Raw genomic sequence first — 57,234 nt, 5'->3', positions numbered from 1 at the left:
TTGTCCTCATTCAGCACGCCTTGGCGCGATGAAAACAAATCCAACGACGAGAGCGCGATATTGTCGCGTACATTCATGCCGGTGGCGAGGCCGAAGTGCTTGCGATCCTCTGACAGATAGCCGATGCCAGCAGCCACCGCATCACTTGGGGATTGGATATCAACCTCCACACCGTGCACATCAATTGTGCCCGCATCGCGGCGATCTGCACCGAAGATAGCGCGCGCCACCTCTGTGCGTCCCGCGCCCATCAAGCCGGCAAAGCCCAAAATCTCGCCCCGCTGCACGGAGAAGCTGACGTCCCTGATCTCTTTGCCGCGGCTGAGACCATTGACCCGCAACGACACCTCTGCGTCGCCCAGATCCGGCACCACCAGCGGTTCCTCGTTGACCTCGCGCCCGACCATCATAGCGATGATCCGACTGATCGGCGTCTGCGCCGCGCCAACGGTACCGACATATTCGCCGTCCCGCATGACGGTAACGCGGTCAGCGATCTGCTTCAGCTCATCCATCTTGTGGCTGATATAGACAATCCCCACGCCTTCGGATTTCAAGCGACGGATGATCGCAAACAACTCGGCAATTTCGGCGTCATTCAACGCCGCGGTCGGCTCATCCATGACCAACACATTGGACCGGAACGACAGTGCCTTGGCGATCTCTACCATCTGCTGTTTCGCGATGGTCAACGATCCAACCAGAACCTTCGGGTCCAGATCCAGGTTCATGGAAGCAAAAATCTCTGCCGTGCGAGTGTTCAGCGCCACCTCATCCAGACGACCGAAACTTTTGCGCGGTTCGCGGCCGATGAATATGTTCTGCGCGACGGTAAGATCGTTCATCAGGCTCAACTCCTGATGGATGATCCCGATGCCCAATTCCTGCGCCTCCCCTGGAGAGGTTGGGTTCACCTCCTGCCCGCCAATGACCAGCGTGCCGCCGTCGCGCTGATAGATCCCCGAAAGGATTTTCATCAGCGTCGACTTGTCCGCGCCATTTTCCCCCATCAAAGCATGCACTTCGCCGGGGGCAATATCGAACTGCACACTCTTGAGGGCATGCACGCCGGGGAAATACTTCTCAATCCCCGTCATTTCGACCAGCTTAGACATATCTCCTCCCTTCTATCTCTAATCGTCGTTTGTCTTTGCCAGGCGCTACATCACAGCGCCGATTTGCCAGGGCACAAACTCCACCCCACCAAATCCCAACTCCTCACTTTTGGTCCGCTCGCCAGAGGCCACGCGGATCATCAATTCCAGCAGTTCCTCGCCCTTGTCCTCAATACTAACGCCGTCACTGACGATATCGCCGCAATTGAGGTCCATGTCCTCCGACAGGCGGGCATACATTTCCGAATTGGTCGCAACCTTGATACAGGGCGTCGGCTGATACCCCGAGACAGAGCCGCGGCCAGTTGTAAACACGATCAGATTGGCGCCAGAGGCAACCTGCCCCGTCACCGAACAGGGATCAAAACCCGGACTGTCCATAAAGACAAAGCCCTTGCGGTCGATCCGTTCGCCGAATTTATAGACACCAGTCAGCGGGGCAGTGCCGCCCTTGGCCACGGCGCCCAGTGATTTTTCAAGAATGGTGGTCAACCCGCCGCGCTTGTTGCCGGGACTGGGGTTGTTGTCCATCTCGCCGCCGTTGCGGGCGCAGTAATCTTCCCACCAGTGCACCCGCGCGATCAGTTCTTCGCCCACATCCACCTGTTCGGCCCGCCGCGTCAGCAGATGTTCAGCGCCGTAAATCTCAGACGTTTCCGACAGGATCGTTGTTCCACCGCGTCGCACCAACAGGTCCGAAGCATAGCCTAGCGCCGGATTGGCGGTGATGCCAGAATAGCCGTCAGAGCCGCCGCATTGCATGCCCACAGTGATTTCACTCACCGGTGCCGGTGCACGTTCGGCCGCATTGGCAGCGCTCAGGATGCCCTCCAACTGTTCTAGCCCGCGCTCCACGGTGCGGCGGGTGCCGCCTTCGCTTTGGATGGTCATGTAGCGCAGCACGCCATCAGGGCGGATCGGCTGACCGCCGACCAGATCCTGCAACTGCATCACCTCACAGCCCAGACCGACCAACAGGATGCCACCAAAGTTCGGATGCTGCGCATACCCCGAAAGGGTGCGGAACAGCGTCTCATAGCCTTCATTCACTGACGACATGCCGCAGCCAGTGCCATGCACGATCGGCACCACACCGTCGACATTAGGAAATTGTGCCAAAATCCCGCTGCGCTCTGCCGCCTCCGCGATGAACCGCGCGACGGAGCCGGAACAGTTCACCGTGGTCACGATCCCCACATAGTTGCGGGTACCAACGCGCCCATCTGCACGGTGATAGCCCATGAACGTACGACCGTCCGCAATCGGCGCCAGCGGGACTGCAGCGCTGGCATGCGCATAATCCTGTTGATGCTGCCCCATGCCAAGATTTGCGGTATGAACATGGTCACCCGGCGCAATGTCAGCGGTCGCCTGACCGATGATCTGCCCGTAGCGCACCACGTTTTCACCCGATTTGATCGGTGTCACGGCAATCTTGTGCCCACGTGGCACCACCCCATTCAAGGCGCAGCCAAAACGCCTCAGATCAAAGCCGGAAGGTAAATCCGCGAGAGCAATCACAACATTGTCCTGCGGATTAAGTTGCAGGAAAGATCCCTCAACTTCTTTCTTTTTGGTGGCTTGATCCAGCTTCAGCATCTTTTTCTCGCTCTTTGTTGCTTTCTGCATAATCGTGAGTCGCAGCGCTTGTCAACTAACATGTTAGTATGATAATCATCAAATTATGACAGACACAAACGATATTAACGCGACTCTTCTCGGTGATATTTCCACACTCGACGGGTCATTAGCCCAACGGGTCTACCTGACAATTAAGCAAGCTATTCTGGCGCTGGACTTCCCGCCTGGCACCAACCTGCGCAAGGCGCCGATCTGCGAACACCTTGGCGTATCACGCGCGCCCGTGACCGAAGCGATTGCGCGATTGGCGCAGGACGGACTGGTCGATGTGGTGCCGCAATCAGGCACCCATGTGTCCCATTTTTCGATGAACGAGATTCGCGAAGGCGTTTTCCTGCGAGAGGCGCTGGAATTGGCCACTGTGGCCAAGATCACCCGCGACATTACCGATGAGCAGATCAAGAAGCTCAGCCGCAACATGCGCCTGCAAGAGCTACTGGTCGAAGACGATGATGTTGTCGGCTTCTATCAGGCGGATGAAGAATTCCACCATATCCTGATGGAACTGACCGGTTTTCAGCGCTTACCTGCGATCGCGCACAGCGTATCGCTGCAAATCACCCGCGCGCGTTTACTGTTGTTGCCGACACCGGGCCGCGTTGCGGAAACTCTAGACGAACACCGCCGCATCTTCGAGGCGATCCGCAACCGCAACGTGGAGGATGCACAGACAGAGATGCGCCGCCACCTAGGCCAGCTGCTACCCCGCATCGAAGCCTTGCAGGCTGCAAAACCCGATCTTTTCAACAAGAACTGACACGACGAGAGCACCGATGACCATTTCTAATCTGCGACACCTGAACCAGCGCACCTCGCGCCCTGTCCCGCTGACGCAGCTGGGATTTGGCGGCGCGCCTCTTGGCAACCTTTACCGCAAAGTCGAAGAGGCGGATGCGCAGGCCGCGCTTCAGGCCGCTTATGATAGTGGAGTGCGCTTCTTTGACACCGCGCCGCAATATGGTTTGGGGCGATCAGAAGAACGGTTTGGCAAGGGCATCCAGCGGTTCGGCCGCGACAATATCCAGCTGTCCTCCAAAATCGGCCGATTGCTGCTGGACTGTGAACCTCATGAGGTCACATCCGAAGCCTTTGTCGACGTGCCACAGAAACGCATCGTCTTTGATTACACCTATGACGGTGTCATGCGATCCTATGACGCCAGCCTGAAACGGCTTGGCGTGGACAATATTGACGTTCTTTTGGTGCATGATGTCTGCGTGTTCAGTCAGGGCAGCCAAGAGGCATCAGATGCCAAAGTACGCGAGCTGTTTGACGGCGGTGGCTACCGCGCCCTGACCGAATTGCGCGACAACGGCGACATTGCCGCCATCGGTGCCGGTGTGAATGAGTGGCAGGTCTGTGAGAAACTGCTGGCGATGGGCGACTTCGACGGCTTCCTGCTGGCCGGCCGCTATACGCTACTGGAACAAGAGGCGCTCGATAGCTTCCTGCCGCTGTGTGAAAAGCGGGATGTAGGGATCATTCTGGGTGGCCCTTACAATTCCGGCATTCTGGCCACTGGTGCTATTGAGGGCGCCAAATACAACTACGCTGATGCCCCGCCTGAAATTATGGATCGCGTGCGCCGGATCGAGGCTGTATGTGCGGCCCATGACACCCCGCTGATCGCAGCCGCACTGCAATTTGTACTGGGCCATCCATCGGTAAAAACGGTGATCCCCGGTGCGGTGTCGGCACAGGAAGTAGAGGCAAACGCCGCCCTGATGGACCGTAAAATCCCCGATGCCCTGTGGCGTGACCTGCGCAGCGAAGGACTGATCCGCCCCGACGCCCCCCTGCCTGGGGAGGCGCACGATGCTGCGTAACATCGACCCGATCCTCAGCCCCGACCTTCTTCATGTGTTGCGCGCCATGGGCCACGGCGATGAGATTGTTATCGCTGACGCAAACTTTCCCGCCAGCGGTTTGGGACCGACCTGCATCCGTGCCGATGGATCTGACGCCAGCGAAATGCTGCGCGCTATTCTGACGCTGCTGCCGCTCGATAGCTTTGTGCCTGATCCCGCGCTTACCATGCAGGTGGTCGGCAACCCTGATGAGTTGCCTGCAGCCGTCGCTGATTTCCAGACCATCATCAATGCCACCGCCGATCATCCCGCCGAAATCCACAGCCTTGAACGCTTCGCCTTCTATGACCGCGCGGCCAAGGCCTATGCAGTCGTGCAAACCGGTGAGCGGCGGTTTTATGGCAACATCATCCTGAAAAAGGGGGTGATCGGATGAGGATTGATGCACATCAACACTTCTGGGCGCTGTCACGGGGCGATTACGGTTGGCTGACGCCTGACTTGGGCGCAATCTATCACGATTTTCTGCCTGATGATCTGGCGCCAACGCTGGACAAACATGCAATTGACGGCACCATCGTTGTGCAAGCCGCCCCAACAGTGGCAGAGACCGAATTCATGCTGACACTGGCGCAGCAAACCCCGTTTATCAAGGGTGTCGTCGGCTGGGTGGATTTTGAATCGGATATGGCAGTGGACGTGCTGACCTCACTTGCGCAATCGCGCTGGCTGGTTGGCATCCGACCGATGATACAGGACATTCCCGATCCTGACTGGATGCTACAAGACCATTTTGCCCCTATTTACAAGGCGATGATCCAACACGATCTGGTCTTTGACGCGCTGACCCTGCCTCGCCACCTTGGCGCGCTGCGACAACTACTGGACCGACACCCAGAGATGCGGGTGGTGATTAATCACGGTGCCAAACCGCTGATTGCAGATGGCATCATTCAGGGGTGGCGCGAAGACATGGCTGCCCTTGCAGCCCGCAGTAACGTCAGTTGCAAACTGTCCGGTCTGGTGACCGAGGCGGGGGAGGATTGGACACCTGCGGATCTAAAACCCTACGTAGATCATCTGCTGGACTGCTTTGGCCCCCAACGTCTGATCTGGGGCAGCGACTGGCCGGTTTGCACCTTGGCGGCCAGCTATAACGACTGGGTTGGGATCACGGAGGAAATGCTGGCCCACCTCTCACAACAGGAAAGAGATGCGATCTGGGGCATGAACGCCCAGCGCGTCTATAAAATCGAGGAATAATAGAATGGATCTTACCACTCTGGATAAAAACGGCCTCTGGCTGGATCAAAGAGACCGCGCGGGCATCGAATCCTGCGTTGTCCCCCTGCGCGGCATTTCGCAACATGACAAAGCTTCAACCTATGTGGCCGATAGCTTGCTGCAGGAGGGCCTCTAAATGACCCAGAAACTCACTGGCAAAACCGCCCTCATTACCGCTGCTGGTCAAGGCATAGGCCGCGCAACGGCAGAACTGTTCGCCGCAGAAGGCGCGCAAGTGATCGCCAGCGACATCAACGAAGACGCCCTTGCGGAACTGGCAGGCATCACCGGCGTCACTCCCTTGAAACTGGATGTGACCGACGCCGCAGCGGCGGAAGCCGCGATCGCCGATCTGCCGCCGCTGGACGTCTTGTTCAACTGCGCGGGTTTTGTAGCAGGCGGCTCCATTCTGGAGTGCTCGGAACGCGATTGGGATTTCAGTTTCGACCTGAACGTCAAGGCGATGTTCCGTCTGATCCAACTGACCCTGCCTGCCATGCTGGAACACGGCGGGGGGTCGATCATCAACATGTCCTCGGTCGCTTCTTCATTGAAGGGCGTGCCGAACCGCTTTGCCTATTGCGCCTCAAAGGCGGCGGTGATCGGGCTGACAAAATCGGTGGCCGCCGATTTTGTCACTAAGGGCATTCGCTGCAACGCCATCTGCCCCGGCACCGTCGACAGCCCCAGCCTGCACGACCGTTTGCGCGCCACAGGCGACTATGAAGGCGCCATGCGTGACTTTATCGCGCGCCAGCCGATGGGACGTATTGGCACCGCCGAAGAAATCGCTGATCTTGCCCTCTATCTGGCGAGCGACGCGAGTAAATATACCACTGGACAGCCCTTTGCCATTGATGGCGGCTGGACGATCTGACGAGGGAAAGGAACCCACATGAAACTGTTGCGTTATGGCGCCCCCGGCGCGGAAAAGCCCGGACTGCTGGATCAGGACGGGGTCATCCGCGATCTCTCTGCCGTGATCAGCGATGTGGCAGGCGCCGCCCTGTCCGATGAAACCCTGAGCAAACTGCGCGCCCTTGATCCCGCCAGTCTGCCTGCTGTTGCGGATGCTCCGCGCATCGGCCCCTGTGTGGGGCAGGTGGGCAAATTTATCTGCATCGGCCTCAACTACGCCGATCACGCTGCCGAATCCGGTATGGCCCTACCCGAAGAGCCGGTGGTGTTCTTCAAGGCGACCTCCGCCATTTGCGGTCCCAACGATGACGTGGAAATCCCGCGCACATCCGTAAAAACCGACTGGGAGGTGGAGCTGGGGGTGGTAATCGGCAAGCATACCAAATACGTCAGCAAGGAAGAGGCGCTGGATCATGTCGCCGGCTATTGCGTCGTCAACGACCTGTCGGAACGCGATTTCCAACTGCACCGTGCTGGCCAATGGGTGAAAGGCAAATCCGCCGACACTTTCGGTCCTATCGGCCCGTGGCTGGTCACCCGTGATGAAGTGGCAGATCCGCAAAATCTGGCGATGTATCTGGAGGTGAACGGTCACCGCTATCAGAATGGCACCACCAAAACCATGCACTTTGATGTCGCCACGGTGATCTCTCACCTAAGCCAGTTCATGTCGCTGCAGCCCGGTGACGTGATCACCACCGGCACCCCTCCGGGTGTGGGCATGGGCCAAAACCCCGAAACCTACCTGAAGGCGGGTGACAAGATGGAGCTGGGCATCGAAGGTCTGGGGGTTCAGACCCAGAACGTTATCGCCGGCTAACGAAGAGCAAAGCGCCAAAGGCCGCGACCGCCTTTGGCGCTTTTACGCGCAAACCTCCCAAAAATACTGCTTTTACCGCCCCACGACGAAAATGTGTCCGAACGGACCCATGTGCAGGCGCAATTTCATTTTCTTTTCACAAAAACTTGTTTTAGCTTTCCCAAAAATGAACTTCAGGAAAGCCGAAGATTCCATGACTTTGCCACCCAACGTCTATGACGCCGAACCGATCCCCGAAACCGCCCGTGCCGAAATTGAACGGTTGCTGAACTCAGGTGATCTGTTTCGCTACACTGCGGGCAAGGATGCGCCGGTGTCGCTGCTTGAACGCGACTTCGCCGATGCCTTGGGAGCGAAATACGCGCTGGCTGTATCGTCTTGCTCGGCCGCGCTGTTCCTGTCCCTGAAGGCACTGGGCCTGAAATCCGGCGCGCGGGTGCTGATCCCCGCTTTTACCTTTGCTGCAGTACCGTCCTCGATCGTGCATGCAGACTGCGTCCCAGTGCTGGCAGAGGTGGGCGATAACTATCGCATTGATATGGATGATTTTGCCGCCAAACTGGATGGTAGCATTGATGCGGTAATGATTTCCCACATGCGCGGCCACACCTCTGACATGGATGCGATTTTGAAATTGGCAGCGGCACGCGGCGTGCCGGTGCTCGAGGATGCAGCGCATTCTCTGGGCACCAAATGGCACGGCAAAAACATCGGCACGCTGGGCAAGATCGGCTGTTTTTCATTCCAGAGCTACAAGATGCTTAACTCCGGCGAGGGCGGCATTCTGATCACCGATGACGCCGATATTCTGGCACAGGCCACCATCATGTCCGGCGCCTATGAACACAACTGGAAGGCCCATCTGGCCCGCAGCCCCGAAGACGAATCAGACCTGAAAGCCGCCTTTGACCGCTGGCAGAACAAGCTGCCACTATACAATCTGCGCCTCGGCAACCTGTCGGCGGCCGTTGTCCGACCGCAGATCAGTGAATTGCAGCGCCGCGTTAGCGATGGGCGACGCAACCACGATTATCTGGCTGGCAAACTGGAATTGTCGCCGTGGATTACTGTGCCGGAAAAACTGGCGCCGGAAGAGCGCGCACCGGATTCGATCCAATTCAATCTGGTCGGCATGGAAGAGGATGAGGTGAAAGCCTTCCAAGAAGCATCAGCCAAGCGCGGCATAAAAGTACAGGTCTTTGGCCTGTCTACCGACAACGCCCGCGCTTTCTGGAATTGGGAATTTCTGGGCACACCGCCCAGCCTGCCGAAAACCCGCGCAATGCTGATGCGCGCCTGCGACGCCCGCCTGCCCGCCCGCCTGACCCTACCAGAAATTGATGTGATCGCTGAGGCGCTGATCAAGGCAGCACAAGACGTGCGTGGCAACACAAAAGCAATGGCACCCGCCTAAAGCGCGCTGTTTCAATGATCAAAAACACACACCTAATCCCATCCGCCCACACTCCGGCGGATGGATCATATCACCTCTAGAACATCACGCATGAACGGATGCGCCGTGACGTTCGGGTGAATAATCTGACGCTGCAGAATATCACGCATTACAACAGCCACCTCCGCCGGCATATCCTGCAAACTGTCGCGTCGTGCAAACAGTGAAATCCGTCGCGACAAGGGGGGAAAAGGCAGTGCAAACACTTCCAGATCTGGCGCAAACCGTTGCGCACGATGCAGGGCCAGTGGCGTCAGGATAGTCCAGCCAACGCCCTGCGCCACCAGCGCCAGAATGGCGTGGTAACTGTCCAGTTCGAACCGATGATCCGGCCGCAGGTTCTGCCGGGCCAGATGCGCCGCCAAAAGCCGTCCCATATGGTGCCGTGTGGTGTATTGAACCAGCGCTTTGGTCTGCAACTGCGCCCTGAGGTCCGAGGCTGTGCCTGCTGTAAACATACCCTTGGGCGCAGCAACCACGAACCCCTCCTCCAATAGCGGATGCACCTCTATCCAGTCTCCCTCCGCCCCCATTTCTGCAGCTATGATCACATCCAGTGCGCGTGCCTCCAACTGATCAAACAGGCTGTGACTGGCACCTGTTGCCAGCTGAAACTGGCACTGCGGCAGCTCTGCCGCCAGATGGGTGAGCAGCGCCGGTGTGACGTCTGCCTCAAAATCCTCGATCATACCGATACGAAATCGCGTGAGCTGTGCCATGTCCGCCATCGCCAATTCAGCCCGCGCCAATGCGGCCTCATTCAGGATGGAGCTGGCGCGCCGACGAAACAGATCGCCTGCGGCAGTCAGCGCCACCGGGCGGGCATTGCGGATCAAAAGGCTGGTGCCCAGCGCCGTCTCCAAATTGGACAGCTGCTGCGAAACCGCCGACGGGCTAGCGCCCAGCCGTCGCGCCGCGGCGGAGATGGAGCCCTCCTCCGCGGTGGCAACAAAAACTTCGACGCCCCAGAGCGTGATACGACCGGGGCTATCAACCATTTATTTATCCAGTTTGCTGAGTTTGGATTGCAGATCAGCCAGTTGGGCCTTGATCGCGTCCAGGTCCTCACCTTCGTCAGACTTCGCTGGCTCAGGCTGCGTCGATCCCGATGTGGCACCGGGCCAACCACCAGCCATGCCTTGCGTCATCGCCTTCAGAAAGGCCTCTTGCTGCGCCTGCAACATTTCGAAACCGGGCATATTGGCCATCGGGCTGGTCTTGGTCATGTTTTGCATCATCTTCGACTGACCATCGCGCAGCATCTCGAAAGATGCCTGCAAGAACTGTGGCACCATTGATTCAGCCTGACTGGTATAGCTGCGCACCAGATCCGTCAGGACGTTGACCGGCAACACGTTTTCACCGCGGCTTTCGTGTTCGGCGATAATTTGCAGCAGATACTGCCGGGTCAGATCGTCACCAGATTTCAGGTCAACAATCTGCACTTCGCGCCCATCGCGGATGAAACCGGCGATATCCTCCAGTGTGACGTAATCGCTGGTCTCTGTATTATAGAGACGGCGACTGGCATAGCGCTTGATCAGCAGGGGTTTATTGTCATCTGCCACGGAAGTCCTCCCAAAGGTTTATCACGGCAGAAAAACTCTATGCGACGGCAGAAACAAAAGTAAAGAGCGGGCTCAAAAAGCCCGCTCTTGGCACATCTGGGAGGAGGAGTGATGTGCCTTAAGTTCTGCCGGGAGGAGGCAGAATTATTTAGCTGCTTTTTTCGCGGCTGCCGTCGCATCTTTGGCAGCCTTCTGAACTGCGGCCGAAGCCTCTTCGCTCAGGTCTTTGCCTGCAGCCATCATCAGTTCGACGGTTTCGCTTTGCAGCTTTTTGGCGATCTCTGCAAAAGCGGCCATGTTTTCAGCAGCGGTTTCTGCCTGAGCCGAAGCAAATTCACCCAGTGCTTTGGCATAATCGGCCGGCTCTTCTTTTGCTTTGGCAACGTCGCCCAGTTTGGCCAGAGTGTCTTTGGTCCATTTGCTGGACAATTCCGACGACTTTTCAGCAGCAGATAGCGCCGCGCTCGTCAGTTTTTCGTTCAGGCTTGCCTGAGTTTTGAACGCATCTTCAACCGCTTTGGTATCAACAGGGAAAGCACCCATAGCGTCTTTCAGAATCGCGGTGAAGTCTTGGGTCTTGGTCATGTCTAAAATCCTTGTCTGATCCGCAGCGCATCCAGGTTCGACTAGATGGCGTTGCCTGCTGCGGCTGGGGTGTCATTCAGTCTTGCACCCAATATGAATGCTGCATCGCAGCAAATCAAGGAATTTTGCTGCGCTGCAGAAATAATGTTTTATAACCAAATAAAATCAGACAGTTGCTTTCATCGCGACATAGCGCCCTGGCGCGACATCCAACACAGGATAAGCCGAATCGCCCGGCTTGCGCGCTGGCACCATCTTGCCCGAGCGTTTTTGCAGCCAAGCTTCCCACGCTGGCCACCAGCTGCCCTCATTGAATTGAGCACCCGCCATCCATCCCTCAGCATCAAGGCTAAGGTCCGTGTTGGTGTAATGGCCGTATTTCTTTTTGCTGGGCGGGTTAACGATGCCCGCGACATGGCCTGACTGACTGACGATAAAAGTCCTGTCCTTGGCGCCCGTCTGCTGGAAACCGCGATAGCAATCCTTCCACCGCGCAATGTGATCGGTTTCACAGGTGATCGACATCAAGGGAACATCCACTTCCGACACATGCAGGGTTTCCCCCAAAAGATCAAAGCCGTCCCCAACGAACTCATTGCGCTGACACAGGCCGCGAAGATACTGCATCACCATCCGCCCCGGCAGGTTCGACCCGTCGCCATTCCAATAGAGCAGATCAAAGGCAGGCGGCGCCTCCCCCATCATGTAGCTTTTGATTGCCGGACCATAAATCAGATCGTTGGAGCGCAGGAAGCTCATCGTGCGCCCCATGATGAAGCTGCGCAAAACCCCCTGCACCTCAACCTCATCGGCGATGCCATTGACGAAATCATCCTGCAGGAACGGGGTAAACTCCCCCTGCTCGCCAAAGTCGGTCAGCGCGGTAAAGAAGGTGGCAGATTTCACCGACTTGTCGCCGCGTTTCTTCAAGAGCGACAGCGTCAAATGCAGGGTGGTACCAGCGATACAGTAGCCCACCGCGTTGACTTGTTTCTGACCGGTGATCTCTTTCGCAACGCGGATCGCCTCCAGATATCCCTGCTCAACATAATCCTCCATTCCTACATCGCGGTCCTCGCGACGCGGGTTGAACCAACTGACGACAAATAGCGTATAGCCCTGATCGGTGATCCAACGGATTAGGCTGTTCTGTTCTTTCAGATCAAGGATATAGAACTTGTTGATCCACGGCGGAAAGATAATCAGCGGCGTGGCATGCACCTGTTCGGTGGTGGGCGCATATTGAATCAGTTCCATCACGTGGTTGCGGTAAACAACCGATCCTTTAGCGGTGGCCACATTGCGCCCGAGTTCAAAGGCCTTTTCATCCGCAAGGCGAACCAGCATTTCGCCGCTGTTGGCCTCCAGATCTGCCACCAGATTTTCCAGCCCTTTGACCAGACTTTCCCCCTCGGTCTCAATCGCACGTTCCAATGCGTCCGGGTTGGTGCCCAGAAAATTGGTTGGCGACATCATATCGACGATCTGTTTGGCGAAGTATTCTAGCCGATTGCGGTCTGTTTCCGTCAAACCTTCGACATTCTGCACCGCAGTTTGAATGGCAGCGGCGTTCATCATGTATTGTTGTTTGACGTAATTAAAATAGGGATGTGTCTGCCACAAAGGGTTGGAAAAACGGCGATCTGTGGGGGTCTGATCCTCAGGCGCTTCCAGCTTTCCCTTGGCCAAAGCCTGAGAAGCTTCAAGGTAATGTTTGACCGAGTTTCCCCAAAATTCCAGTTGGTTTTCAAAGAGTTTGGCCGGATCCTGCAACATATTGGCCCAATATTGACCCGTTGCTTTGACAAACACATCCTGATCCGGGGCCGAGAGCTGAGGATCAGGTGGGTTGCGCTGCGATACAGCCGCCATGAAGCGCTTCGACAGGTCCTCCACCCGTGCCAAATTCGCCTCCAGCCGTTCCAAATTTTCGCTCTTCTGACCCTCTTGTGTTGTCATATTAACGAATCCCCCCTATTTTCGCTGCTATGCAGCATTCAATATCCGGTACAGATGTGACCTTTGTGTTAATGCCCCAGCAACCAAGACCAGCCTAAGGCAACCTACGCAAGAAACAAGATCGGAACAGCAAAGGAGACGCCGATGCGTTACATGGCCACGTACGATTTTATGGAAACCCTCCGTAATACGAACCAATGGCTTGGCGCCTCTGCCCTGTCATTTGCATCTTATCCGGCTTTCGCCTTGGTGCCAAATCCAGCCCTGCAATGGATGGCCGCCTGGGGTGAGGTGACGGAGCGCAGCTTTCAGCGCATGGTGGCCAAACCCGATTGGGGCATCCATTCGTTCACCTGCGAGGATGGCAAGGATCATCTGGTCAACGTAGAAACCGTGGTCGAAGGCGATTTTGGTGACCTGATCCACTTCAAGGTCATGGGGCGCGAAACCAAACCGCGTCAGGTGATGCTGGTTGCGCCGATGTCCGGACACTATGCAACTCTGCTACGCTCAACGGTGATTTCGTTGCTGCCGGACTGTGAGGTCTATATCACCGACTGGCACAATGCGCGTGATATTGCGGTCTCGGCTGGCAAGTTCGACATTGAGGATTATACCCTCTATCTGGTGGATTACATGCGCCATCTGGGCCCCGACACCCATGTGATCGCGATCTGCCAGCCCGCGCCGCTGACACTGGCCGCCACCGCCTATCTGGCTGGCGAAGAACCCGAAGCGCAACCGCGTTCGCTGACGCTGATTGGCGGCCCGATTGATCCCGATGCCAACGCCACCGACGTGACGGATTTCGGCCACCGCGTCACTATGGGCCAACTGGAACAGACGATGATCCAGCGAGTCGGCTTCAAATACAAAGGTGTGGGCCGCAAAGTTTACCCCGGCCTGTTGCAACTGTCGTCATTTATGTCGATGAACGCTGATCGCCACTCCAAAGCGTTCTCGGAGCAGATCCAGCGGGTGATGAAGGGCGAAGCGTCCGATCACGATGCGCACAACCGTTTCTACGACGAATATCTGGCGGTGATGGATATGACTGCAGAATTCTACCTGTCCACGGTCGAACGGATCTTCAAGAACGGTGAAATTGCCAAAAACGCTTTCACCATTGAGGGCAAACATGTGGACATCGGCAAGATCAGCAATGTGGCAGTGAAAACCGTCGAGGGCGCGAATGATGATATTTCCGCGCCCGGTCAATGCGTTGCCGCGCTGGACCTATGCACCGGCCTGCCCGACGCGATGAAGGCCAGCCACATCGAGGCCGGCGCCGGCCACTATGGAATCTTCGCAGGTAAGAGCTGGCGCAACAACATTCGCCCGCTGGTTCTGGATTTCATCGACACCAACTCCGGCGCGCGCGAAAATGCCAAGCCTAAAAAAGCGGCCAAAGCAGCTGGCAAGGCAACGCCCAAGGCGGCCAACAAGCCGACCAAAGCGGCGAAGTAAACCTAGATCTGCAGTGAAAAGACAAAAACGCAGGCCAGTAAAAACTGGCTTGCGTTTTTGTTTAACCAACCGGATTAGCGGCGTTTAATCCACTGCCTGGTCGCCCGCACATCCATCATCGCAATCGCCGCCCCCAAAGGCAGCATCCAGAAACCAACGACAGGCAGAAACCCGACGAGACCGAACAACATCAACACGATCCCCAAGAGAAGTCGCGCGCCCGGGGGAACCCGCCGCGCAATCTGTCGCCGCCAATACCGAAAATGGATCCGCCAACCCTTTTGGCGCCCACGCCCCGCCACCTTACGCAGGCTGGCTCAGCACATAGGGTTGCTGCAGCCAGTGCAGAAGAGCCTGCGTCAACTGCTCAGGTTGTTCCAGAGTCGGCAAATGCCCAGCCCCCTCAATAACGCGCAACTGAGCAGATGGAATCAACTGCGCCATAAATTCGTGCCGTTTCAACGGTGTCATCCCATCCTCTGCCCCGCAGAGAACCATCGCAGGCACTTTGCAGCGCCGCAGCGCTGACTGCAGGTCGCGACGACGTTGTAAGGCACGGCACTGGCGGACAAACACCTCTGGTCCAAAATCGCGCGCCATGTCAAAGAATTGGTTCAAAACTGTGACCCGTTGCGGCCCCTGTGCCAAAAATTCAGGACGCATCATTTCGCGCAGCGCATCCTCCAGTCGTCCAGATTTCGCGGCAATGATCCAAGGTTCATAAACAGTTGCACTTTGTGGTGTTTCCGCCAAAGCGTTTGTGTCCATCAAGGCGATCCGGCTGATCCTGTCTGGGGCGCGGCGCATCATCTCCATGGCGACGATACCACCCATCGACAGCCCTGCCAAAGCGAACTGCGGCGGCAACTGGGCCAGCAGCCCCTGCGCGATCTCCTCAATCGTGTCGCCCAAACATATCGGTGCAACAGTCACCGGCGCAACACGACTAAGAACTGCGACCTGTGGCGCATACATCCGCGCGTCACACATCATCCCCGGCAATAAAACGATCGGTTCCTGAACCATTTGGCCCCCGCCACACAAATTTCATCGCGAAATCGCAATGTTACACGTAACAACTCTTGCCTAAACCTGTGCCGGAACGCCCGAACTGTCAATCCTAACCGTTACTCAGCCTCCGCGCTGACAGCGCCTTACGTCGCATTCGCGTGAAATCCGTTCCAACAAAATGCGCCATTAGGACCTAGCGGAGAAAACGGATTATGCGCCACCTCCCAAACAGTGCCCTCGGGATCAGCGAAATAGCCGTGATAACCGCCCCAGAACACCTCCGCTGCAGGTTTCAGCACCGCCGCCCCGGCCTCTGCCGCTGCGGCCATAACCTGATCCACCTCAGCGGGATTGCCCGCATTGTATCCAAGCGTTGCGGCTGCATATTTTGCAGGCCCGGGCGCATCTGGCCCAGCGTGCAGCAGTTGATCTTCCGCCACACCGATATCAGCCGCCAGCGCTGCCAGCGGATAAAGCCCCAAAACCTGTGACAGAAGATCAAAGGCCACAACCCCATCCGGTGTATCGACCTGCCACCACCCCATCGCCCGATAGAACGCTGTCTGCGCCGCAATATCACGGCAACCAAGTGTAATGAGTGAAATCCGTTGCTCCATCTTGTTTCAACCTCCTTCAGGAAAAGAATATTAAGCGAACAGCAGTAAGTCGCCTTTAACAATCAATCTCCAGCACCAACGCCATTGACCATCCTATGAAGCAGGAGACATTTCAGGAAGCGAACATTGCGCCGACGCACCCCAACGCCGTCGTCAGGGCGCAGCCGGTGATTACTTCTGGCGCGCCAGCACGATCTTCACTGACTTGGCGATCAATGCCAGACATTCCGGGTCGGAAAACCTATGATCAGCGCCCTTGACCAGCGTCAGGCGAAGATCGTCCCCCTCGGCATGGTCCAGCAAACGCACCGCAGTTGCGGTTGACACGGCTGTATCTTCGGTCCCTTGCAGAAAACGCACGGGGAACGGCAGTGACAATGGATCGCGCAGCACCAGTCGACTGCGTCCCTCTTCGATCAGGCGCTTGGTGATGATGTAGTCTTCATCATAATCCGATGGTATCGCGACGTGGCCTTCTGCCTCCAGCGCAGCCTTCTGGACATCGGTGAAACTGGCCCAATAGCCGTCTTCGGTGAAATCCGGTGCGGCAGCGATGGTGACCATGCCCGCAATCCGCTCTGGCCGTGCTTTCGCCAGCAGCAGTGCCTGCCAGCCCCCCATCGAGCTGCCCACGACAATAATAGGGCCATTGATCACCTGATCGACGATCGCAAGGGTATCCTCATGCCAATCGCCAATCGCGCCCTTCGTAAACGCACCGGAGCTGACCCCATGGCCAGAATAATCAAAGCGCACAAAGGGATAGCCTTGCTCCTGCGCCCAGGCCTCCAGATGCACGGCCTTGGTGCCCTCCATGTCGGACTTTAACCCTGAACAGAACAGGATCGTCGGACCCTGCCCTTCGGTTTGGTTATAGGCGATGCGACGCCCTTCAGCAGTGTCGAGAAATTTCATAGCGGCCTCCAATTTTGCGTTACGTTACCCGCTGCCGATCAGCGGGAAAAGCCGAAGGCAACGCAACCACACCCGCCTCCACCGTTTTTTCTGCAGCCCGCGCCAATCGCATCGCAGAAAACCTGTTTTGTTTTCCCGCTCCGATCCTGTATGACACGCGAATTCTACCGAAAGAGGCGAATATGGCAGTCGGCAAAGGCAATATTTACACGTGGTTTGAAGGTGACTGGCGGGATGAAAACACCCCGATCATTCGTGCCGCGGATCATGTTTCATGGCTAGGCAGTCAGGTGTTTGATGGCGCCCGAGCCTTTGAGGGTGTGATGCCCGATCTGGATCTACACTGCGCCCGCTTGATCCGCTCGGCTGAAGCGATGGGCATGACGCCCTGCACCACCGGGGAACAGGTGGCCGCTTTGGTGCGCGAAAAGGTGGCGCAGATGGATCCTCAGGCGCAGCTTTATATCCGCCCTATGATGTGGGCGACCGAAAGCGGTGCGGGTGTGATTGATCTGGATCCTGCCAGCAGCGCCTTTGCCATCTGCATTGAGGAAATGGCGATGCCGGGGACTGAGGGCTTTTCACTGACCGTTGCCCCCTATCGTCGCCCGCGTCAAGACATGGCCCTGACAGAGGCAAAGGCCGGTTCGCTTTACGCCAACAACGCCCGCATTATGGCCTATGCCCGTGCGCGTGGATTTTCCAACGCGCTGTCGTTGGATATCGACGGCAATGTCGCGGAAACCGCATCGACCAATGTGTTTCTGGTCCGCGATGGCGTGGTGTTCACCCCTGCGCCCACCGGCTGTTTCCTCAACGGTCTGACCCGCCAGCGGGTAATCGGCCTGCTGCGCGCGGATGGGATCGAGGTGCAGGAAACCACCCTTACGGTGGACGACTTCCGCGCTGCGGATGAGATTTTTGCAACCGGCAACATCGCCAAGGTGATGCCCGTCTCAAAACTCGACGACCGCGAATTGGGCATTGGCCCGATCAGCCTGCGGGCACGCGCGCTTTACTGGGAGTTCGCTCACAGCAGCGCGGCCTAAGCCCCGCGAAACCCGCGATGAAACAGCCCCGCCCATCACAGGTGGGGCTTTTCTATATGCAATCGCTGCACCTCGCTTGACTTGGCCCGCGCGCGGGATCAAAAGGGGGCACACACATAACCCGCAACCGGGCGTTCCGTGGGCGCCAAACTGACGAGGAGGCCGACTATATGGCTCAAGTCTCTCTTACTTTCCCCGATGGCAATGCACGTTCCTATGAGGCAGGCGTAACCGCCGCCGAAGTCGCAGCCGACATCTCTAAATCGCTGGGTAAAAAGGCGATTTCCGCCACCGTGAACGGTGCGCATTGGGATCTGCAATGGCCGATCCAAGAGGACGCACAAATCGCCATCCACACCCTGCAGGACGATGAACAAGCGCTGGAGCTGATCCGCCACGATCTGGCCCACATCATGGCCCGTGCCGTGCAGGACATCTGGCCCGACGTCAAAGTGACCATCGGCCCGGTGCGTGATCACGGCTGGTTTTATGATTTCGACCGTGAAGAGCCGTTCACACCCGAAGACCTCGGCACCATTGAGGCGCGGATGAAAGACATCATCAACGCCCGCGACGAGGTTAAAACCGAAGTTTGGGAGCGTGCCCGCGCGATCAAGCACTATGAAGACAGCAACGAGCCCTTCAAAGTCGAGCTGATCAACCGCATCCCCGAAGGCGAAGACCTGCGCATGTACTGGCATGGCGACTGGCAGGATCTGTGCCGTGGCCCGCACCTGCAAAACACCGGTCAGGTACCAGCGGATGGGTTTAAACTGACCCATGTGGCTGGCGCCTACTGGCTGGGTGACAGCGACCGCCCGATGCTGCAGCGAATTTATGGCGTCGCGTTCAAGAACCGCAAGGATCTGAAGGCCCATATGACCATGCTGGAAGAGGCCGCAAAACGCGACCACCGCAAACTGGGCAAGGAAATGGGCCTGTTCCACATGCAGGAAGAGGCGCCCGGTCAGGTTTTCTGGCACCCGAACGGCTGGCGTATCTACACCACGCTGCAAGACTACATGCGCCGCATGCAGGACAAGGATGGCTATGTCGAGGTGAACACCCCGCAGGTCGTTGACCGCAAGCTGTGGGAAAAATCCGGCCACTGGGACAAGTATCAGGAAAACATGTTCATCGTTGAGGTGGATGAGGATCATGCCCGCGAAAAGGCTGTGAATGCGCTGAAGCCGATGAACTGCCCCTGCCACGTTCAGGTGTTTAACCAAGGTCTGAAATCCTACCGCGACCTGCCGCTGCGCATGGCGGAATTTGGCTCTTGTGCCCGTTATGAACCCTCGGGCGCGCTGCATGGGATCATGCGGGTGCGTGGATTTACGCAGGATGATGGCCACATCTTCTGTGCAGAGGATCAGATCACATCTGAAACCGCGAAATTCATCGCCTTCCTGTCCAAGGTCTACGCCGACCTCGGCTTCCACAACTGGACCATCAAACTGTCAACGCGGCCCGAAAAGCGGATCGGGTCGGATGAAACCTGGGACAACATGGAGGCTGCGCTGGGGGACGCCTGCAAGGCCGCTGGCTATGACTTCGAGATTCTGGAAGGTGAAGGCGCCTTCTATGGTCCGAAACTGGAATTCACCTTGACCGACGCCATCGGCCGGAACTGGCAGTGTGGCACGCTACAAGTAGACGCCAACCTGCCCGAACGGCTGGAGGCCAGCTTTATCGGGGCAGACGGTGACAAACACCGTCCCGTCATGCTGCACCGCGCCTGTCTGGGATCGTTTGAACGCTTCATCGGCATTCTTATCGAAGAGCACGCAGGCAAGCTGCCGTTCTGGCTGGCGCCGCGTCAGGTGGTTGTAGCGGCGATTGTGTCGGATGCGGATGATTACTGCCTGGAGGTCGTCGAAGCACTGCGCGCCGCTGGCGTGCGGGCCGAAGCAGACCTGCGCAACGAGAAGATTAATTATAAAGTCCGCGAACACTCGCTGGGCAAAGTGCCGGTCATTCTGGCCTGTGGCATGAAAGAGATTGAAGAGCGCACCGTATCGACCCGCCGCCTTGGAGAGAAACAAACCAAGGTCCAGACCTTGGACGAGATCGTTACACAGCTCACGAAAGAGGCGACTCCACCGGACCTTCTGTAACATTTTCAGTACCGGAATCTTACGGTCCGTAGCGGAATCCCCGCTGCGGGCCTTTTTCATTGCAAAAATTTCCCATTTTAGGGGGCGATTCCTCACGACACCTCACGCCGCCGTGATGCACGGCCTCGTGAGTAGCTTGTCAGAAGAGGCTCAGGCTAGGGTTTCGGTGTCACCACATCAGGATGACCTGAGTTACAAACCTAGTAAGGGAAGAGAGTAATGTCCGATAAAACCATCAAGACCCTGGCCGTCGCTGGCGCAGTTGCAGCAGCCCTGACCGCAACCACCTCCACCGTCGCCCACGCGATGGAAAAAGAGAAGTGCTACGGCGTATCGCTGGCAGGCAAAAACGACTGTGCAGCCGGCCCTGGCACCACCTGCGCAGGCACCTCGACCGTTGACTACCAAGGCAACGCCTGGACTCTGGTTGACGCTGGCTCCTGCATGGACATCGAACTGCCCGCAATGGCAGATGGCAAAGCCCGTAAAGGTTCGCTGGAAGCGCTGGAGCGTGACCTGCCGGCATAAGCCGCGGACTTTTATGACCAGACAGGGGGCGATGCGCCCCCTGTTAACCCCACCCTGTCCAAGCATTGGGCATCCTAAAGGGTGGGGCGTTTTATTAAGAGTTCTGTGTTAAACTACCCCAACGTTGTTTTTAATCAGGGGTATCTGTTGTTTTCGACCACCTGCGGAGCCGCCCCGCCGCTGCGCAAGACCAGCGAACGGAGCTGACGCATGTATGATCAAACCAACCACCTGCCCGCCCTGCCCGGTGTCGGCTACAAGCCGCAGCATTACAGTGATCTGGTCGCGAATCCCGCGCCTGTCGGCTGGTTGGAGATTCACGCAGAAAACTACATGGGCGCCGGTGGCCGCCCCATCGCGCAGCTAAAACAGCTGTCCGGGCACTTCCCCATTTCTGTGCACGGCGTTGGCCTCTCCATCGGCGGTGAGGATGCGCTTGACCCCGATCACCTGTCGCGCCTGAAACACCTGTGTGACTGGCTGAACCCGGCCAGCTTCTCTGAACACCTGGCGTGGTCCACCCATGAAAGCGCCTTTATGAACGACCTGTTGCCGCTCCCTTACACTGAGGTGACGCTGAAACGGGTCTGTGACCATATCGATCAGCTACAGGACACCATCGGCCGTCGGATGCTCTTGGAAAACCCATCCTCCTATCTGGCCTTTGATGACTCCACCTATGCAGAACCTGATTTTCTGTCTGAGGTCAGCAAGCGCACTGGCTGCGGCCTGCTGCTGGATGTGAACAACATCTTTGTGTCGGCCACAAACCTGAACTATAGCCCCTACGCCTATGTCGATGCGTTTGATCTGGACAAAGTGGGAGAAATTCACCTTGGCGGTCATGATGAGGACGAGGATGACCATGGCGCGCCGCTGCTGATAGACAGCCACGGGCGCGAGGTTGCCGATCCCGTCTGGACGCTGCTGGATTATGTGCTGGAACGCTCCGGCCCGCTGCCCACGTTGATCGAATGGGACACAGACGTTCCCGAATGGCCCGTTCTGGCGGAGGAAGCGCGCCGCGCCGATATCGCATTGAGCAAACTGAACGCCCGCGCGAAGGTGACCGCATGAGCTTGACCGCCTTCAACGACGCCCTTCTGGATCCCACTGCCGACCGCCCTGAGGGTCTGTCGGATTCCGCTGGCCGGCCAGCGGGCAAACGGTTTGATGTCTACCGCAACAACGTCACCGTTTCCCTGCGCGAAGCACTAGAGGCTGGATTTCCCGCAACTGCGCGCCTGCTGGGCGAACAGAACTTTACCGCTATTGCAACGGGATACCTGCGTGCCAATCCGCCGTCGTCGCCTTTGATGATGCTTTATGGCGGGGGCTTTCCGCGCTATATTTCCAATGTGCCGGCGCTGGCAAAACTGGGCTATCTGCGTGATGTCGCGCGGCTGGAATACGCCATGCGTCAAAGCTATCACGCAGAGGATGCGCCGGAACTGGCCGCAGACAAACTGGCCGCGCTTGCGCCAGAACAGCTGTATAATGCGCGGCTGGCCTTTGCCCCCGCGACGCAAGTGGTGCTGACCGAATGGCCTATCCATGCTATCCGCGCCAAAGCACTGGGTGAAACGGCTGAAAACCCACCCGGTGTGGCCCAGCCCACACTGGTCACCCGGCCCGAGTTTGACCCGATCCTGACCCCGCTACCAGCGGAACAGGCGGACCTTCTGGCAGAGCTGATGCGCAACAAAACACTGGCAGAGGCAAGCACAATGCACCCCACTGCCGATCTAGGAACACTTCTGGGCACGCTGCTGGCGACCAAGGCCCTGACAGACATTAAAATAGAGGATAAACAATGAACGCCTTGCTAAGCATCTACGCAAGCATCGCCAATGGCCTGAACCGACAGGACTGGCTGCTGTCCACTTTTGGCCGCTTCCTGTTCGCGGCGACACTTTTGGGATATTTCTGGGCCTCGGCCACCACCAAGCTGGGCGATGGTTTCTTTGGCCTGTTCAGCCCCTCCACCGGCGCCTATGCGCAGATCTTTCCCAAGGCGTTTGAGGCCGCGGGCTACGATGTTTCGCAGTTTGGTGTTTTCCACTGGGCGGTTGTCATGGCGGGCACCTATGCCGAATTTATCCTGCCGCTCCTGATCGTGCTGGGCCTGTTCACCCGCCTGGCCGCCGTTGGCATGATCGGCTTCGTCGCGGTTCAATCACTGACCGATCTTTATGGCCATGGCGGCATCGAACATATTGAAACACTCGGCAAATGGTTCGACCGTCTGCCCGATGGCGTCATTCTGGACCAACGCGGGTTCTGGTTCCTGCTGCTTCTGACGCTGGTAATCAAGGGCGCGGGACCGCTGTCGCTGGATCGTATCCTCAGCGGCAAGGCAGGCGCGCCGGAACCGATTACACAGCACTGATCACACTCAGCGCACGACAAAAAGAAAGGGCGGGTCAATGGACCCGCCCTTCTTCTTATTCAAACAGACTTAAACGCCCAGCGCCGCCTGCGTGTCCTTGCCCCAGCCAAGGTACATGTCACCCGTATCCGTCACGATCAGCGGCCGTTTCATCAGCGCTGCGTGCTCTGTCAACAGATCCAACGGCGGCTGAGCGCGCGCCACCTCATCCAGCCCGCGCCAGGTCGTGGAACGTGTGTTCAATAAAGCCGTGCCAAAAACCTCAAACGCAGCGGCGCGAATCTGATCATCCATAGGATGAGATCGAATATCCACCAGTTCAGCCATAGGCAGAGCTTTGGCCGCCTTGCGGCAGGTATCGCAGTTTTTCAGCCCGTAAATCTTCATTTTTTCCCCTTAAAACCCGCTGAGACGCGAGCAATTCCAGTATAAACCACAGTTTGTGCCCTGTTTTGCTTGATTTTTACAGCAGTGGTGCAATCATCCAAGGCGTAGCTTAGGCACGATGGATCCCTGATCTTAAGTATAAAAGTTTTTAAAAGTTTGGAATCCCTTCCTGCCGATGTGAAATGGACCCGCAATTCGCGGGGAGGAACGGATAGAAGGAGACACGGAACATGCCAACAGGCACCGTGAAATGGTTTAACACCACCAAAGGTTACGGCTTCATCGCACCTGATGATGGCGGCAAAGACATTTTTGTACATATTTCAGCAGTAGAACGTTCCGGTCTTACCGGACTGGCTGACGAACAGAAGGTCAGCTTTGAGCTGATCGATGGACGCGATGGGCGCCAAATGGCGGGCAGCCTCAGCCTCTTGTAATAAAAAAGGGTGACGTTTTACGTCACCCTTGCTCACATCTCTATAGAGAGGGATCAGTTGCTGTAGCAACCTTTCTGTCCCTCAGGACAAATAGTGTCGCTGGCATAGGATGCCGATTTTACCATCGGCTTGGCGCGGCTGTAGCTGCGGGTGGCGCCGTGGCGCATCATCGCCTGGTAGCTGACCGATTGGTTGGGCACGCCGCAACAAATCACACCATCCATGCTGACCGGCTGCTGGCCGGCGGGGCAGTGATTGGCGACGCCTTCATAGGCGAAGACGCGCGGTTCGGCCTGTGCGCCCATCGGCAGTGCCAGCATCGCGGCGAATGTCGAGGCGGCAAATACACGAAATTTGGTCATGGTCTGATCCCTGAAAATGTCAGTGTTTGCGATGGTTTCGTAAAGATACCCCCAACCTACCGAAGAGGTAAGGCAAGGCCAAACGGAAACTGACCGACGGGCTAAAACACCACGTTACTGTTTCCATACTGTCACCAATATCCCGCTATCACCCCTCATTGCAGAACAAAAAGGCCCGCAGACACTGCTGCGGGCCATATGGCGGATCACCTATTGTGCTTAGTGATGCTGCGAACGCTTACCAAATTCGCCTTCCAGACGCTGGCGCAGTTTCTTACTGGCGGCTTTCACCGCATGCTGGATGTCGCTGGCATCATGATGTACCGCATAGGGGCGCATGCCTTCAGGGCGGGCTTCAACCGTGGCGCGGATATCCTCACCACCTTTGGGGCCACGCATATCCTTCACATGAACCTCAACCCGCGTCAGTCGGGACGCGATCGGCTTTAGTGTGTCGCTGACCAGCCCCTCGCAAACCTCTGCCAGACGTTCGTCGCCGTGAATATTGTGGTCGGTGTTGATCTGAATATGCATCAAAGCCTCCTTCTTGTTCTTCATCAGCTTATGGTGATTCATTTGGGGGGATTTTGATCTGAAACAAGATTGTTCGCGATTTTCTGACAGCCATCCGCGCAAGTATGCCAAAGCTGTGAGCGGCCTTGAAATCAGGGGAGCGAGGGCCAAGATATTATAGACAGACACGCCAACAGAACGGGGGTTAACCCAATGATATGGAATATGTTTCGGAAACTGACGGGCAAGCGATCCGCGCCGGGACTGACCGTTATCGGGTCGCCCCCCCGCACCATCCCCCGCAGTGCCCAGAGCGTCAAATCCCCCCGTTTCAATCCCCTCCCCCGACTGCGCGGCAACAGCTGTGATTGGGTGTCTGAAGGCGCCAAAAACGCCAGCTTCACCCAGTACCGCTGCACCACCTGCGGGGTGGAGGCATTCAGCCGGACAGGCAAAGCCCCGCGTCAATGCAAACGCGGGGTTGAGGGTGGGTTGTAGGCCACTGATTACTCAGAAAGCGTAGCGCGCCCTGTGGGGCGGGTCGGGCGCAGCCAAATCAAAGATTGGGCAAAAGGGTCAGGGGTATTACCCCTCCAGTACCTCTTGCAATTCACGCCATTCACGGGCGCTCATGCCGCTGGTTTCGGCGGTGACGTCTTCGCCTTTCAGCATTCGGCGCACGCAGTCCAGCGCACCAGCGCTCAGCGCGGCACCGCCCATACGGTAATCCGCGAACGCTTTGTAAGCAAAAGGCACCCAGTCGGCGACCAGCTTGCAGATCTCATCCGCATAAACGCGGATTTCGTATTGCGCATGACTATCCGCACGCAGGCGCAGGAAGTGCAGCAGGTTGTGCAGGTCCACCTTCCAGTACCACTGTGTATAGATATTGGCTGGCAGGTTCATCCGCGCCAGTTCCCGCGCCAGCCCCTGCTTGCCGTCGTCAGAAATCATCTCTTCATAGTGATCGTAGCTGCGTGCCGCATCACCTTTGAGGATTTCCAGCACACGCTCTGCCTCGGCACCGGTCAGCGCCTCGCCACGGCCCTGATTGTTGATCACCGACTGCGCGGCAAGCTGTTCCGGCTGCGGGATGTAAAACTCGCGATCCAGAATGGAATATCGCGCGGAATATTCGTTCACATTCGCAGTACGGTGGCGAATCCATTGACGGGCCACAAAAACCGGCAGCTTCACGTGCAGCTTCAACTCGCACATCTCAAACGGGGTCGAATGCCAGTGGCGCATCAGATACCGGATCAAGCCTTCGTCGTTTTGCACCGACTTAGTGCCCTTGCCATAGGACACACGGGCCGCCTGACAGATCGCGCTGTCATCGCCCATATAATCAATCACGCGGACAAAACCGTGATCCAGCACCGGATAGGCCTGATAAAGATGCGCCTCCATCCCCTCAGAGACAGCGCGCAGGGTCTGGCGCGGCGTCGCGCGCTGCGCGTCGATTTCAGCCTGTTGTTCCGGGGTGATGGGCATTTTGTCCTCCAAGGCACCTAATCTACGAGTCGCGCCCACTATATCTAGTGGCTGCACGATTTACACGCTCATATCTGCGCAGAAGCTACCGATAAACTTGCGATGTTTTGGCACCTGCCTTGCATCTTTCGTTGACTTTTCGCCGGATCAACTGGACTCTGGCAGAAACGGCCAAAAGAGCCGAGATATTTGAGGATTTAGCAGATGCTCCGTTTCACAACGCCTTTTGTGTTGCCGCTTGCGCTCGCGGCTTGCAGTGCCGACCCCAGCGGCGTCAGCGACGTCGGGTCGGTCGAAAACCCCGCATACGAAGAGGTGGCAGGCAGCGTCCGCGCGGTCAATTATGATCCGATCGATGAGGAATTGATCCTGTCGATCAACGGCATCCACGGCAACGACTCCAGCGTGACCTACACGCGCCGGGCCGATCTGGACTCGACCGTCCCGGGTTACGAAGTTTACATGCAACAATCGACGCCAGCGGACCGCCATTTCACCGCGCTCTTTGCCGAAAGCAATGACAACCGCGTCATCGCCGGCGCTGTCATCGATGGCGGCAACAACGGCCGCTACTACGGTGGCAGTTATTACAGTCGTCAGGGATCGAACATCTATTCCCCCTACACTGATAACAGTCAGGGTGAGGCGCAATATTTCGGGACCTATGCCGGCGTAACCAACATCGACGGGCGAGGCGACCAACTGCTGGATGCCTCTGGCATTCCCAGCAATCTGGGCCGACCGGCACAGGCAGACCGGATCACCGGCATCATCCTGCTGAATGCGGATTTCGCCAACGGCGGTGTTGATGGGCAGATCTCCAACCGGCAGCTGGTGGATGACACCCGCGGGATTAACGCCCAACTGGCAGCCAACGATATCCTGCTGACCGATGGCGTGATCGCTGAGGATGGCACCTTCACCGGCACTGCTGAATTTGAGACACAGACAAACACGCCCATCGGCCACTTTGGCGGAATTTTCGGCGGCAATCAGGCCACATCTGTGGCGGGTACGGTGTTTCTGGAACAGTTCGACGGACCGACCGGCACCATCGAGGGAGAACAGGAATTCGGCGTTTTCGTCCTGACACGCTGCGGTGCCCCCGGGGCGGCGGCCGCCTGTTCCGGCCTGTGAGTCTGTGCGCAAATATACCCTGAAACGGTCACTTGCTGCGGCGCTTATCTGCACCGCCCTGATGCCGCGCGCGGCCTTGGCAGAGGAGTTGCGCCTATCGCCGCAAGAAGCACGACAGGTGGCACAACACGCACTGCAGAGCGGCAACCCGCAATTGGCGGCGTCATTGGCACAGGGTCTTTTGCAACGTGACGGTGCCGATGGTACGGCGCATTTTATGCTGGCGAGGGCCTTCCAGCAAATGGGACAACCCGCCAAGGGACGCCGCGCCGCACGGCTCGCCTATCGCCATGCCGTCACAGAAGTGGATCATTTCCACGCCGCACAGCTTGCTGCGCGACTGGCGGTCGAAAACCAACGCCCTATGTCCGCCAAACTGTGGCTGCGCCGGTCCCTGCAGTATCTGCCCGATCCAAAGCTGCGTGCGGCGGTCGCCCGCGACTATCAGATCCTGCGCAACATCTCGCCATGGCAGTTCGGCCTGAACGTTTCTGTAGCCCCCAGTGATAACCTCAACAACGGGGCCGACAGCCGCTATTCCCTGATCGACGGTGTTCCGGTGGCCGGTATCCTCAGCGGTTCGGCGCAGGCGCTGTCCGGTGTGGCGGGGGTTGCAGATCTGACACTCGGCTATCGCTTGATGGGGTCCAAGACCAGTCAAACCCGCATCGGGCTACGCTATTATGGTCGCCGCGTTCACCTGTCGGATGAGGCCCGCGATTTAGCACCAACGGTCAGCAACAGTGATCTGGCGTTTGATTACGGCGAGGTGTCACTCGCCCAACTGCGCCAGACAGCCACGGCGCAGTGGCGCTATGGCTTTGCCCTAGGACAGAGCTGGTCGGGCGGTGAGCGCTTTCAACGCTCCACCCGGCTGAACGTGTCACGCAGCGCAACACTCGGAGCGCTGGGGCGCTTGCGCCTTGGCAGCCAGTTGGAACGGTTGAGTTATTCCGACAACCGCCCAGATGTGAACGGCATCACCCTATCGTCGCACTTGTCACGGCACAGCGAAGACTGGGGCAACTGGCAGTTTGGCCTGACCCTAAAGCGCGAGCGGAGCGACAATATCAACGCTGACCGCAAACAGGTGATCGCCCAAATTGCGTGGGCACCGGATGTGTCAGCGCTTCCGGTGATGTCTGACCTGACGCCGGTGGTGACGCTGGGTGGCAGCAAACAGCGCTATGACGCCTATAGCGCAGGTTTCATTGTTCCGGGGGGGCGGCGCGATGAAACAGTTTTCGGTCAACTGGAGGCAACGTTTACCCAATTTGACTACGCTGGATTTGCCCCTACTGTTACCCTGCGCAGCCGACGCACCACATCAAATGTCAGCCGGTTTGAAACCCGCGAAACCACCCTGTCACTTGGGGTGCGGTCCAGTTTCTGATACATAAAATCGCTATGGATTGAGGCAAACCCGCAGATCCATACCAACAGGAGAGAACAAGACATGGCCCTGAAATATCTGCACACCATGGTCCGGGTGAAGGACCTGGAAAAAAGCCAGGCTTTCTATTCCCTTCTGGGTCTCAAAGAAATCCGCCGTTACGACCATGAAGGCGGCCGCTTCACACTGATCTTTATGGCCGCTGAGGGGCAAGAAGACTGCCCGATTGAGCTGACCTACAACTGGGATGGCGATGATGCGCTCCCCGATGACAGCCGTCATTTTGGCCATCTGGCCTACGAGGTCGGTAATATCTACGAGATGTGCCAACACCTGATGGACAATGGCGTCACCATCAACCGCCCACCCCGTGACGGGCACATGGCCTTTGTCCGCTCGCCCGACAATATCTCGATCGAGTTGTTGCAGGCTGGGGATCGGCTGGAACCGGCAGAGCCTTGGGCCAGCATGGAAAACACCGGACGTTGGTAAACGAAGCAATCGCGTGACAGAACCGCCGCCCCGAAACGGGCGGCGTTTTCAATAGATGTAGCGGATTTGATCGGTCCAATAGCGTTCGACCCGCCGCAGCGCGCTGGTGATTTCAACAATCCCGTCAGGACCGAGCACCCCCTTTGCCTGCAGCCCGTCCGCGTGACGTTCAAACAGGGCGGCGATCAGATTGCGGATGTCGCGCCCTTTGTCCGTCAGGCGCACTCGCACGGACCGGCGATCGATGGCGCAGCGCTGGTGGTGCATATAGCCCGCCTCCACCAATTTTTTCAAATTGTAGCTGACGTTACTGCCCTGATAGTAACCACGCGTTTTCAACTCCCCCGCCGTTACCTCATGGTCGCCGATGTTGAACAGCAAAAGCGCCTGAACAGCGTTGATTTCCAAAACACCCACGCGTTCAAATTCGTCCTTGATCACATCCAGCAGCAGGCGGTGCAGCCGTTCCACTAGGGCCAATGTGTCCAGATAACTGCTGATGAATCCCGTGCGATCACCGGTTTCAAGCTGTGGGGTGTTTTCAAGGCGGGTGTGAACGCTCATTTGCGGCCTCCATCTGACATCTGTCGGGCAGAGACTGCCGGGAATTCCCCAAGAATAGGTTAAATGCCGCGGTTAGTTAGCTAAAATGCGAACCATTCGCCGCGGCATCTGTTATTATTATCGGAAACCAGATCCGATCACAGTTCAGTTCAAAGACCTGTGGCAATCGCACGAACGTCAGCGATCTGCGCCTGCAGATCGGCGGGCGCCTCTTGCTGGCCCGAAACCCACTGATAGAGATCCTGATCGTTTTCATTCAGCAGCAGCTCATAGGCATCAAGGGCAGCGTCATCCATTGCCTCCAACCGGACAGCGGCATAACGCATCAGGATGATATCCATTTCCTTAATGCCACGCCGCATCGAGCGCATCTGCAAACGTTTCAGGCGATTTTCGCGGGTTTCGGACATGATCCTCAGGAACCTTTCAATTTCAGCCGCAGCTGTTTTTCCAACCGACCCAGACGATCAATAGAGGAAGTCATCTGCAGTTTCAGCGCACGAATATCTGCCAGAACCTCTTCCACGTCGGGGTCGATATCATGGTGGTCACCGGGTTCGCTAACGCCGTCGCCTTCGCCCGTCAACAGCCAGCGGATCGAAACATTGAGAAGTCCCGACAGCATGCGCAGTTTGTTCGCCCGCGGCTCAGACAGGTCGTACTCCCAGCCCTGCAGCGTCTTCAGCTTGACACCCAGACGGCGCGCCAGCTCTTTTTGTTCCATCGAGGCCTGTTCGCGTGCCGCCGCCAGACGGTCGCCAAAGGTGGCCATATCGGGTCCGTACCAGTCAAAGTCCTGCGGCTGCCCAGTGATATCAGCCTCCTCTGGCAACAGTGCATTCAAATCTGTTGTGGTATTCTGGCCTTCATTGTCTTGCATGGGCTCCCTTTCTGCCGAAGCTCTCTTGATCGGCTATTGCGCACAACCTAAGACAGGACATTGTAAGTTAACAACCACCCACTTGTCGCACCAACCACCATACTGTCGCACTGAGGATAAAAAATGTCTTTCCTGTCCGAGACACTCGCCCGCGTGAAACCGTCACCTACTATAGCCGTATCGAACCTTGCGGCTGAGCTAAAGGCGGCAGGACGTGACGTTATTGGCCTATCTGCAGGCGAACCGGACTTTGACACGCCGGAACATATCCGCGCCGCTGGTATTGCCGCGATCAATGAGGGCCACACGCGCTACACCGCCGTGGATGGCATCCCTGACCTGAAGGCGGCGATCTGCGCCAAATTCAAACGCGACAATGGACTGGATTACACGCCAAAACAGGTGACTGTGGGCACCGGTGGTAAGCAGGTGCTTTATAATGCGCTGATGGCCACGCTGAACAAAGAGGATGAGGTGATCATCCCTGCCCCCTACTGGGTCAGCTACCCCGATATGGTGCTCTTGGCCGGTGGCACGCCGGTGTTCATCGAGGCGCAACTGGAGAACGATTTCAAGATCACGCCCGACCAGCTGGAGGCCGCAATCACCCGCAACACCAAATGGTTCCTGTTCAATTCCCCCTCGAACCCCACAGGTGCGGGCTATAGCCGGGACGAGTTAAAGGCGCTGACCGATGTGCTGCTGCGCCACCCGCATGTCTGGGTGTTGAGTGATGACATGTATGAACACCTCGCCTACGACGGGTTTCGGTTCTGCACCCCTGCCGAGGTAGAGCCGCAGCTTTATGATCGCACCCTAACCGTCAACGGCGTGTCCAAAGCCTACGCCATGACCGGCTGGCGCATTGGCTATGCGGCCGGCCCCGAGCCGCTCATCGCCGCGATCCGCAAGGTTCAGTCGCAATCCACCTCAAACCCCTGTTCGGTCAGCCAGAAGGCTGCAGTTGCCGCACTGAACGGTCCGCAGGATTTTCTGGCACCGAATAATGAGATGTTCGTGCGCCGCCGCAATCTGGTGGTCGATATGCTGAGTGCGATTGAAGGCATCACCTGTCCGGTGCCGGATGGCGCGTTCTACGTCTACCCCTCCATCGCGGGTCTGATCGGCAAGAAGACCCCTGAAGGTGTAGAAATCAGCAGTGATGAGGTCTTCGCGACTGAACTGCTGAATGACTGCGGTGTTGCGGTGGTCTTTGGCGCGGCCTTTGGCCTGTCGCCGAACTTCCGCATCAGCTACGCGACCTCTGACGAATTGCTGCAAGAGGCCTGCAGTCGCATTCAAGCCTTCTGCGCCAAGCTCAGCTAAGTCCCTTCCCCGTTCTGCGATACCGTGGAGCGGGGATATTTAAGTATTTTTGGAACATTGAAAGAGCAATCTCATGTCCGTTGACCTGCCAGAATATTACTTCCGGGTGCGCGAAAACGGCGCCTTTGTGTTCCGTGTGGATACCGAAAACCGGCAGCGCCGGATTGAGCTGGACCAGATCGCCAACGTCAACATCAAGAACGGCGAGATCAAATCCCATGGCGATCGCAAGCTGACGGATGACGACATGACCGCCATCCGCCACTGGATGGATGATCGCCGCGCGCTGTTGGCCGAGCGGGATATCGACGACATCCTGCGCACGGTGGACCATTTGAACCTAACCACCCATTGGGCACAGTCGCGCGCCAGCGATGAGCAACTGGAGGCGGTGACAGATCAGCTATTGCTGACCATGCACGACCTGCGGTCGGTTCTGGTGCGTAAGAAGGCGGACAGGCTTCTGAAATCTAAGGGGAAGTAAGCGCCGCAGCTGGCGGCTTCTTTGCTCGTCCAGCGCTGCGGCTGCAGGCAATTGATCCGCCTGTGCCAACGCACATTCTTGCCTCTGCGACAACAGCGGGCCTAGGTTGCATTCCGCATGCGGTGGGATGGTGCCGAAATCTGTGCACTGTTAGATCCTGCGCTATTGGAACAGATTATCCTGCCTATCATCCCTTGTTGAAACGCGGGCGGGCAGTTGCGGCCAGCGGGTCAGAGGTGCAGCTGGCATATCACACGGCGTTCGCTGCTAACGGCGTGGTCATGACGACAGGCGCGCGCGACGCGGCGCCTTGCTGGCCGTTGGGTGACCGCATCAATACCTTTCTTCAGACGCATGGTGCGGCCAACGATCAACTGGGCAAAGTACGGCCCATACCGATCATCGGCGCCAGTGCCATCGCCTTTCATTTGCTTTAGAACGTCTCTCAACCGACAATGCGTGCGTCTGTGCTGCGCATCACCGGCCCCCAGAACCGCGCCATCAACAGCACGCCTGCGCATGCCAGCCCGACGGCAAGACCAGACCAGACGCCAACGCCGTCCCAGCCCAGATGGAACCCCATCACATAGCTGACCGGCACCCCGATCCCCCAGTAAGAAATCGCCGCGATGATCATCGGCACCCGCGTGTCCTGCACACCGCGCAGCATGCCCAGCGCCATCGCCTGCGCAGCATCGGCAAATTGAAACAGCCCGGCCGCCGCCAGGAGCGGCACGCCCAGCGCGATCACTGCATCCCGTTGCGGATCCTCCGGCGACAGGAACAGCGCAATCAGCGGTTCCGGAAACAGCAAAAACGCCAGCAGTGTCAGCGCCGCAAAAGTTGCCGAAATCGCAGTGATCAAATGTGCACCAAGGCGCAGATCACCCAGATTCCGCCGCCCGACTGCGCGACCTGCCCGCACTGTTGCCGCGTTGCTAAGGCCAAGGTGCACCATAAAGGTCAGCGCGGTGATCTGCAGCGCAATACCGTGTGCGGCCAGCGGCAATGTGCCCAGCCAACCCATCATCAGCGAAGCGGCAGCAAACAACCCCACCTCTGCCAGGCTGGTTAGCCCCATCGGCCAACCCAACCGTGTCACGGCGCGAAACGCCTCCCAGTCAGCACGCCAGAAGCGGGCGAAAATCTCATGCTCTGCGGTGACGACATGCAGATAAACCGCGAGCAGCGCCATCGAGGCCACATTCACAACCAGCGACGCAACCGCCGCGCCCTGAATGCCCATTTCAGGTAAACCCCAGTTGCCAAATATCAGCGCATAGTTGACCACCACGTTAATAGCCACCGCCGCAAGCGTGACCCATAGCACGATACCGGCCCGTTCCAGCGCCGAGAGGTAGGATTTGAACACCATCACCAGCAGCGCCGGCAGGATCGACCAGCCGTTGATCACCAGATACTCCTGCGACAGACGCGCCACCTCTGGTGTTTGCCCTGCCATCAGCAGGATTGGTTCGGAAAACAGCATCACTGGCAGTGCGGCAATCGAGTAGAAAGCAGATGCCCAGATCGCCATCCGCGTCACCCGACGAACCTGCGTATCTTCGCCTGCTGCTTCGGCCTCTGCCACCATTGGCATCACGGCACCTGCAAAACCGGCCCCAAGGATGAACAGAACAAAAAACGCAGTGCTGGCAATCACTTGCGCTGCCAACACTTCAACGTTGTACCAGCCCAGCATGAGCGTATCGGTCATATTGATGGAAAATTGTGCCACATGGCTGCCGATCAGCGGCAGACCCAGCGTCGCAATGTTGCGCAGGTGTTGTCGTAAGGTCAGATCTGTTTTCATCTCTTAGCCGTAGACCGCGCCCAAGCCTCTGACAATCCCTTTTCGCCGCCGCGCTTGTGGCCGCAAAGCTGCAACAACAGGGTGAGTCGCCGCCACATTCTGCCCTACAAGCGAAAGCAGAGTTGCCGCGCCAAACACCAACCCTAACAGAAGCCAAATGCCAATTCCCGCCGCGGTGTCAATTCTACCCCCATCTCTTTCGGCCAAGGGATACATACTTTGGGATTGGTTTTACCAAATCGGGCTTTAACTCTTGGCCAAAAGTCCGTGAATATATAGCAGGGAGTGTCGTTTTAGCCGATACGACCTACCAGATTTTGTTACGGGAGGCCGAATTCCCGATGGTTCAACCCTTGGTAAGTGGACGAGAGTGATGCGACGTCATGATACCCTGAGACGCCTTGTCGTAGACGAAGACGACAAGACCGCAGATCAGTCCAGCACAGATCAGGGGTTTGTGTTCCGGGACTTCGAAGTATCGCGGATTCAGCACATCACAGAGGCGCTGCGCCGCAATCCGGTGCGCAATACGATGCTCTATCTCTTGGGCGCGTTTGTTTGGACCGCGTTCCTGTCCTACGGTGGTGCGGTGAAGGCAGACCATAGCTTTGCTGTGGCGCTTAGTCCTGCCATCTCGCTGTTCTGCATCATAGTCGGTATTCTGATCTATCCGCGCAATATGCTTTGGGTGCCGATTGCGGCACAAATCGCACTGTTCTTCGTGCCCTTCATGATGCCTGTGGGCGACGGTCTGACATGGTTGATGGTGCCTGAAGTGTCGTTCCGGCTGGTGTTCTTCCTGTTGATGGTGAACCTGATCGCGGGCGGCATTATCGGCTGGATCGTGCGTACACTTTACCGGCGCACAGCCCATCAGATGCAACCGTTTGAAGCAGACCTGCTCGTGGCAGGCGCCACATTCGCGGCCTTCCTCGTCGTCATCTATGGCGCGATCTCTCTCATTTCGCTGTTCATGTCGACCCTCAGCCCTGCAGAGCTGAGCGTGCTGGGCTTTGACGCACAGTTTTTTGAATTTGCAATGATGCGCAATATACGTGCCGCCACGGTCTGCGCGATGATGCTGATCGCCATGCAACAAACCCCCAAGGGTGAAGAGCTGCGGGTGTCGCTGCCCTTCATTCTGATTTTCCCGGGTCTTGTGGTTCTGCACAACATGGGTTTCGGCGGCTATGAGGCGCTGGATGCGGCGGCAATGGGCGCGCTGCTGGCGCTGGCATTGCCCGTCAGCGCGGCGCCAATCGTGGTCCTGCTGGGCCTCACGGTCTTTGCGGGCCTCACCGGTCATTATCTCAACGACAAGGTTCTCAGCACCCCGCTTGAGGCGCTGTTACGCAGCTACGCGTTGGGAATGATGGTGCTGATCATGCTGATCCTTGCCCTGCGTGGCCGCGGGCGCCATGAACGTGAACAGCGTGTTGCCTCGATCCGTCGTCTGTCGACAGTGCGCGGTTTCGCCGGTGTTGGCCTCTTTACGGTGAATGTCCCCACTGACACCATGCGACTGGACCCCGCCGGTCAACGTCTGGTGGGCCTGCCTGCAGAGGCAGGGCTGGACGATCTGATCAGCCGCTTCCGCGCGGACGAACAATACCTGCTGCGTCACGCAATCGAAAGTGACAGCCACGCCTCGATCACCCTGTTGTTGCGTCTGGCCGATCAGCTGGACAGCGGTGACAACCGTGTGATGCGCCTGCACTTGTGGGCCGAAACCACCGTGCGCAACGAGCGTGTGGTCTATGGTCTGATGGTCGAAGTGACCGAAGAGCACCTACAGGAACGCGCCCTGACCAATGCCCTGAACGAACTGTCCCTGCGTCAGGACAAACAGAAACAACTGTTTTCCATCGTCAGCCACGAAATCCGCACCCCTGCCTCTGTCCTGTCGATGCTGATCGACGAGTTGGAGAATGGCCATAACTCTCAGGATGTGGTGCCACAGATGCGTGAGGCGTCAACGCAACTCCTGAGCGTGCTGGATGACATGCGTCAGGCGGTGAACCCCGAAAAGAACCAGCCGCTGTCAATCAAACCTTACGTGCCTGCAGATGTGGCCGAACGGGTGCGCAACACCTATCAGATGCTGGCCAAGGGCAAGTCGATCCGCATTTCTCTGGATCTGGGTCCGGACTCAGTCCGCCCGATGATGGGCGACAGCAACCGTTTGAAACAGATCCTCGGCAATTTGGTGCGCAACGCAATCATTCACTCAGAAGGCACCGAAATCCGCATCTGCTATCAGCCCTCGATGACTGGTCTGCCGCCGAACCCTACCAGCGGCACCGCCTTCTGGTCGGTCACCGATGATGGCGTCGGCATTCCACAGTCCGAAATCGAACGTCTGTTCCAACCCTTTGAACGTGGCTCTGCCGATGCCCGCAATCAGGCAGAGGGGTCGGGCCTCGGCCTCTATATCGCGAAACAGGCGATTGAGTTGCTGGGTGGCGCGCTGCAATATTTCGAGGCACCCGAAGGCGGCGCAGGCTACCGTCTGGATCTGGCCGACAAACCCGCCAGCCAGCAGGACATTCAGGCCCATAAACCCAAAGGCGGCCCCGTTGAGAGCAAAAAGCTGAGCGAGTTGCGCGTGGTCCTGGCCGAAGACAACGCGCTGGTCGCACAGGTGACGTCCAAACAGCTGGACCGGATCTTTGGCAGTATCGAACACGCCGAAAACGGCCGCAAAGCGCTGGAAAAGGTGCGGGAGAACCCACCGGATCTGCTGATCACTGACCTGTTCATGCCGGAAATGTCGGGTGATGAACTGGTGCAGGCGATGAAGGATGAAGGCTTCAATATCCCCGTCGTCGGCCTGACTGCTGCGGTTGTGGGCGATGATATCAAACGGTTCGAAGACGTCGGCGCCACCGCCGTCCTGCCGAAGCCGCTGGATGTAAAACGTCTGGCCGGTTTACTGGAGGAAAAGGTGGCGGTGTGAGTCTGCGCCACATTCCACAAATCCCTAAACGCGCCCCAGTCGGGCGCGTTTTCTTTTGTCACCCGTGCCACCGGCTAATTTATCCACAACACCCAATAGCAATAGAGAAACAAAACTCTACAAGTTTGGATGCCTCATATAACTGAACTATTTTTACAGACTGCGCATTGGTCGGACGCTCAATTTATCGCGCTGCACTACGCAACAGCAATGATCGGCTTCCTACTGGCCATAGCAGTACTACCAGCGCGGGCCCCATTGGACGGATTGCTTTTCTGCTGGGCTTCAACCAATCCACGGGTCGGAAAGATATTCATCGAACCTCACCTTCAAAGCCGCTTCAGGATTTCTCACCCCAAAATCCGCTTTCAAGGCTGCCCCGCCGCGCGACATGATGACCACATCCATTTCCAACTGAATTGAAAAAGCGCGCCCCGATGGGACGCGCTTTCATTTCCTTTACCAAACCTCAGCTTAGCGTTTGCGGCTATCGGGGTGCAGCGCGGTGCCGAGAATGTGGTCCGAACGGTGGATCACATGGCTGGCAGTCGAGGCAATCAGCGGATCAGGGGCGGTGGCGATGTCCAGATCCTTACCCGGATAATCCAGCGAGTTGAGGAAGTGCAGCATGCAGTTCAGGCGCGCGCGCTTCTTGTCGTTGGATTTGATCACCGTCCAAGGTGCGTCGGCGGTGTCCGTGTAGAAGAACATCGCCTCTTTCGCTTCGGTATAATCATCCCATTTGCCCAGCGACGCCTTATCGATCGGCGACAGCTTCCACTGTTTCAGCGGATCAGACTCCCGCGATTTAAAGCGGCGGCGCTGCTCTTCCTGTGTAACCGAGAACCAGTATTTATAGAGGCGGATGCCCGAGCGCACCAGCATCTGCTCCAGATCGGGGGTCTGGCGCATAAACTCCAGATATTCGCCCGGCTCGCAGAAGCCCATCACCCGCTCAACACCCGCGCGGTTGTACCAGCTGCGGTCATAGAGGACCATTTCGCCTTCGGTCGGCAGATGGTTGATATAGCGCTGGAAATACCACTGACCGCGCTCTTCGTCGGTGGGTTTGTTCAGCGCCACCACGCGGGCCTGACGCGGATTCAAGTGTTCGGTGAACCGCTTGATAGTGCCGCCCTTGCCGGCTGCGTCACGGCCTTCAAACAGCAACACAAACTTCTGACCGGTTTCCTGTGCCCAGTGCTGTACCTTCAGCAGTTCGGCCTGCAGCTTCGCTTTCTGTGCCTCATAGGCGGAACGCGACATCTTTTTCTTGTAGGGGTATTCGCCCGACTCAAACGCCTGACGCACCTGTTCTACAGACGGGGCTTTGGTTGGCTCTGCCTGCGGCGAGGTGGTTCCGTTGGTAAAGCCATTGGAGGCGGCGGAGGGTTCCGGGGCAGCAGTTACAGCAGGTTTGGGCGCAGCAGGTGCGGTCATTGGCGTCTCCTTTGGTTTGTTCGCCAAGAGCTTATCCTTGGTCGCGCGACGCTGCCTTGATGCACGTCAATAAATGGTACACAAACCGTAAAAAGACCGCATCTGCCTCTGCGTTCCGCCCCCCCTTCAGCCCTTGGGCCTGCCCAGCACCATCTTGTTGCCCGCCAACACCTCCGGCGCGCCAATCCACGCATAGGCCAAAAGCGCCGGTTCCAGATCCGATACAGTGATGCGATGGGCATGCCCGGGCGGATTGTAGATCGACGATCCCGGCGCATAGACCCCATAGTCGTTTTCGGACACCGAACCAGAGAGGCAAATATAGCTTTCGGTGATGCCCGTATGCGCATGGGCAGGATAGATGCAGCCCGGCGCAAACAGCACAAGCCCCAAGATCACCTCGGACGACGGCACCGGCCCGTTGGGCCCAGCAATTTCCGCATAGCCATAGGACTGCGCCAGCCCCTTGGGCACACGATCATAGCCATATTCCCAATGCAAGCTGCCCCGCACCGCATCCAACGCCCGCGCCACCGGTGCCAGCGCCGCTGTGCGCCCCTCATCCAGCGCACGACGCAAATGTGCGGTCACTGGCAATTCAGCCGACGTTGTTTCGCGCAGCACCGGATTTGCTTTCACTAGACGGTTGATCGCCTCCCGCACCTGTTTTTGATGGCTGCGGATCACCCTGCTGCCGCCTGCCGGCAAAAACCGGTACATTTCATAATATTCACGTAGCAGATACAGCCAGTCCGGTTGGTCCTTCACCCGATCACCCATCGCCTTCCTCCTTCCCACTCACCTGTAGCTTGGTGCACCGCTTTTGCAGGATCTGACCCAAATGCGACATCGGCCCCACGGAATGGGCTTTTCGTGGCCGCGGGCATTGCCTATGATCATCCCCAATCAGAACCAAGAAGAGCAGCCGATGACCGATCTCATTGATGGCCTACAGCCAGAGACCTATGATGCCTCCTCCATTGAAGTGTTGGAAGGCCTCGAGCCAGTGCGCAAGCGCCCCGGCATGTATATCGGCGGCACCGATGAACGCGCGCTGCACCATATGGTTGCGGAAATCCTCGACAACTCGATGGACGAAGCGGTGGCAGGCCACGCCAACCGGATCGAGGTGGAACTGAACGCAGATTATTCGCTGACCGTGCGCGACAACGGGCGCGGCATTCCGATTGATCCCCACCCCAAATTTCCGGGCAAATCCGCACTGGAAGTCATCCTGTGTACCCTGCACGCGGGCGGCAAGTTTTCAGGCAAGGCCTATCAGACCTCCGGCGGTCTGCATGGGGTTGGTGCGTCGGTCGTGAACGCGCTGTCGGATTCGATGGTGGTGCAGGTTGCGCGCAACAAGGAACTGTTCGAACAACGCTTTTCCCGTGGAATCCCGCTGGGCGGGGTGGAGAAAGTCGGTGCAGCCCCCAATCGGCGCGGCACCACCGTGACCTTCCATGCGGATGAACAGATCTTTGGCAAGCACCGATTCAAACCGGCCCGCCTGTTCAAATCCATCCGCTCTAAGGCTTATCTGTTCTCCGGCGTCGAAATCCGTTGGAAAACCCACATAGATGATGGCGAAACCCCGAAAGAGGCGACATTCCACTTCCCCGGCGGTTTGGCGGATTATCTGAAGGAAACGATGGCCTCTGCCTCCACCTACGCGGATCAGCCATTCGCAGGCACCGTGGATTTTCAGGAACGCTTCAATGTGCCGGGCAAGGTGGAATGGGCGATCAACTGGACGCCGTCGCGCGACGGCTTCATCCAGTCCTACTGTAACACTGTCCCCACGCCCGAAGGCGGCACGCATGTGGCCGGTTTCTGGGCCGCCGTGCTGAAAGGTATCAAAGCCTATGGCGAGTTGGTCAACAACAAGAAGGCCGCGTCGATCACCCGCGATGACCTGATCACTGGCGGCTGTGCACTGGTCAGCTGTTTCATCAGCGAGCCGGAGTTTGTCGGCCAGACCAAGGACCGGCTGGCCACCGTCGAGGCGCAGCGTCTGGTCGAAAACGCCGTGCGCGACCACTTCGACAACTGGCTGGCGGCGGATACCAAATCCGCGGGCGCGATCCTTGATTTCCTTGTCCTGCGGGCCGAAGAGCGCCTGCGCCGCCGTCAAGAGAAAGAGACACAGCGGAAATCAGCCACCAAACGCCTGCGCCTGCCGGGCAAACTGACCGATTGTTCCGCCACCAACCGCGAAGGCACTGAGTTGTTCATCGTCGAAGGCGACTCGGCCGGTGGGTCGGCCAAAATGGCGCGGAACCGTAAAACGCAGGCGTTGTTGCCGCTGCGCGGTAAGATTCTGAACGTGCTGGGGGCAGCGTCCTCGAAACTCGGCTCGAACCAAGAGATCAACGACCTGACCCAAGCGCTGGGTGTAGGTCTGGGCACCAAGTTCAACGTTGATGACCTACGCTATGACAAGATCATCATCATGACCGATGCGGACGTCGATGGCGCCCACATTGCGGCGCTGTTGATGACGTTTTTCTTCACCCAGATGCGACCGATGATTGATGCAGGCCACCTCTATCTGGCCTGCCCGCCGCTTTACCGCCTGTCACAGGGCGCCAAACGCGTCTATTGCGTCGATGAGGCAGAACGGGACGAGTGGCTGAAGAAAGGTCTGGGCGGCAAAGGCAAAATCGACGTCAGCCGCTTTAAGGGTTTGGGTGAAATGGACGCCAAGGACCTGAAAGAAACCACCATGGACCCCGCATCCCGCACCCTGATCCGCGTGACGATTGACGAGGATGAACCGGGCGAAACCGGCGATCTGGTAGAACGCCTGATGGGCAAAAAGCCGGAACTGCGGTTCCAGTACATTCAGGAAAACGCGCGGTTCGTTGAGGAGCTGGATGTTTGAGTGAGGGTGGGCGTTCGCAGCCCAACAATATATGTTGGGCTGCAGTCTAATTCCGAAAGCTGCCCCAAGTGGATGCCTCGTTTCCGTGATTACGTCGTTTAGTCACGTTCCAGAGCCGCCCCCCTCACTCAAACACCACCCGCAATGCGCTTTTGTCGCTGGGCAGCACGCCGAAGGTGTGACCGCTGGCGTTTTCAAAGCTGACGTAGCTTTTGCTGCCATAATACCCCAGAAACCGCATTTGGGCGGCAGCGTCTTCCAGATCATCGGCTGAGATGTAGAGGCGCAGCTGCTCGCCCTCTCCCCTCTCCAACCATGCGCGGGCTGCACCGTCGGTGGCATAGGGGAAGGCGTGTCCGGTCTCTACAACGTAGTGGTCAGCCACATCCTGTGTGGTGCCAAAAATCAGGTCTACGGGATGCGGCGCTTCAGCCCCCCAGACCAGATCGACATTCAGCATCTCCTCCAACAAGGCGCGCGCTTTGGCGGCGTCTGCTGCCTCTGGCGCGGCAAGGGCGGCGTTGAAACCACTGGCGGCAAAGGCATTGTCCAATGTCGGGCTCAATTCCTGCGTTGCGGGCCAGCGGGCCAGATCAAAGGCGGGATCAACATGGACCGACAAAGCGGGCGCGTTCAGTGTCAGGTCATACTGTTGCTCTGCCTTGGTCAGGCGCAGGCTGTGGTGTTCCGGGCCGTCGCTGGTTTCCACCAATACCGGCACCAACAGATCATAAGGCGCTGCGTCTGCATCTTGCGCCAACGTCAATGTAAGTTGATCTGCACCTGTTGGGGCAGCGGCCAGAAGTTGCAGCCGGGGCAGGCCCGCGCGGTTGATCCATTGCGCAAAAAACTGTGACAAGTCCCGTTCGCTCACCTGTTCAAACGCCTGTTGCAGGTCCGCCCATCCGGCCTCCCGTCCGTTGTTGCTGCGGTAGAACTGGCGCAGGCCGTCATAGAACTGGGTGTGGCCCAATTCTGACCGCAGCATGTGGAACACCATCGCGGCCTTGCCGTACCCTTCGCCCTGTTCCCCACGGTCATGACTGGCGGAAATGAAAGACGCCAACGGCTTCATCTGATCCGCCTCAATCAGCGCCAGTTTGCGCAGCCAGTCCATGCGCATTTGTTGTCCTGCCAGTGCGCCGTCATCTTCAGCCAAACCATAGTCGGCCATAAAGGTAGTCAGCCCCTCGGACCAGTTACCGCTGGCATAATCCACCCGTACCGCATTGCCCCACCAGTTGTGCAGCACCTCATGGGCCAACGAGCGACCAGTCATATAGGAGCGGGGCAGGATGCTTTGCCCAATGTAGGTCGCCCCCGCAAAGCCAAGGCCCACGGGGATAGGCGCAGAAACAACCGAAAACTCGGAATAGGGAAAATCACCGATCTCGGCGCTGAAACGGTCGATGTAGCGGGCAGAAGCCTCGAGGTATTGCGCCGACAACGCGTGATCCTCGGGTTGCAGGTAGGTGCGCAGAGCCACAAGGGCATGGTCCCCCTGCCCCACCTCGTAGCTGCCGACAAAAATACCCAGATCCGAAGACGGCCCTTCGAAGGCAAAGCGCACCTCACGTTGATCGCCGGTGACACGGTCGTGCAGAATATGGCCGGTCACCGCGACCCGGTCGCTGGCGGGTACGGTGACGGTGATGTCGTGCTGGTGGATCTGGTCAGCGTCAGCGGCGTCTGCGTCAGAGGCCTTTGGCAACCAGCCACCACCGGTCAGGTAGCTGGCGGTTTCAGACCAGCCGTTGATGCGGGTTGGGGATTGCAGTTCCGGCACCAGACCGGAAAATCCGGCACCCTCAGCTGCTAACCACTCAACGGTTGGTACGCCCGGGGAATCGCTTTCCACCATGATCGCACGGCTCGCTGTGTCCAGCGTGATATGCGCTGTCAACGTTTCAGCATGGGCGTGCGGGATCAGGGCAGAAGTCAGGGACAGCACAACGATCAAGGACAGGGTACGCATCATCAGGGGCCTTTTATCTATACTATGCGAGGCGCCCTAAGGCGCCTCACCTTTGTTTCATTCAGCCGATCAGAAGGTCAGCGTGCTACCAACCCAGAGGGTACGACCAGCAACCCAAGGACTGCTGTCAGACGAGGTGCCCGACCGGCGCTTGTCAAACAGGTTGTCAACCTTCACATCCAGCATCAGATCCTTACCGTTCTGCAATTCCAGCACGCGGAACGAGGCGTTGAGGTTGATCAGAACCAACTCGTCGAAATCGTGATCAACATATTTGGAGAACAGCTGGTTGGTGGCCGCATCACGCTCGACACCATCGAACACAACACCGTCATAAGCTGCGGTCAGATCCGCCGCGACGCCCAGCGACATGCCGCCGTCAAACCATTGCGAACGCAGTTCGACCAATGCCTTCAGAGGCTGGTCCAGATTACCCTGTACCTCATCCCATTCCGATCGCTCATAATCGCGACCGTTATACCGCACGGGGTTGTCGCCAAAACCGGGGCCTGAGAAGTAGGTACCGCCTACGCGCGAACTGTCAGACCATGTCAGCGAGGTGTAAAGACCAACGCCATCAAGGTTCAGAGAGTTCTGAGGCGTCCAGGTTTTCTGATATTCCAAGGTGACCGAGTCAAACTCGCTGGAGCCACCGTTGGTCAGGACCGGATTGCTAGAGGAGCCTTCGTTGTCAAACAGATCCTTGCCGTCACGGTGCAGCGCACGCAGACGCCAGAACCCACCTGTGAAATCATCCTGATAGGCCACAGCCAGCGACAGTTCGTCATTGTAGGGCGTATCCAGACCGCTGTCGGAATAGCGCGTGGTAGACGCAGTTGCATTGCCGAAGGTCGAGGTCGGATCACCAAAGGTTCGCAACGCAGAAGCAGAGCCGGGAATCGCGTCCTGAACCGCATAGGCCAGATAGTTGTCGTCATAATAACGGTTGGCCCCCACGGTGATCGACAGATCATCAGTGGCCTGCCAACTGGCGGTCAGACGCGGCGCGATGTCGGTGTTTTCCAGCACGTCGTTGTAGTCCGCACGCAGACCACCACGCAGGTAAACGCTTCCAAAGGTCTGATCTGCCTCGACAAATGTACTCAGCTGACTTGCGACGACGTCAGCGTCATAAGCTTCCTGCGAGGTACTGATGAAGAAGTACTGCTCTGGCACACAGCTGGGATCACCAGCGGTACACGTGCCTGCCCCGAAGGTCAGCGGCGCCGTGTAGAGGGTGTAGCCAGTGCCACGACGGTTCACGTCATAGCTTTCCGCCGCAATACCCGCTTTGAAAACACCATTGCCCAGGTCACCGGTCAGCTTGGCACTAAGGCCAATGCGGTCATCCTCAAAATGACGATCACCCACACCGCCGATGAAACAGTTCTGGAAGCCGCCACCGGCAACCGGATCACAGCCATCAATATTGGCCGACAGATCGTTGCCGCCAAAGTCCATACCCCACCAAGAGAACATGGTGTTCTGACCCGAAACGTTGGCCACCTCGTTGCGTTGGAACGACAGGCCCAGATCCAGTTTGGTGTTGGTCAGGAACGCCAGATCGTCCAGATCACGTTCATAGGTAAATTCACCCAGCAGCGCTTTGTTTTCAATGTCCAGACGGGTGTTTGCCGTGTTGGGCAGATCCCATTGCTGTTCATAGTTGGTGTAGTTCAGCGCGCCGGTCAGACGATCGCCATTGTCCGTCTCATGCGTGACGGCAAAGCGGTAGAAATCGCTCTGGCTTTCGGAATCGACGGTCGCACCACCGTATTGCTGCAGACGTTGTTTTTCCGCCGTCGCGCGCTGGGTGGTGTAGCCAAACAGCAGCGCTGTATTTTCAGACACTGGCATCGAATAATCGATGGCGAAGTTCTGTTTGGTCCACTTCGGCTTGTTGCGGTTTTGCGGATTTTCGCCATCCTCGGTGCCGAGGGAGTATTTGGTAAAATCCTCGTTCTGGAAAGAATAGCTGACCGAACCGCCAGCCTCATCCAGATCGGGTTTGCGCAATTTGTAGTTTACCGCGCCGCCAAGAAAGCCACCAAATTCCGCCGAAACGTTAGAATCCAGCACCTCAACCTCATCCACCAGAGTGGAGGGGATATATTGGGTCTGCGAATGCGCGCCATACAGACCGCTGACGGTGGGCACGTTGGACACATCGTCCGGCTCCAACGTACCCGTCGGATGCACAATCGAGTTTACGCCAACACCGTCAACCATGATGTTGTTTTCATTGATCCGTGCGCCCGAAATGGAGAACTCAGTCGGTTGCAGGTCCAGAATGTCGTTTGCGTCTTCGCCGATGTCATCTGCGGGTCGGCCGTCTTCGTTTACATCGGAACGTGCGTGCACATTGGGCAGGCCGACAAGGGCGCTGTTTGCGTCCACACCACTGCCGCGCAGACGCAGGGCGCCGTCGCCCAGCGTGGTCTGACCAGAATTGGCAGGATTGTCCTGATCCAGCGTGGTGCCGGTTGCATCGATATCGGTCAGCACGTCCGCTTCGGATGCTTTGGCATCTTCAGCTGGAACACCGACAACGATATCATCTAGATCTGTGGTCTCTTGCGCGTACGCAAAAGTCGAAAGGAGGGGCGCCGCCACGAGGATAGTGCTCGTGAACAGGATCGCCCGAACGGAAGTGTGCCGCATTTCTGGCCAAGCCTTCGGTCTAATGATGTTGGGATGTTGGCTGCGACTCATCTCTCGTGGTGAGCGTCTGTAGCTAATCGCGTCATGTCAGAGTGCGAAGTGCAGCGCAATCCAGCATTTTCCGCAAACCTGCGTTGCATTTCCGGTACTTGACAGCTTTCTGGCTTTCACGCACACGGTGCCCTCGCCCGCACATGCCGCCCCGCGCACGGCACGCCAGCCTTTCTATCCATCGCAGATGACCGGGTCACGGGATCCGCGCGTAAGGGCCGTTTGCCCTGTGCCGCACGCCCGCACCGCAGCCGTCTGACCCAGCGGTTGAGCTTGTACAGACAGGGACGTCCAGAGCATTGCGGTTATTTGAATTCCTCCTGTTCATCGCCCTTTCTATCTTGCTCAATCTGGCGATCTTTTGGACCGCTGCCGACACTGGACCAGAGGCATCGGGCAGCACCGGGCGCGCCACCATCACGCTGGCCGCCGCATCTCCCAGCGCGCAAGCGCTGGTCGAGATATGGAGTGCACCGCCAACAGTGGCACCACCCCCTGAAGCGCCCGATGTGACAGAAGCAACCGCCCCATTGGCCCTGACGCTGCCCCCCAGCGCGCACGACCAAGCGCTGAAGCTGTTCACACCAGAACGTGCGGATATGGCCCCGCCGGAGGAACCCGCAGATCAGCCGATGGTGGATCCCCAAGTCTCTCCACCGCCCCTTGCCCCGAAACCTGAACAGAAACAGGAAAAGAAACAGCCAAAGGCCCAGAAACCCCGCCCCGCCAGCGCAGCGCAGCCCAAAACCGCCGCCTCCAACGGTCGCCAGCAACAGCAAGCGAAAGGCAATGCCAAAGGCAAAAACGCGGGGAAGAGTGGCAAGCAGGTCGCAGCCGCCAACGACGCAGGCCACAAAGCCAGTGCCCAAAAGGTCTGGGGCGCGCAGATCCGTGCCATGATCGAACGTAACAAACGCTACCCTTCCAGCGCCAAAGGTCAGACCGGCCGTGTGCGGGTGCGGATCACAGTCGCGGCCAATGGCCGTCTGAAAGGCGCATCTGTCGTGCGATCTTCAGGGGTGCGTCCCTTGGACCGCGCCGCCCTAAAGGCTATACGTCAGACGAAACGCTACCCCAAAGCGCCCGCAGGTCTTGGCGCAAGCAGCCATAGTTTCAACCTGACCATCAGCTTTGCACAGCGTTGAACAGCAGCGCTCAAAACGTGAATGTCACATCCCTTCGCGGGAAAATGACTGGCACGCAGCGGAAAGTGCATGTAGTGAAGCGCAGATCTAGCCGGGGCTGTGCTGACAGTATATTGCGCATTGCCAAGGCAACAGGCTTACACCCCGGTAAGCGCAGAACATTGACCTGAATGGTGGCCTGCAGCAGGCCCTTCAGGTCACAAGAAATGAAAAGGGACTGAAGGTGCGCGATAAGCAGACTTTTTCCACTCCGATCCCGACCCAATGGGTTGGCCCGCTCTTGCTGAAAGGCAATGTGGTCGAGGGAGAGATCAGCGTGCCACTGGCCACCTTTGAAACGCCGCTCTGGCCCTCGACCGATCGCGGTGCTGGCGTGTCGCGCTACAGTGGCGGCATTCAGGTCACGATGGTCGATGAACGCATGACCCGGTCGATCGCCGTACGCGCGCCTTCGGCAGCCGCCGCCTATGCCGCATGGCAGCGCATCGAGGCGCAGTTTGATAAGGTCGGCGAAATCATCGCCACCACCAGCCGTTTTGCCCGTCTGGTCAAACTGAACCGCCAGATCGCGGGCAACCTGCTGTTTGTGCGCGTTGAATGCGCCACTGGCGATGCGTCTGGCCACAATATGGTGACCAAGGCGGCGGAGGCCGTTCTGGAATGGATTTTGACCGACCAACCAGAGCTGAGCTATTCTTCCATCTCCGGCAACCTGTGCATCGACAAAAAGGCATCCGCTGTGAACGGTCTGTTGGGACGCGGCAAATACATGATCGCCGAGGTGGAGATACCGCGCAAAATCCTGCGCCGGATGCTGCGCACCGATGCAGAGAAGATGGTTCTGCTGAACCACGAAAAGAACTACGTGGGCAGCAATCTGGCAGGATCACTGCGCAGCGCAAACGCGCATTTCGCCAATATGCTACTGGCCTTCTATCTGGCGACGGGTCAGGACGCGGCCAACATCATTGAGGGATCCCAAGGCACCGTGACCTGCGAAAAACGCGGCGAAGATCTGTATTTCGCCTGCACCCTGCCAAACCTGATCATGGGATCTGTCGGCGCGGGCAAAGGCAACAGTGCGGTCGAGGACAATCTGGAACGTATGGGCTGCAAGGCAGAGCGGGAACCCGGCGAAAATGCCCGCCGTCTGGCGGGGATTTGTGCCGCAACCGTGCTATGTGGGGAGTTGTCGCTCTTGGCGGCACAGACCAACCCGGGTGAACTCGTGCGCACACATATGGAAATGGAACGGTGAGCCAAGACAAAGTGGATCGCAGCGTCGCCGGACGCAAACTGGAACACATCCGTGCCATCCATGCCGACCCTGAGGTCGAGCGGGGCGCCAGCGGTTTCGACCGCGTCGCCCTGACCCATCGCGCCCTGCCTGAACTGGATATGGATGCGATCGACACCCATTGTGACTTCCTTGGCAAGGGCTTGCGCTTTCCCCTGTTGATTTCGTCGATGACCGGTGGCGCAGGCGATGAATGCCTTGAACTGAACCGCAATCTGGCCATCGCCGCACAGGAAACCGGCGTAGCGATGGCGGTAGGATCGCAACGGGTGATGTTCACAAACACAGAGGCCCGGGCCAGCTTTGATCTACGCGCATTTGCCCCTGACGTGCCCCTGTTGGCAAATGTCGGCGCGGTACAATTGAACAAAGGCTTCACACTGGATCATTGCCGCGCGGCGGTGGAGGTTCTGGCAGCAGATGCGCTTTACCTGCACCTTAATCCGCTACAAGAGGCGGTGCAGCCCGAAGGCGACCGTGATTTTTCCGGCCTCGCCGCGAAAATCGCTGACGTCGCGCAGCACCTTGATGTGCCGGTGATCCTGAAAGAGGTGGGATCAGGCCTGAGTCAGACGGACGTGAACCTGGGCCTTGCCTCAGGCATCTGTCACTTTGACGTCGCGGGCCGCGGCGGCACCTCCTGGAGCCGCATTGAATACCACCGCCGGTCAGATGACGATGACGATTTGGGGCTGGTGTTTCAGGACTGGGGCCTGACCACGGTCGACAGCCTGATCGCAGCGCAGGAAATATTGTCGCAGTGCGAAACGAAAACCACCCTGATTGCCAGCGGCGGCATTCGCAATGGTGTAGACATGGCCAAAGCTGTGATTCTCGGCGCGGATCTCTGCGGGGTGGCAGCCCCGTTTCTGGCGGCAGCGCAGGTTTCCAGCGACGCGGTAGTTAGTAAAATAAGGAAGTTTCAAAAAGAGTTTACCACTGCGATGTTCCTTTTGGGCGCAGCAGATGTGCACACTCTTCAGGGAAACACCTCTCTCATTCGGTAGAAGACGGACACATGATCAAAACTGGCATCGAGGCGCTGAGCTTTTACACGCCTCACCGATACTTGAAACTGGCGACATTGGCCGAACGTCAGGGCATCGACCCTGAGAAGTTTTCCCGTGGCATCGGGCAGGACAAGATCGCCCTGCCCGGCCATGACGAAGATATCGTTACCATGGCCGCCGAAGCGGCCCGCCCGCTGATTGATCGCTATGGTGCAGACGGTATCGACACCGTTCTGTTTGCCACCGAAACCGGCATCGACCAATCCAAGGCCGCTGGCATCTATGTGCATCAACTGCTGGGCCTGTCGCCCAACTGCCGCAATGTGGAACTGAAACAAGCCTGCTATTCGGCAACCCCTGCTCTGCAACTGGCCTGCAGCTATGTCGCCCGTCGCCCTGACCGCAAGGTACTGGTCATCGCCTCTGACGTGGCACGTTATGACCGCGACAGTTCGGGCGAGGCAACGCAGGGTGCGGGGGCCGTGGCCATGCTGATCAGTGCGGAGCCCAAGGTGCTGGAAATCGGCGCGATCTCGGGCCTCTTCTGCGAAGACATCATGGACTTCTGGCGTCCCAACCATCGCCGCACACCGCTGTTTGACGGCAAATACTCGACCCTGCGCTATTTGAACGCGCTCGTAGAGGCATGGCGCGATTATCAGGCCAACGGCGGCAAAGCCTACGAGGACTTCTCCCGCTTCTGCTACCACCTGCCATTTTCACGCATGGGCGAAAAGGCGCACCGCCATCTGGCCAAATCCGCCAAGGCGCCGCTCGACATGGATCAGGCGCTTGCGGGGATGGAATATAACCGCGTGGTTGGGAACGCCTATACCGCGTCGATCTATCTGGCCTTAACCTCGACTCTGGAAAACAGCGCGGAGGATCTGGCGGGTAAATCCATCGGCCTGTTCTCCTACGGCTCTGGCGCCACGGGCGAGTTTTTTGATGCCACCGTGGTGCCCGGATACCGCGATCACCTGTTCACCGACCGCCACAAAGCCCTGCTGAAAGACCGCGTCGCAGTTGAGTACGACGATTATGTCTCCCTGTGGGACGCCCCTGCGGCGCAGGATGGCGCTGAACTGACCCTGCCGGATGAGGCCCAAGGCCGCTACAGATTGGCAAGCATCAATGACAACAAGCGCATCTACATCGACAAAAACGCCTGATATGGGCGGCGCGTCGGTCGCGCACTCCCCCGGTAAGCTGATCCTGTCGGGGGAGCATTCCGTATTATACGGGGCGCCTGCGCTGGCAATGGCGTTGGCCCAATATACAGAGGTGCGCTTTGTCCCCCAAGGACCGGGCGCAGGCCTGCGCACCGCGTTTGAAAACCTCTCGTCTGGCGTCAACTACCCGCTGCAACTGCTCCACAAACTGAAATCCTCGCTGGATGATCGCTTTGATCAGTTCAAACGGGGTGAGTTGAAGGTGCAGGAAATCCTCACCCACCCCGATGATCTGGCGGTCTACACGCTGGCGTCCCTGCTGCAGGATCAAGACGGCAGCACCGGCACCTCTGTTGCAGGGATCGGCGCGGTGGGGCACCTGCCGCACCCGGGTCAACTGTCCAGCCGGTCCTCTATTCCGATTGGCGCAGGACTTGGTTCCTCTGCCGCGGTGGTGGCGGCGGTCACGGTGCTGTTTGAAACCCTTCTCAACCGCCACAAGACGCTGGAAGACCGCTATGAGCGGGTCCGTTTTTGTGAGCGGTTGAAACATGGTAAAGCCGGCCCAATTGACGCTGCTGCCGTCGTGCGCGGCGGGTTGGTGCATGTGGGCGGCGCAGGGCTGAGTGTGCCAACCGTTGATCCGTCGCACGGTCTGGCGGAAGGCGACGGCTGGTACTGGGTCCTGCATGGACGGCCCGACAGTTCCACCGGCGAATGCGTGGCGCATGTGCGTGCCCATCACGGCAGCGATACTGCATTGTGGCGCGCCTTTGGCACCTGCACGGATGGCTTGGCACAGGCGCTGTCGGATGGGTCAGATGTGCGGGATCTGCTGCGCGAAAATCATAGTCTGCTGGAACACATTGGCGTGGTGCCAGAACCTGCGCAGGATTTTACCCGCGCGGTCAGCGCACTTGGCGGTGCGGCCAAGGTTTGCGGCGCCGGATCGGTTCAGGGCTCAGGCGGTGGCGCTATTCTGGTTCGCCTCAGCGACTCAGAGGCGATGGAAAGCCTGATGCAGGATCACCCCGACAAGGCATGGTCGAAACTGCGCATGGCCACCACCGGCGCCAGCGCGGGTCCTGCCCCTCAGATGAGCGCGACAATTAAAGGGCAAACTGTATGAGGCAGATCACCACCAGTGCGCCCGGATCCATCATGATCACTGGCGAGCACGCGGTTGTCTACGGCCACCGCGCCATTGTTGCCGCTGTGGACCAGCGAATTACCGTTGCCCTACGCCAGCGTATGGATCGTCGCATCTCCATCACTTCACAAATTGCCGAGCGGTTTGAAACCACGCTGGATAATCTAGCGCCGTCGCATGACTATCGCTTTGTGGTTGCCTGCATTCGCGCCCATCTGGACGCACTCGATTATGGCTTTGACCTGACGATCACATCAGAGGTAGACCCGACGCTTGGCCTCGGTTCCTCTGCCGCGGTCACAATCGCTACATTGGGCGCGCTCACTGCGCTGACATGTGCCGACACGTCGGGCATCCACCAAACGGCGGTGTCAATCATCCGGGACATTCAGGGCCGTGGGAGCGGCGCCGATCTGGCCGCCAGCCTGTCCGGCGGCATGATTAGCTACCGCGCCCCGACGGACACCACGGCAACCGAAATTGCCAAGCTACCCGCCCCGACAGAACTGGCGCTAAAGTACGCAGGTTACAAAACCCCAACCGCCGAGGTGCTGCGACTGATTGCCGAGCGGATGGCGGGCAATGAACAGGCCTTCGCCGACCTCTACGCCGCGATGGGCGCGGAGGCAGAGGCCGCAATCAACAGCGCCCAATCCAAAGACTGGACCGCCTTCGCCACCAGTCTGACACAGTATCAGCAGTTGCTGGAACAGCTGGGCGTCAGCGACGACACCCTTGATCGCATTATCGCCGAGGCACAGGCGGATACGCATGTACAGGCGGTGAAAATTTCCGGCTCTGGCCTTGGTGATTGTGTGGTCGCTATAGGCGCGGTGCCCGAAGGATTTACCAGCGCCAAACTGGCCGCAAAAGGATTGACCATCAATGAATGACGCTGCCAAACAGTTGATCCGCGATGCCATGGCCAAGGCATCTGCGTCGCAAACAGCCAGCGCCTATGCGCCCAGCAACATCGCGCTGTCGAAATACTGGGGCAAGCGGGACCGTGCACGAAACCTGCCACTGAACAGTTCACTGTCCATTTCACTGGCAGAGTGGGGATCGCACACGCAGGTCGTCCCGTCAAAGGATGGCCGGGATCGCGTCACACTTGGCGGGGAAGACCTGTCGCTCGACACGCCCTTTGCCGCCAAAGCGCTGAAGTTTGCCGACCTCTTCCGTGGGGAAGATGGCAGCGCGAAAACGCCGCTGTGGATTGAGACGAGCAACACCATCCCGACGGCCGCTGGACTGGCCTCTTCCGCGTCGGGTTTTGCCGCACTGACACAGGCGCTTTGTGGTGCTTTTGGGCTGTCAGATCACCTGTCAGAGGCACAGATGAGCCTGATTGCCCGCCTGGGCAGCGGCAGCGCCACGCGGTCGCTGTGGCATGGATTTGTGCGCTGGGACAAAGGCACGCAAGAGGATGGCAGCGACAGTTTCGCACAGCCGCTGAACCTGCAGTGGCCCGAATTTCGCATCGCGATCCTGCCTGTGGATGTGGGGCCGAAATCCCATTCCTCACGTGACGGTATGAACCATACGGTGGCAACCAGCCCGCTGTTTGCCAGCTGGCCCGATCAGGCCGAAGCAGACTGTCAGGCGATTGAGACCGCCGTGCGGGCGCAGGACTTTGACACGCTGGGCGCGCTGGCAGAGGCAAACGCGCTGGCGATGCACGCAACCATGCAGGCCGCGCGCCCTGCACTCAGCTATTTGACGACTGAAAGCTGGGCCTTACTGGATCAGCTTTGGCAGGCCCGTAAGGAAGGATTGCAGGCCTATGCCACGATGGATGCGGGTGCGAATGTGAAACTGATCTTCCTGGGTCGCAGCACCGATGACATCACTCACCTGTTTCCGCAGGCACAGGTGATCGAGCCATTCAAAACCCTTTGATCGCACTCAAAGTGCAACAAAAAAGGCGGGCCGTCTGGCCCGCCTTTTCGTGCTTATAAACCTGCGCCTTAACTGGCTTCACGCCGATTCAGAATACGAATGGCCGCAAACGTGACAACCGCGCCGGACAACAAATAGAGCGCCGCTGCCGAAAGCCCGAACATCGCCACCAGACCAAGACCCACCAAGGGCGCAAAGGCCGCGCCAAAGATCCAGCTGAGGTTCGTCGCTAGTGCGGTGCCGGAATAACGATACGCCAGTGCAAATCGCCGCGGCGCGATCGCACTGGCCTGACCATAAGCCAGACCAAAGATGGCAAAGCCGAACATCAGGAACAGGGCCGGATGGCTGTCCAACAGGCCGATCATCAGCGCCAGCGCCACGATGAGCGCGGTACTGGCACTCAACACCAGTCGACGGCTGAAGCGGTCAACCAAAATGCCAGACAAAATTACCGTAAAGATCGCCAGCGTCCCGCCCGCCATCTGGATCAGCAGGATATCGGTCACGGACCGGTCAGTGAACAGCGTGGTATACCCCAGCGGGAACACCGTCACCATATGGAACAGAGCATAGCTGGCCAGCGGCAGAAACGCCGACAGCATAATGGTGCGCCACTGCGTAGAAATCACCTCTTTCAGCGGTGCGGAGGTGACCAGTTCTTCCTCGACACCCAGATCGGCGTTCAGCAGGCGCAGACGGGCAAACAACGACACAACATTCACCGCCATCACCGCAAAGAAGGTGAAACGCCAGCCGAAGGTCAGGAACTCTTCTTCGGTCAGGAAACCAGTCAGCACATAGAACAGCGACACTGCCACCACAAACCCAATCGGCCCGCCCAGCTGCGGCACCATCGCGTAAAGCCCCTGACGGTTTGCAGGCGCCACATGTTGCAATTGCAGGGTCAGGCCATCCCATGATCCCCCCAGCCCCAGACCTTGCAGAATACGCAAGACGGCCAACAGGACCGGCGCGGCCCAGCCGATTTTCTCATATCCGGGCAGCAGGCCGATGGCGACCGTTGAGGTTCCCAACAGCATAAGCGCAAAGACCACCTTCCCCGGCTTGCCGATCCGCGCCTGCAACATGCGACTCATCGGGTTGGCCAGCGGCCGCACCAAAAACGCCAGCGCGAAGATCGCAAACGACAGCAACGTCGCCGTCAGCGGATCATACATCGGAAAAAACAGCTTCGGAAACACCAGTGCCGATGCAACAGCATAAACAAAAAAGCCAAAAAAGTCGGTCACCCGCGCCATAATGACGGTTATAACAACCTCATCCAGCGTAGCGTCATGTTGATGCGAATATTCTGCTGTGGACATGAAATTCTCCCTTAATTTCAACGGATACCCAGACTGCCCCAGGCCTCTTATGAAAGATGCCAATCCGAGTCACCATTTGTCGCATTGCAGCATGAACGAATTTGCCACACAAGTGCCTTTGCTAGGTGGTCACCAGAATCGTCCAGCTCTCCTCCCACTCCTCACATCCTGTGAAAGAAGACATGAAACGCGCTAAGATTGCGGCTTTTCTGCCGCTCATATTTGCCCTGAGCGGGTGTAATCTTGTTGTCATGTCCCCCTCTGGGGATATTGCAGAACAACAGGCAAACCTCATCATTTACTCTACGGTTTTGATGCTGATTGTGATTGTGCCGGTGATCGTGCTCACGATTTTCTTTGCCATCAAATACCGTGCCTCTAACCAAGATGCGCCCTATGAGCCGGATTGGCACCACTCGACCACGCTGGAAATCATCATCTGGTCGGTCCCGCTTGCAATCATCATCTGTCTGGCCGGTCTGACCTGGGTGGCGACGCACCGTCTGGACCCCTACAAGCCACTATCGCGGATCTCTGCCGATCAGGCGATCGATCCAGAGGTGCAGCCGCTGGTGGTGCAAGTGGCCGCGATGGATTGGAAATGGTTGTTCATCTACCCCGAACAGGGCATTGCCACAGTGAACGAACTGGCCGCAGTTGTGGACCGCCCGATCGAATTTCAGCTGACCTCGACCACGGTTATGAACTCGTTCTATGTGCCTGCACTGGCCGGCATGATCTATACCATGAATGGCATGCAAACAGAGTTGAACGCGGTGATCAACGAACCGGGCGTCTATAAAGGCTTCTCCGCAAACTACAGCGGCGCAGGGTTTTCGCAGATGCGGTTCAAGTTTCACGGCCTCAGCGAACAGGATTTCGACGCGTGGGTAGAAACCGTGCGCGCAGATCCGCAAGGGCTGGATCGTGATGAGATTGCCGTTCTGGATAATAAGAGCATTGCACACCCCGTCACCTATTACAGCGCGGTCGAGGATGGGCTTTGGGACAGGATCCTGAACCAGTGCACCTCGGACGATGATCTGTGCATGAACGACATGATGATGGTTGACGCCCTTGGCGGCGGCGGTCTGGAAGGTCTGTTTAACCGGGAACTGTTCCGCGGTCTGTGTTCCGCGGACGATCCCGAAGCACTGCTGGCGCTGCTGCGTCCAGACGTAGAGCACAGCGCCGAAGAGATTCTGGCAGCGATGACCCTGACCCCCGCCATTGTGGCAAGCGACCCCCTTCCAAACGGAAACTGACTATGGCTTCTTCATCTCACGGACATGGCGGCGCAACCCTGCACACCGATGTCCACCCCTTCTGGGGGAAACTTAACTGGGACGCGCTGGCGTTTTTGCACGATCCCATTATCCTCATTACCTTTATTGGGGTGGTTCTGGGCGGCATCGCAACGCTGGCTGCGATGACCTACTACCGCCTTTGGGGGCCGCTGTGGCGCGGTTGGCTGACTTCGATCGACCACAAGAAGGTCGGGATCATGTACATGATCCTTGGCCTGATCATGCTGCTGCGTGGCTTTGCCGATGCGCTGCTGATGCGGGGTCATCAGGCGCTGGCTGCCGCGGGCTATGAAGGCTACCTGCCACCGCACCACTATGACCAGATTTTCACCGCACATGGTGTGATCATGATTTTCTTTGTGGCGATGCCGTTTGTGACCGGCTTCATGAACTATGTGATGCCACTACAGATCGGTGCGCGCGACGTTGCTTT

55 protein-coding genes (2 of these 55 cut by a window edge) are annotated in these 57,234 nt (G+C 58.0%); 33 read left to right on the top strand and 22 right to left on the bottom strand.

Annotated features, from left to right (window positions below; translation table 11 throughout):
- Both MHM86_RS12860 and MHM86_RS12855 read right to left on the bottom strand, forming a co-directional pair.
- A protein-coding gene (locus MHM86_RS12860) for a sugar ABC transporter ATP-binding protein (protein WP_239200265.1) crosses the window boundary here: on the bottom strand, window positions 1-1,115 show its 5' portion. Its footprint begins 412 nt before the window's first position; 1,115 of the gene's 1,527 nt are visible here — the first part of the coding sequence; the start codon lies at window positions 1,113-1,115; the stop codon falls past the left edge of the window.
- Between the two features lie 45 nt (window positions 1,116-1,160).
- On the bottom strand, window positions 1,161-2,714 hold the full coding sequence (locus MHM86_RS12855) for a UxaA family hydrolase (protein ID WP_239200262.1): 1,554 nt from the start codon (window positions 2,712-2,714) through the stop codon (window positions 1,161-1,163).
- An 85-nt stretch (window positions 2,715-2,799) separates the two neighbouring features.
- Between MHM86_RS12855 and MHM86_RS12850 the strand changes: the two genes are divergently transcribed.
- The 8 genes from MHM86_RS12850 to MHM86_RS12815 all read left to right on the top strand — a co-directional run bounded on the left by MHM86_RS12850 (window position 2,800) and on the right by MHM86_RS12815 (window position 9,000).
- The gene (locus MHM86_RS12850) at window positions 2,800-3,513 is read left to right on the top strand and encodes a GntR family transcriptional regulator (protein WP_239200259.1); all 714 of its coding nucleotides are present in this window, start codon (window positions 2,800-2,802) and stop codon (window positions 3,511-3,513) included.
- 16 nt (window positions 3,514-3,529) lie between these two features.
- Complete coding sequence (locus MHM86_RS12845; RefSeq protein ID WP_239200256.1) at window positions 3,530-4,582, top strand: aldo/keto reductase; 1,053 nt, start codon at window positions 3,530-3,532, stop codon at window positions 4,580-4,582.
- Window positions 4,572-5,000 (top strand): L-fucose mutarotase, encoded by a 429-nt coding sequence (fucU, locus tag MHM86_RS12840; protein WP_239200253.1) that lies wholly within the window; start codon window positions 4,572-4,574, stop codon window positions 4,998-5,000. Before MHM86_RS12845 ends, fucU begins: the two co-directional genes overlap by 11 nt.
- Window positions 4,997-5,827, top strand: a complete 831-nt coding sequence (locus MHM86_RS12835; RefSeq protein WP_239200250.1) for an amidohydrolase — start codon at window positions 4,997-4,999, stop codon at window positions 5,825-5,827. The genes fucU and MHM86_RS12835 overlap by 4 nt, the downstream gene beginning before the upstream one ends.
- Window positions 5,828-5,831: 4 nt before the next feature.
- On the top strand, window positions 5,832-5,984 hold the full coding sequence (locus MHM86_RS12830) for a hypothetical protein (RefSeq protein WP_239200247.1): 153 nt from the start codon (window positions 5,832-5,834) through the stop codon (window positions 5,982-5,984).
- Window positions 5,985-6,725 (top strand): SDR family oxidoreductase, encoded by a 741-nt coding sequence (locus tag MHM86_RS12825; RefSeq protein WP_239200244.1) that lies wholly within the window; start codon window positions 5,985-5,987, stop codon window positions 6,723-6,725. It begins immediately after the preceding gene.
- Between the two features lie 18 nt (window positions 6,726-6,743).
- On the top strand, window positions 6,744-7,586 hold the full coding sequence (locus MHM86_RS12820) for a fumarylacetoacetate hydrolase family protein (RefSeq protein ID WP_239200241.1): 843 nt from the start codon (window positions 6,744-6,746) through the stop codon (window positions 7,584-7,586).
- 193 nt (window positions 7,587-7,779) lie between these two features.
- Window positions 7,780-9,000, top strand: a complete 1,221-nt coding sequence (locus MHM86_RS12815) for a DegT/DnrJ/EryC1/StrS aminotransferase family protein (protein ID WP_239200238.1) — start codon at window positions 7,780-7,782, stop codon at window positions 8,998-9,000.
- Between the two features lie 65 nt (window positions 9,001-9,065).
- Here MHM86_RS12815 and MHM86_RS12810 read toward each other — a convergent pair whose 3' ends face one another.
- The 4 genes from MHM86_RS12810 to MHM86_RS12795 all read right to left on the bottom strand — a co-directional run bounded on the left by MHM86_RS12810 (window position 9,066) and on the right by MHM86_RS12795 (window position 13,151).
- On the bottom strand, window positions 9,066-10,037 hold the full coding sequence (locus MHM86_RS12810) for a LysR family transcriptional regulator (protein ID WP_239200235.1): 972 nt from the start codon (window positions 10,035-10,037) through the stop codon (window positions 9,066-9,068).
- Window positions 10,038-10,607 carry a polyhydroxyalkanoate synthesis repressor PhaR gene (phaR, locus tag MHM86_RS12805; RefSeq protein ID WP_239200232.1) on the bottom strand — a complete coding sequence of 190 codons (570 nt, stop codon included), beginning with the start codon at window positions 10,605-10,607 and terminating at the stop codon, window positions 10,038-10,040.
- A 144-nt stretch (window positions 10,608-10,751) separates the two neighbouring features.
- Window positions 10,752-11,192, bottom strand: a complete 441-nt coding sequence (locus MHM86_RS12800) for a phasin family protein (RefSeq protein WP_239200229.1) — start codon at window positions 11,190-11,192, stop codon at window positions 10,752-10,754.
- Window positions 11,193-11,357: 165 nt separating this feature from the next.
- Window positions 11,358-13,151 (bottom strand): alpha/beta hydrolase, encoded by a 1,794-nt coding sequence (locus MHM86_RS12795; RefSeq protein ID WP_239200226.1) that lies wholly within the window; start codon window positions 13,149-13,151, stop codon window positions 11,358-11,360.
- A gap of 144 nt (window positions 13,152-13,295) precedes the next feature.
- Between MHM86_RS12795 and phaZ the strand changes: the two genes are divergently transcribed.
- Window positions 13,296-14,618, top strand: coding sequence for a polyhydroxyalkanoate depolymerase (gene phaZ / locus MHM86_RS12790; protein ID WP_239200223.1), 1,323 nt, complete (start codon window positions 13,296-13,298; stop codon window positions 14,616-14,618).
- A gap of 303 nt (window positions 14,619-14,921) precedes the next feature.
- Here the strand turns inward: phaZ and MHM86_RS12785 are convergent, their stop codons facing one another.
- The 3 genes from MHM86_RS12785 to MHM86_RS12775 all read right to left on the bottom strand — a co-directional run bounded on the left by MHM86_RS12785 (window position 14,922) and on the right by MHM86_RS12775 (window position 17,161).
- Window positions 14,922-15,644: an alpha/beta fold hydrolase gene (locus MHM86_RS12785; protein WP_239200220.1), complete on the bottom strand. Its 723-nt coding sequence runs from the start codon at window positions 15,642-15,644 to the stop codon at window positions 14,922-14,924.
- Between the two features lie 128 nt (window positions 15,645-15,772).
- Window positions 15,773-16,246 (bottom strand): VOC family protein, encoded by a 474-nt coding sequence (locus MHM86_RS12780; protein ID WP_239200217.1) that lies wholly within the window; start codon window positions 16,244-16,246, stop codon window positions 15,773-15,775.
- Window positions 16,247-16,417: 171 nt separating this feature from the next.
- Entirely contained in the window at window positions 16,418-17,161 is a 744-nt protein-coding gene (locus MHM86_RS12775; RefSeq protein ID WP_239200213.1) for an alpha/beta fold hydrolase, read from the bottom strand.
- A 182-nt stretch (window positions 17,162-17,343) separates the two neighbouring features.
- Here MHM86_RS12775 and MHM86_RS12770 point away from each other — a divergent pair, with 182 nt between their 5' ends.
- The 6 genes from MHM86_RS12770 (at window position 17,344) to MHM86_RS12745 (ending at window position 23,244) form a co-directional block, all read left to right on the top strand.
- Window positions 17,344-18,210 carry a branched-chain amino acid aminotransferase gene (locus MHM86_RS12770; RefSeq protein WP_239200210.1) on the top strand — a complete coding sequence of 289 codons (867 nt, stop codon included), beginning with the start codon at window positions 17,344-17,346 and terminating at the stop codon, window positions 18,208-18,210.
- A 170-nt stretch (window positions 18,211-18,380) separates the two neighbouring features.
- The gene (thrS, locus tag MHM86_RS12765; protein ID WP_239200207.1) at window positions 18,381-20,327 is read left to right on the top strand and encodes a threonine--tRNA ligase; all 1,947 of its coding nucleotides are present in this window, start codon (window positions 18,381-18,383) and stop codon (window positions 20,325-20,327) included.
- 219 nt (window positions 20,328-20,546) lie between these two features.
- Window positions 20,547-20,855, top strand: coding sequence for a DUF2282 domain-containing protein (locus MHM86_RS12760; RefSeq protein WP_239200204.1), 309 nt, complete (start codon window positions 20,547-20,549; stop codon window positions 20,853-20,855).
- A 210-nt stretch (window positions 20,856-21,065) separates the two neighbouring features.
- A complete protein-coding gene (locus MHM86_RS12755) occupies window positions 21,066-21,932 on the top strand; it encodes a DUF692 family multinuclear iron-containing protein (protein WP_239200201.1) in 867 nt (288 codons plus the stop codon).
- Window positions 21,929-22,672, top strand: a complete 744-nt coding sequence (locus MHM86_RS12750) for a DNA-binding domain-containing protein (protein WP_239200198.1) — start codon at window positions 21,929-21,931, stop codon at window positions 22,670-22,672. Before MHM86_RS12755 ends, MHM86_RS12750 begins: the two co-directional genes overlap by 4 nt.
- Window positions 22,669-23,244, top strand: a complete 576-nt coding sequence (locus MHM86_RS12745) for a DoxX family protein (RefSeq protein ID WP_239200195.1) — start codon at window positions 22,669-22,671, stop codon at window positions 23,242-23,244. The genes MHM86_RS12750 and MHM86_RS12745 overlap by 4 nt, the downstream gene beginning before the upstream one ends.
- A gap of 69 nt (window positions 23,245-23,313) precedes the next feature.
- On the opposite strand, the gene MHM86_RS12740 is transcribed toward MHM86_RS12745, so the two are convergent.
- Window positions 23,314-23,631, bottom strand: a complete 318-nt coding sequence (locus MHM86_RS12740; RefSeq protein ID WP_239200192.1) for an arsenate reductase family protein — start codon at window positions 23,629-23,631, stop codon at window positions 23,314-23,316.
- A gap of 230 nt (window positions 23,632-23,861) precedes the next feature.
- Between MHM86_RS12740 and MHM86_RS12735 the strand changes: the two genes are divergently transcribed.
- Complete coding sequence (locus MHM86_RS12735; RefSeq protein ID WP_239200189.1) at window positions 23,862-24,068, top strand: cold-shock protein; 207 nt, start codon at window positions 23,862-23,864, stop codon at window positions 24,066-24,068.
- Window positions 24,069-24,121: 53 nt separating this feature from the next.
- Here MHM86_RS12735 and MHM86_RS12730 read toward each other — a convergent pair whose 3' ends face one another.
- Together MHM86_RS12730 and MHM86_RS12725 are read right to left on the bottom strand one after the other, a co-directional pair.
- Window positions 24,122-24,430 (bottom strand): hypothetical protein, encoded by a 309-nt coding sequence (locus MHM86_RS12730; RefSeq protein WP_239200186.1) that lies wholly within the window; start codon window positions 24,428-24,430, stop codon window positions 24,122-24,124.
- A gap of 219 nt (window positions 24,431-24,649) precedes the next feature.
- Complete coding sequence (locus MHM86_RS12725; protein WP_239200183.1) at window positions 24,650-24,964, bottom strand: HPF/RaiA family ribosome-associated protein; 315 nt, start codon at window positions 24,962-24,964, stop codon at window positions 24,650-24,652.
- Window positions 24,965-25,168: 204 nt separating this feature from the next.
- Between MHM86_RS12725 and MHM86_RS12720 the strand changes: the two genes are divergently transcribed.
- Window positions 25,169-25,441 carry a hypothetical protein gene (locus tag MHM86_RS12720; RefSeq protein WP_239200180.1) on the top strand — a complete coding sequence of 91 codons (273 nt, stop codon included), beginning with the start codon at window positions 25,169-25,171 and terminating at the stop codon, window positions 25,439-25,441.
- A gap of 87 nt (window positions 25,442-25,528) precedes the next feature.
- Here MHM86_RS12720 and thyX read toward each other — a convergent pair whose 3' ends face one another.
- Window positions 25,529-26,437, bottom strand: a complete 909-nt coding sequence (gene thyX, locus MHM86_RS12715; RefSeq protein ID WP_239200177.1) for an FAD-dependent thymidylate synthase — start codon at window positions 26,435-26,437, stop codon at window positions 25,529-25,531.
- 204 nt (window positions 26,438-26,641) lie between these two features.
- Here thyX and MHM86_RS12710 point away from each other — a divergent pair, with 204 nt between their 5' ends.
- From MHM86_RS12710 to MHM86_RS12700, 3 genes are all read left to right on the top strand, one after another.
- Window positions 26,642-27,574, top strand: a complete 933-nt coding sequence (locus tag MHM86_RS12710; RefSeq protein WP_239200174.1) for a hypothetical protein — start codon at window positions 26,642-26,644, stop codon at window positions 27,572-27,574.
- Window positions 27,575-27,578: 4 nt separating this feature from the next.
- Entirely contained in the window at window positions 27,579-28,967 is a 1,389-nt protein-coding gene (locus MHM86_RS17160) for a surface lipoprotein assembly modifier (protein WP_239200171.1), read from the top strand.
- Window positions 28,968-29,030: 63 nt separating this feature from the next.
- Window positions 29,031-29,459, top strand: coding sequence for a VOC family protein (locus tag MHM86_RS12700; RefSeq protein WP_239200168.1), 429 nt, complete (start codon window positions 29,031-29,033; stop codon window positions 29,457-29,459).
- A 48-nt stretch (window positions 29,460-29,507) separates the two neighbouring features.
- Here MHM86_RS12700 and MHM86_RS12695 read toward each other — a convergent pair whose 3' ends face one another.
- The 3 genes from MHM86_RS12695 to MHM86_RS12685 all read right to left on the bottom strand — a co-directional run bounded on the left by MHM86_RS12695 (window position 29,508) and on the right by MHM86_RS12685 (window position 30,795).
- Window positions 29,508-30,023 (bottom strand): MarR family winged helix-turn-helix transcriptional regulator, encoded by a 516-nt coding sequence (locus tag MHM86_RS12695; protein ID WP_239200165.1) that lies wholly within the window; start codon window positions 30,021-30,023, stop codon window positions 29,508-29,510.
- A 149-nt stretch (window positions 30,024-30,172) separates the two neighbouring features.
- A complete protein-coding gene (locus MHM86_RS12690) occupies window positions 30,173-30,433 on the bottom strand; it encodes a succinate dehydrogenase assembly factor 2 (protein ID WP_239200162.1) in 261 nt (86 codons plus the stop codon).
- 5 nt (window positions 30,434-30,438) lie between these two features.
- Window positions 30,439-30,795, bottom strand: a complete 357-nt coding sequence (locus MHM86_RS12685; protein WP_239200366.1) for a helix-turn-helix domain-containing protein — start codon at window positions 30,793-30,795, stop codon at window positions 30,439-30,441.
- Between the two features lie 231 nt (window positions 30,796-31,026).
- Here MHM86_RS12685 and MHM86_RS12680 point away from each other — a divergent pair, with 231 nt between their 5' ends.
- Both MHM86_RS12680 and MHM86_RS12675 read left to right on the top strand, forming a co-directional pair.
- Window positions 31,027-32,229, top strand: a complete 1,203-nt coding sequence (locus tag MHM86_RS12680) for a pyridoxal phosphate-dependent aminotransferase (RefSeq protein ID WP_239200159.1) — start codon at window positions 31,027-31,029, stop codon at window positions 32,227-32,229.
- A 73-nt stretch (window positions 32,230-32,302) separates the two neighbouring features.
- Window positions 32,303-32,713, top strand: a complete 411-nt coding sequence (locus MHM86_RS12675) for a hypothetical protein (RefSeq protein ID WP_239200156.1) — start codon at window positions 32,303-32,305, stop codon at window positions 32,711-32,713.
- Window positions 32,714-33,158: 445 nt separating this feature from the next.
- On the opposite strand, the gene MHM86_RS12670 is transcribed toward MHM86_RS12675, so the two are convergent.
- The gene (locus MHM86_RS12670) at window positions 33,159-34,526 is read right to left on the bottom strand and encodes an MATE family efflux transporter (RefSeq protein WP_239200153.1); all 1,368 of its coding nucleotides are present in this window, start codon (window positions 34,524-34,526) and stop codon (window positions 33,159-33,161) included.
- Window positions 34,527-34,899: 373 nt separating this feature from the next.
- On the opposite strand from MHM86_RS12670, the gene MHM86_RS12665 reads away from it, so the two are divergent.
- Complete coding sequence (locus MHM86_RS12665; protein ID WP_239200151.1) at window positions 34,900-37,482, top strand: ATP-binding protein; 2,583 nt, start codon at window positions 34,900-34,902, stop codon at window positions 37,480-37,482.
- Window positions 37,483-37,956: 474 nt separating this feature from the next.
- On the opposite strand, the gene ppk2 is transcribed toward MHM86_RS12665, so the two are convergent.
- Window positions 37,957-38,922, bottom strand: a complete 966-nt coding sequence (gene ppk2, locus MHM86_RS12660; protein ID WP_239200148.1) for a polyphosphate kinase 2 — start codon at window positions 38,920-38,922, stop codon at window positions 37,957-37,959.
- Window positions 38,923-39,048: 126 nt separating this feature from the next.
- Complete coding sequence (locus tag MHM86_RS12655; protein WP_239200145.1) at window positions 39,049-39,702, bottom strand: dimethylsulfonioproprionate lyase family protein; 654 nt, start codon at window positions 39,700-39,702, stop codon at window positions 39,049-39,051.
- Between the two features lie 148 nt (window positions 39,703-39,850).
- On the opposite strand from MHM86_RS12655, the gene parE reads away from it, so the two are divergent.
- On the top strand, window positions 39,851-41,806 hold the full coding sequence (parE, locus tag MHM86_RS12650; RefSeq protein WP_239200142.1) for a DNA topoisomerase IV subunit B: 1,956 nt from the start codon (window positions 39,851-39,853) through the stop codon (window positions 41,804-41,806).
- Between the two features lie 124 nt (window positions 41,807-41,930).
- Here the strand turns inward: parE and MHM86_RS12645 are convergent, their stop codons facing one another.
- Together MHM86_RS12645 and MHM86_RS12640 are read right to left on the bottom strand one after the other, a co-directional pair.
- A complete protein-coding gene (locus MHM86_RS12645) occupies window positions 41,931-43,784 on the bottom strand; it encodes a M1 family metallopeptidase (RefSeq protein WP_239200139.1) in 1,854 nt (617 codons plus the stop codon).
- 66 nt (window positions 43,785-43,850) lie between these two features.
- A complete protein-coding gene (locus MHM86_RS12640; RefSeq protein WP_239200137.1) occupies window positions 43,851-46,442 on the bottom strand; it encodes a hypothetical protein in 2,592 nt (863 codons plus the stop codon).
- A 350-nt stretch (window positions 46,443-46,792) separates the two neighbouring features.
- On the opposite strand from MHM86_RS12640, the gene MHM86_RS12635 reads away from it, so the two are divergent.
- The 7 genes from MHM86_RS12635 to mvaD all read left to right on the top strand — a co-directional run bounded on the left by MHM86_RS12635 (window position 46,793) and on the right by mvaD (window position 54,166).
- Window positions 46,793-47,638 carry an energy transducer TonB gene (locus tag MHM86_RS12635; RefSeq protein ID WP_239200135.1) on the top strand — a complete coding sequence of 282 codons (846 nt, stop codon included), beginning with the start codon at window positions 46,793-46,795 and terminating at the stop codon, window positions 47,636-47,638.
- 223 nt (window positions 47,639-47,861) lie between these two features.
- Window positions 47,862-48,896 carry a hydroxymethylglutaryl-CoA reductase gene (locus tag MHM86_RS12630; protein ID WP_239200133.1) on the top strand — a complete coding sequence of 345 codons (1,035 nt, stop codon included), beginning with the start codon at window positions 47,862-47,864 and terminating at the stop codon, window positions 48,894-48,896.
- Window positions 48,893-49,942 (top strand): type 2 isopentenyl-diphosphate Delta-isomerase, encoded by a 1,050-nt coding sequence (gene fni / locus MHM86_RS12625; RefSeq protein ID WP_239200131.1) that lies wholly within the window; start codon window positions 48,893-48,895, stop codon window positions 49,940-49,942. The genes MHM86_RS12630 and fni overlap by 4 nt, the downstream gene beginning before the upstream one ends.
- Window positions 49,943-49,953: 11 nt before the next feature.
- A complete protein-coding gene (locus MHM86_RS12620; RefSeq protein ID WP_239200129.1) occupies window positions 49,954-51,117 on the top strand; it encodes a hydroxymethylglutaryl-CoA synthase in 1,164 nt (387 codons plus the stop codon).
- The gene (locus MHM86_RS12615; RefSeq protein ID WP_239200127.1) at window positions 51,080-52,246 is read left to right on the top strand and encodes a mevalonate kinase; all 1,167 of its coding nucleotides are present in this window, start codon (window positions 51,080-51,082) and stop codon (window positions 52,244-52,246) included. Before MHM86_RS12620 ends, MHM86_RS12615 begins: the two co-directional genes overlap by 38 nt.
- Entirely contained in the window at window positions 52,243-53,160 is a 918-nt protein-coding gene (locus MHM86_RS12610) for a mevalonate kinase (RefSeq protein ID WP_239200125.1), read from the top strand. Before MHM86_RS12615 ends, MHM86_RS12610 begins: the two co-directional genes overlap by 4 nt.
- Entirely contained in the window at window positions 53,153-54,166 is a 1,014-nt protein-coding gene (mvaD, locus tag MHM86_RS12605; protein WP_239200123.1) for a diphosphomevalonate decarboxylase, read from the top strand. The genes MHM86_RS12610 and mvaD overlap by 8 nt, the downstream gene beginning before the upstream one ends.
- Window positions 54,167-54,234: 68 nt before the next feature.
- Here the strand turns inward: mvaD and MHM86_RS12600 are convergent, their stop codons facing one another.
- A complete protein-coding gene (locus MHM86_RS12600; RefSeq protein ID WP_239200119.1) occupies window positions 54,235-55,494 on the bottom strand; it encodes an MFS transporter in 1,260 nt (419 codons plus the stop codon).
- Between the two features lie 182 nt (window positions 55,495-55,676).
- Between MHM86_RS12600 and cyoA the strand changes: the two genes are divergently transcribed.
- Window positions 55,677-56,759 (top strand): ubiquinol oxidase subunit II, encoded by a 1,083-nt coding sequence (gene cyoA / locus MHM86_RS12595; protein ID WP_239200116.1) that lies wholly within the window; start codon window positions 55,677-55,679, stop codon window positions 56,757-56,759.
- A gap of 2 nt (window positions 56,760-56,761) precedes the next feature.
- Window positions 56,762-57,234 carry the 5' portion of a cytochrome o ubiquinol oxidase subunit I gene (gene cyoB / locus MHM86_RS12590; protein WP_239200113.1) on the top strand. It continues 1,567 nt past the right edge of the window, so only the first 473 of its 2,040 coding nucleotides appear in the window; its start codon is at window positions 56,762-56,764; its stop codon lies beyond the right edge, outside the window.

This window comes from Thalassobius sp. Cn5-15 (assembly GCF_022347685.1).
Classification (GTDB): Bacteria; Pseudomonadota; Alphaproteobacteria; order Rhodobacterales; family Rhodobacteraceae; genus Thalassobius.
The sequence above is the reverse complement of the archived record's forward strand: the minus strand, read 5'-3'. Positions and strand labels throughout refer to the sequence as shown.

Coding starts and splice junctions, on each gene's coding strand:
- MHM86_RS12820 (WP_239200241.1), top strand. CDS start 6,744: ATGAAACTGTTGCGTTATGGCGCCCCCGGCGCGGAAAAGCCCGGACTG.
- MHM86_RS12745 (WP_239200195.1), top strand. CDS start 22,669: ATGAACGCCTTGCTAAGCATCTACGCAAGCATCGCCAATGGCCTGAAC.
- MHM86_RS12815 (WP_239200238.1), top strand. CDS start 7,780: ATGACTTTGCCACCCAACGTCTATGACGCCGAACCGATCCCCGAAACC.
- MHM86_RS12615 (WP_239200127.1), top strand. CDS start 51,080: ATGACAACAAGCGCATCTACATCGACAAAAACGCCTGATATGGGCGGC.
- MHM86_RS12740 (WP_239200192.1), bottom strand. CDS start 23,631: ATGAAGATTTACGGGCTGAAAAACTGCGATACCTGCCGCAAGGCGGCC.
- MHM86_RS12855 (WP_239200262.1), bottom strand. CDS start 2,714: ATGCTGAAGCTGGATCAAGCCACCAAAAAGAAAGAAGTTGAGGGATCT.
- MHM86_RS12725 (WP_239200183.1), bottom strand. CDS start 24,964: ATGCATATTCAGATCAACACCGACCACAATATTCACGGCGACGAACGT.
- MHM86_RS12755 (WP_239200201.1), top strand. CDS start 21,066: ATGTATGATCAAACCAACCACCTGCCCGCCCTGCCCGGTGTCGGCTAC.
- MHM86_RS12645 (WP_239200139.1), bottom strand. CDS start 43,784: ATGATGCGTACCCTGTCCTTGATCGTTGTGCTGTCCCTGACTTCTGCC.
- MHM86_RS12710 (WP_239200174.1), top strand. CDS start 26,642: ATGCTCCGTTTCACAACGCCTTTTGTGTTGCCGCTTGCGCTCGCGGCT.
- MHM86_RS12770 (WP_239200210.1), top strand. CDS start 17,344: ATGGCAGTCGGCAAAGGCAATATTTACACGTGGTTTGAAGGTGACTGG.
- MHM86_RS12610 (WP_239200125.1), top strand. CDS start 52,243: ATGAGGCAGATCACCACCAGTGCGCCCGGATCCATCATGATCACTGGC.
- parE (WP_239200142.1), top strand. CDS start 39,851: ATGACCGATCTCATTGATGGCCTACAGCCAGAGACCTATGATGCCTCC.
- thyX (WP_239200177.1), bottom strand. CDS start 26,437: ATGCCCATCACCCCGGAACAACAGGCTGAAATCGACGCGCAGCGCGCG.
- MHM86_RS12780 (WP_239200217.1), bottom strand. CDS start 16,246: ATGGAGCAACGGATTTCACTCATTACACTTGGTTGCCGTGATATTGCG.
- MHM86_RS12750 (WP_239200198.1), top strand. CDS start 21,929: ATGAGCTTGACCGCCTTCAACGACGCCCTTCTGGATCCCACTGCCGAC.
- MHM86_RS12785 (WP_239200220.1), bottom strand. CDS start 15,644: ATGGTTCAGGAACCGATCGTTTTATTGCCGGGGATGATGTGTGACGCG.
- MHM86_RS12835 (WP_239200250.1), top strand. CDS start 4,997: ATGAGGATTGATGCACATCAACACTTCTGGGCGCTGTCACGGGGCGAT.
- MHM86_RS12695 (WP_239200165.1), bottom strand. CDS start 30,023: ATGAGCGTTCACACCCGCCTTGAAAACACCCCACAGCTTGAAACCGGT.
- MHM86_RS12640 (WP_239200137.1), bottom strand. CDS start 46,442: ATGCGGCACACTTCCGTTCGGGCGATCCTGTTCACGAGCACTATCCTC.
- MHM86_RS12845 (WP_239200256.1), top strand. CDS start 3,530: ATGACCATTTCTAATCTGCGACACCTGAACCAGCGCACCTCGCGCCCT.
- MHM86_RS12730 (WP_239200186.1), bottom strand. CDS start 24,430: ATGACCAAATTTCGTGTATTTGCCGCCTCGACATTCGCCGCGATGCTG.
- MHM86_RS12620 (WP_239200129.1), top strand. CDS start 49,954: ATGATCAAAACTGGCATCGAGGCGCTGAGCTTTTACACGCCTCACCGA.
- MHM86_RS12795 (WP_239200226.1), bottom strand. CDS start 13,151: ATGACAACACAAGAGGGTCAGAAGAGCGAAAATTTGGAACGGCTGGAG.
- MHM86_RS12720 (WP_239200180.1), top strand. CDS start 25,169: ATGTTTCGGAAACTGACGGGCAAGCGATCCGCGCCGGGACTGACCGTT.
- MHM86_RS12810 (WP_239200235.1), bottom strand. CDS start 10,037: ATGGTTGATAGCCCCGGTCGTATCACGCTCTGGGGCGTCGAAGTTTTT.
- MHM86_RS12680 (WP_239200159.1), top strand. CDS start 31,027: ATGTCTTTCCTGTCCGAGACACTCGCCCGCGTGAAACCGTCACCTACT.
- MHM86_RS12675 (WP_239200156.1), top strand. CDS start 32,303: ATGTCCGTTGACCTGCCAGAATATTACTTCCGGGTGCGCGAAAACGGC.
- mvaD (WP_239200123.1), top strand. CDS start 53,153: ATGAATGACGCTGCCAAACAGTTGATCCGCGATGCCATGGCCAAGGCA.
- cyoA (WP_239200116.1), top strand. CDS start 55,677: ATGAAACGCGCTAAGATTGCGGCTTTTCTGCCGCTCATATTTGCCCTG.
- MHM86_RS12690 (WP_239200162.1), bottom strand. CDS start 30,433: ATGTCCGAAACCCGCGAAAATCGCCTGAAACGTTTGCAGATGCGCTCG.
- phaZ (WP_239200223.1), top strand. CDS start 13,296: ATGCGTTACATGGCCACGTACGATTTTATGGAAACCCTCCGTAATACG.
- MHM86_RS12825 (WP_239200244.1), top strand. CDS start 5,985: ATGACCCAGAAACTCACTGGCAAAACCGCCCTCATTACCGCTGCTGGT.
- MHM86_RS12775 (WP_239200213.1), bottom strand. CDS start 17,161: ATGAAATTTCTCGACACTGCTGAAGGGCGTCGCATCGCCTATAACCAA.
- MHM86_RS12670 (WP_239200153.1), bottom strand. CDS start 34,526: ATGAAAACAGATCTGACCTTACGACAACACCTGCGCAACATTGCGACG.
- MHM86_RS12760 (WP_239200204.1), top strand. CDS start 20,547: ATGTCCGATAAAACCATCAAGACCCTGGCCGTCGCTGGCGCAGTTGCA.
- MHM86_RS12850 (WP_239200259.1), top strand. CDS start 2,800: ATGACAGACACAAACGATATTAACGCGACTCTTCTCGGTGATATTTCC.
- MHM86_RS12665 (WP_239200151.1), top strand. CDS start 34,900: ATGCGACGTCATGATACCCTGAGACGCCTTGTCGTAGACGAAGACGAC.
- MHM86_RS12655 (WP_239200145.1), bottom strand. CDS start 39,702: ATGGGTGATCGGGTGAAGGACCAACCGGACTGGCTGTATCTGCTACGT.
- MHM86_RS12830 (WP_239200247.1), top strand. CDS start 5,832: ATGGATCTTACCACTCTGGATAAAAACGGCCTCTGGCTGGATCAAAGA.
- ppk2 (WP_239200148.1), bottom strand. CDS start 38,922: ATGACCGCACCTGCTGCGCCCAAACCTGCTGTAACTGCTGCCCCGGAA.
- MHM86_RS12735 (WP_239200189.1), top strand. CDS start 23,862: ATGCCAACAGGCACCGTGAAATGGTTTAACACCACCAAAGGTTACGGC.
- MHM86_RS12600 (WP_239200119.1), bottom strand. CDS start 55,494: ATGTCCACAGCAGAATATTCGCATCAACATGACGCTACGCTGGATGAG.
- thrS (WP_239200207.1), top strand. CDS start 18,381: ATGGCTCAAGTCTCTCTTACTTTCCCCGATGGCAATGCACGTTCCTAT.
- fucU (WP_239200253.1), top strand. CDS start 4,572: ATGCTGCGTAACATCGACCCGATCCTCAGCCCCGACCTTCTTCATGTG.
- MHM86_RS12685 (WP_239200366.1), bottom strand. CDS start 30,795: ATGGCCACCTTTGGCGACCGTCTGGCGGCGGCACGCGAACAGGCCTCG.
- MHM86_RS12700 (WP_239200168.1), top strand. CDS start 29,031: ATGGCCCTGAAATATCTGCACACCATGGTCCGGGTGAAGGACCTGGAA.
- MHM86_RS12800 (WP_239200229.1), bottom strand. CDS start 11,192: ATGACCAAGACCCAAGACTTCACCGCGATTCTGAAAGACGCTATGGGT.